The organism is Halobacterium sp. CBA1132 (genome assembly GCF_001485535.1).
In the GTDB taxonomy this organism is placed as follows: domain Archaea; phylum Halobacteriota; class Halobacteria; order Halobacteriales; family Halobacteriaceae; genus Halobacterium.
Genome location: NZ_BCMZ01000002.1, coordinates 228,188 through 282,347, shown reverse-complemented (window position 1 = coordinate 282,347; position 54,160 = coordinate 228,188). Strand labels below are relative to the sequence as shown.

62 protein-coding genes and 3 pseudogenes (1 of these 65 only partly in view) are annotated in these 54,160 nt (G+C 59.0%); 25 read left to right on the top strand and 40 right to left on the bottom strand.

Annotation, left to right across the window (positions count from 1 at the left end; genetic code table 11):
- Positions 1–322, bottom strand: partial view of a hypothetical protein gene (locus AVZ66_RS14910; protein WP_157575710.1) — the 5' portion only. Its footprint begins 308 nt before the window's first position; only the first 322 of its 630 coding nucleotides appear in the window; the start codon lies at positions 320–322; the stop codon falls past the left edge of the window.
- Positions 323–643: 321 nt separating this feature from the next.
- Here AVZ66_RS14910 and AVZ66_RS16415 point away from each other — a divergent pair, with 321 nt between their 5' ends.
- The 3 genes from AVZ66_RS16415 to AVZ66_RS14895 all read left to right on the top strand — a co-directional run bounded on the left by AVZ66_RS16415 (position 644) and on the right by AVZ66_RS14895 (position 3,370).
- The gene (locus tag AVZ66_RS16415) at positions 644–1,861 is read left to right on the top strand and encodes a homing endonuclease associated repeat-containing protein (protein WP_197407816.1); all 1,218 of its coding nucleotides are present in this window, start codon (positions 644–646) and stop codon (positions 1,859–1,861) included.
- A 141-nt stretch (positions 1,862–2,002) separates the two neighbouring features.
- Positions 2,003–2,350, top strand: coding sequence for a hypothetical protein (locus AVZ66_RS14900; protein ID WP_058984942.1), 348 nt, complete (start codon positions 2,003–2,005; stop codon positions 2,348–2,350).
- A gap of 87 nt (positions 2,351–2,437) precedes the next feature.
- Positions 2,438–3,370, top strand: coding sequence for an ArdC-like ssDNA-binding domain-containing protein (locus AVZ66_RS14895; RefSeq protein WP_058984941.1), 933 nt, complete (start codon positions 2,438–2,440; stop codon positions 3,368–3,370).
- Positions 3,371–3,374: 4 nt separating this feature from the next.
- On the opposite strand, the gene AVZ66_RS14890 is transcribed toward AVZ66_RS14895, so the two are convergent.
- The 7 genes from AVZ66_RS14890 to AVZ66_RS14860 form a co-directional block, all read right to left on the bottom strand.
- Positions 3,375–3,767, bottom strand: coding sequence for a hypothetical protein (locus AVZ66_RS14890; protein ID WP_058984940.1), 393 nt, complete (start codon positions 3,765–3,767; stop codon positions 3,375–3,377).
- Complete coding sequence (locus tag AVZ66_RS14885) at positions 3,767–4,807, bottom strand: NAD(P)/FAD-dependent oxidoreductase (protein ID WP_058984939.1); 1,041 nt, start codon at positions 4,805–4,807, stop codon at positions 3,767–3,769. The genes AVZ66_RS14890 and AVZ66_RS14885 overlap by 1 nt, the downstream gene beginning before the upstream one ends.
- Positions 4,808–5,167, bottom strand: a complete 360-nt coding sequence (gene trxA / locus AVZ66_RS14880) for a thioredoxin (RefSeq protein ID WP_058984938.1) — start codon at positions 5,165–5,167, stop codon at positions 4,808–4,810.
- A 218-nt stretch (positions 5,168–5,385) separates the two neighbouring features.
- Positions 5,386–6,504, bottom strand: a complete 1,119-nt coding sequence (locus AVZ66_RS14875) for an aminotransferase class V-fold PLP-dependent enzyme (RefSeq protein WP_058984937.1) — start codon at positions 6,502–6,504, stop codon at positions 5,386–5,388.
- Between the two features lie 15 nt (positions 6,505–6,519).
- Positions 6,520–6,858, bottom strand: a complete 339-nt coding sequence (locus tag AVZ66_RS14870) for a co-chaperone YbbN (RefSeq protein ID WP_197407815.1) — start codon at positions 6,856–6,858, stop codon at positions 6,520–6,522.
- Positions 6,859–7,003: 145 nt separating this feature from the next.
- Positions 7,004–7,291, bottom strand: coding sequence for a hypothetical protein (locus AVZ66_RS14865; RefSeq protein ID WP_058984936.1), 288 nt, complete (start codon positions 7,289–7,291; stop codon positions 7,004–7,006).
- Positions 7,288–7,647: a helix-turn-helix domain-containing protein gene (locus AVZ66_RS14860; protein ID WP_058984935.1), complete on the bottom strand. Its 360-nt coding sequence runs from the start codon at positions 7,645–7,647 to the stop codon at positions 7,288–7,290. Before AVZ66_RS14860 ends, AVZ66_RS14865 begins: the two co-directional genes overlap by 4 nt.
- 165 nt (positions 7,648–7,812) lie before the next feature.
- Between AVZ66_RS14860 and AVZ66_RS14855 the strand changes: the two genes are divergently transcribed.
- Positions 7,813–8,256, top strand: coding sequence for a hypothetical protein (locus AVZ66_RS14855; RefSeq protein WP_058984934.1), 444 nt, complete (start codon positions 7,813–7,815; stop codon positions 8,254–8,256).
- Between the two features lie 305 nt (positions 8,257–8,561).
- Here AVZ66_RS14855 and AVZ66_RS14850 read toward each other — a convergent pair whose 3' ends face one another.
- The 8 genes from AVZ66_RS14850 to AVZ66_RS14815 form a co-directional block, all read right to left on the bottom strand.
- A complete protein-coding gene (locus AVZ66_RS14850; RefSeq protein ID WP_058984933.1) occupies positions 8,562–9,494 on the bottom strand; it encodes a cytochrome c biogenesis CcdA family protein in 933 nt (310 codons plus the stop codon).
- A gap of 3 nt (positions 9,495–9,497) precedes the next feature.
- Positions 9,498–10,046 carry a hypothetical protein gene (locus AVZ66_RS14845; protein ID WP_058984932.1) on the bottom strand — a complete coding sequence of 183 codons (549 nt, stop codon included), beginning with the start codon at positions 10,044–10,046 and terminating at the stop codon, positions 9,498–9,500.
- Positions 10,043–10,786 carry a thioredoxin domain-containing protein gene (locus AVZ66_RS14840; RefSeq protein WP_231727209.1) on the bottom strand — a complete coding sequence of 248 codons (744 nt, stop codon included), beginning with the start codon at positions 10,784–10,786 and terminating at the stop codon, positions 10,043–10,045. The genes AVZ66_RS14845 and AVZ66_RS14840 overlap by 4 nt, the downstream gene beginning before the upstream one ends.
- A 186-nt stretch (positions 10,787–10,972) precedes the next feature.
- Entirely contained in the window at positions 10,973–12,223 is a 1,251-nt protein-coding gene (locus AVZ66_RS14835; RefSeq protein WP_058984930.1) for a M20 family metallopeptidase, read from the bottom strand.
- Positions 12,220–12,642, bottom strand: a complete 423-nt coding sequence (locus AVZ66_RS14830) for a hypothetical protein (RefSeq protein WP_058984929.1) — start codon at positions 12,640–12,642, stop codon at positions 12,220–12,222. The genes AVZ66_RS14835 and AVZ66_RS14830 overlap by 4 nt, the downstream gene beginning before the upstream one ends.
- 10 nt (positions 12,643–12,652) lie before the next feature.
- On the bottom strand, positions 12,653–13,066 hold the full coding sequence (gene trxA, locus AVZ66_RS14825; protein ID WP_058984928.1) for a thioredoxin: 414 nt from the start codon (positions 13,064–13,066) through the stop codon (positions 12,653–12,655).
- Positions 13,067–13,181: 115 nt separating this feature from the next.
- Positions 13,182–14,441, bottom strand: coding sequence for an MFS transporter (locus AVZ66_RS14820; RefSeq protein WP_058984927.1), 1,260 nt, complete (start codon positions 14,439–14,441; stop codon positions 13,182–13,184).
- Between the two features lie 3 nt (positions 14,442–14,444).
- A complete protein-coding gene (locus tag AVZ66_RS14815; protein ID WP_058984926.1) occupies positions 14,445–15,557 on the bottom strand; it encodes a rhodanese-like domain-containing protein in 1,113 nt (370 codons plus the stop codon).
- Between the two features lie 89 nt (positions 15,558–15,646).
- Between AVZ66_RS14815 and AVZ66_RS14810 the strand changes: the two genes are divergently transcribed.
- A complete protein-coding gene (locus AVZ66_RS14810; protein WP_058984925.1) occupies positions 15,647–16,381 on the top strand; it encodes a helix-turn-helix domain-containing protein in 735 nt (244 codons plus the stop codon).
- Positions 16,382–16,425: 44 nt separating this feature from the next.
- Here AVZ66_RS14810 and AVZ66_RS14805 read toward each other — a convergent pair whose 3' ends face one another.
- Positions 16,426–17,550: an MBL fold metallo-hydrolase gene (locus AVZ66_RS14805; protein ID WP_058984924.1), complete on the bottom strand. Its 1,125-nt coding sequence runs from the start codon at positions 17,548–17,550 to the stop codon at positions 16,426–16,428.
- 185 nt (positions 17,551–17,735) lie between these two features.
- On the opposite strand from AVZ66_RS14805, the gene AVZ66_RS14800 reads away from it, so the two are divergent.
- Together AVZ66_RS14800 and AVZ66_RS14795 are read left to right on the top strand one after the other, a co-directional pair.
- Complete coding sequence (locus tag AVZ66_RS14800) at positions 17,736–18,296, top strand: class I SAM-dependent methyltransferase (protein WP_058984923.1); 561 nt, start codon at positions 17,736–17,738, stop codon at positions 18,294–18,296.
- Positions 18,293–18,661, top strand: a complete 369-nt coding sequence (locus AVZ66_RS14795; RefSeq protein ID WP_058984922.1) for a rhodanese-like domain-containing protein — start codon at positions 18,293–18,295, stop codon at positions 18,659–18,661. Before AVZ66_RS14800 ends, AVZ66_RS14795 begins: the two co-directional genes overlap by 4 nt.
- A gap of 95 nt (positions 18,662–18,756) precedes the next feature.
- On the opposite strand, the gene AVZ66_RS14790 is transcribed toward AVZ66_RS14795, so the two are convergent.
- From AVZ66_RS14790 to AVZ66_RS14770, 6 genes are all read right to left on the bottom strand, one after another.
- Positions 18,757–19,161, bottom strand: coding sequence for a helix-turn-helix domain-containing protein (locus tag AVZ66_RS14790; RefSeq protein ID WP_058984921.1), 405 nt, complete (start codon positions 19,159–19,161; stop codon positions 18,757–18,759).
- A 66-nt stretch (positions 19,162–19,227) separates the two neighbouring features.
- Positions 19,228–20,199 carry a sulfite exporter TauE/SafE family protein gene (locus tag AVZ66_RS14785; protein WP_197407824.1) on the bottom strand — a complete coding sequence of 324 codons (972 nt, stop codon included), beginning with the start codon at positions 20,197–20,199 and terminating at the stop codon, positions 19,228–19,230.
- 29 nt (positions 20,200–20,228) lie between these two features.
- Entirely contained in the window at positions 20,229–20,378 is a 150-nt protein-coding gene (locus tag AVZ66_RS16760; RefSeq protein WP_197407813.1) for a hypothetical protein, read from the bottom strand.
- A 90-nt stretch (positions 20,379–20,468) separates the two neighbouring features.
- On the bottom strand, positions 20,469–20,918 hold the full coding sequence (locus AVZ66_RS14780) for a DUF6691 family protein (protein WP_058984920.1): 450 nt from the start codon (positions 20,916–20,918) through the stop codon (positions 20,469–20,471).
- Entirely contained in the window at positions 20,915–21,415 is a 501-nt protein-coding gene (locus AVZ66_RS14775; protein ID WP_058984919.1) for a YeeE/YedE family protein, read from the bottom strand. The genes AVZ66_RS14780 and AVZ66_RS14775 overlap by 4 nt, the downstream gene beginning before the upstream one ends.
- A gap of 2 nt (positions 21,416–21,417) precedes the next feature.
- Positions 21,418–22,599 carry an MBL fold metallo-hydrolase gene (locus AVZ66_RS14770; RefSeq protein ID WP_058984918.1) on the bottom strand — a complete coding sequence of 394 codons (1,182 nt, stop codon included), beginning with the start codon at positions 22,597–22,599 and terminating at the stop codon, positions 21,418–21,420.
- Positions 22,600–22,803: 204 nt separating this feature from the next.
- On the opposite strand from AVZ66_RS14770, the gene AVZ66_RS14765 reads away from it, so the two are divergent.
- The 6 genes from AVZ66_RS14765 (at position 22,804) to AVZ66_RS16945 (ending at position 25,639) form a co-directional block, all read left to right on the top strand.
- Positions 22,804–23,046 (top strand): sulfurtransferase TusA family protein, encoded by a 243-nt coding sequence (locus tag AVZ66_RS14765; protein WP_058984917.1) that lies wholly within the window; start codon positions 22,804–22,806, stop codon positions 23,044–23,046.
- A gap of 4 nt (positions 23,047–23,050) precedes the next feature.
- Positions 23,051–23,434: a DsrE family protein gene (locus AVZ66_RS14760; protein ID WP_058984916.1), complete on the top strand. Its 384-nt coding sequence runs from the start codon at positions 23,051–23,053 to the stop codon at positions 23,432–23,434.
- 2 nt (positions 23,435–23,436) lie between these two features.
- Positions 23,437–24,009 (top strand): DsrE/DsrF/DrsH-like family protein, encoded by a 573-nt coding sequence (locus tag AVZ66_RS14755; RefSeq protein WP_058984915.1) that lies wholly within the window; start codon positions 23,437–23,439, stop codon positions 24,007–24,009.
- 142 nt (positions 24,010–24,151) lie between these two features.
- Complete coding sequence (locus AVZ66_RS14750) at positions 24,152–24,547, top strand: DUF302 domain-containing protein (RefSeq protein WP_058984914.1); 396 nt, start codon at positions 24,152–24,154, stop codon at positions 24,545–24,547.
- Positions 24,548–24,593: 46 nt separating this feature from the next.
- Complete coding sequence (locus AVZ66_RS14745; RefSeq protein ID WP_058984913.1) at positions 24,594–25,304, top strand: DUF2270 domain-containing protein; 711 nt, start codon at positions 24,594–24,596, stop codon at positions 25,302–25,304.
- 170 nt (positions 25,305–25,474) lie between these two features.
- The gene (locus tag AVZ66_RS16945; RefSeq protein WP_231727207.1) at positions 25,475–25,639 is read left to right on the top strand and encodes a DsrE family protein; all 165 of its coding nucleotides are present in this window, start codon (positions 25,475–25,477) and stop codon (positions 25,637–25,639) included.
- 4 nt (positions 25,640–25,643) lie between these two features.
- On the opposite strand, the gene AVZ66_RS14735 is transcribed toward AVZ66_RS16945, so the two are convergent.
- Entirely contained in the window at positions 25,644–26,564 is a 921-nt protein-coding gene (locus AVZ66_RS14735) for a sulfite exporter TauE/SafE family protein (protein WP_058984912.1), read from the bottom strand.
- Positions 26,565–26,932: 368 nt separating this feature from the next.
- Here AVZ66_RS14735 and AVZ66_RS14730 point away from each other — a divergent pair, with 368 nt between their 5' ends.
- The 5 genes and pseudogenes from AVZ66_RS14730 to AVZ66_RS15880 all read left to right on the top strand — a co-directional run bounded on the left by AVZ66_RS14730 (position 26,933) and on the right by AVZ66_RS15880 (position 32,716).
- Positions 26,933–27,898, top strand: a complete 966-nt coding sequence (locus tag AVZ66_RS14730) for a glycine betaine ABC transporter substrate-binding protein (RefSeq protein WP_058984911.1) — start codon at positions 26,933–26,935, stop codon at positions 27,896–27,898.
- Positions 27,891–29,726: a methyl-accepting chemotaxis protein gene (locus AVZ66_RS14725; protein WP_058984910.1), complete on the top strand. Its 1,836-nt coding sequence runs from the start codon at positions 27,891–27,893 to the stop codon at positions 29,724–29,726. Before AVZ66_RS14730 ends, AVZ66_RS14725 begins: the two co-directional genes overlap by 8 nt.
- Before the next feature lie 176 nt (positions 29,727–29,902).
- Positions 29,903–30,320, top strand: a pseudogene (locus tag AVZ66_RS17190) (hypothetical protein); the annotation flags it as partial.
- Between the two features lie 170 nt (positions 30,321–30,490).
- Positions 30,491–31,834: pseudogene (locus tag AVZ66_RS14715) on the top strand (RNA-guided endonuclease InsQ/TnpB family protein).
- A gap of 84 nt (positions 31,835–31,918) precedes the next feature.
- On the top strand, positions 31,919–32,716 hold the full coding sequence (locus AVZ66_RS15880) for a BtpA/SgcQ family protein (protein WP_082678902.1): 798 nt from the start codon (positions 31,919–31,921) through the stop codon (positions 32,714–32,716).
- Here AVZ66_RS15880 and AVZ66_RS14705 read toward each other — a convergent pair.
- The gene (locus AVZ66_RS14705) at positions 32,710–33,639 is read right to left on the bottom strand and encodes a carbohydrate kinase family protein (RefSeq protein WP_058984907.1); all 930 of its coding nucleotides are present in this window, start codon (positions 33,637–33,639) and stop codon (positions 32,710–32,712) included. The two genes, AVZ66_RS15880 and AVZ66_RS14705, sit on opposite strands and share 7 nt — an antisense overlap.
- A 92-nt stretch (positions 33,640–33,731) precedes the next feature.
- On the bottom strand, positions 33,732–34,577 hold the full coding sequence (locus AVZ66_RS14700) for a VOC family protein (protein WP_058984906.1): 846 nt from the start codon (positions 34,575–34,577) through the stop codon (positions 33,732–33,734).
- 554 nt (positions 34,578–35,131) lie between these two features.
- Here AVZ66_RS14700 and AVZ66_RS14695 point away from each other — a divergent pair.
- Entirely contained in the window at positions 35,132–36,553 is a 1,422-nt protein-coding gene (locus tag AVZ66_RS14695; RefSeq protein ID WP_058984905.1) for a sodium-dependent transporter, read from the top strand.
- A 624-nt stretch (positions 36,554–37,177) separates the two neighbouring features.
- Here the strand turns inward: AVZ66_RS14695 and AVZ66_RS16410 are convergent.
- Positions 37,178–37,516, bottom strand: coding sequence for a hypothetical protein (locus AVZ66_RS16410; RefSeq protein ID WP_157575706.1), 339 nt, complete (start codon positions 37,514–37,516; stop codon positions 37,178–37,180).
- On the opposite strand from AVZ66_RS16410, the gene AVZ66_RS14685 reads away from it, so the two are divergent.
- Positions 37,500–38,918: a hypothetical protein gene (locus AVZ66_RS14685; protein WP_058984903.1), complete on the top strand. Its 1,419-nt coding sequence runs from the start codon at positions 37,500–37,502 to the stop codon at positions 38,916–38,918. The two genes, AVZ66_RS16410 and AVZ66_RS14685, sit on opposite strands and share 17 nt — an antisense overlap.
- Before the next feature lie 16 nt (positions 38,919–38,934).
- On the opposite strand, the gene AVZ66_RS14680 is transcribed toward AVZ66_RS14685, so the two are convergent.
- Positions 38,935–40,002 carry an iron transporter gene (locus tag AVZ66_RS14680; RefSeq protein WP_058984964.1) on the bottom strand — a complete coding sequence of 356 codons (1,068 nt, stop codon included), beginning with the start codon at positions 40,000–40,002 and terminating at the stop codon, positions 38,935–38,937.
- A gap of 248 nt (positions 40,003–40,250) precedes the next feature.
- On the opposite strand from AVZ66_RS14680, the gene AVZ66_RS14675 reads away from it, so the two are divergent.
- A complete protein-coding gene (locus AVZ66_RS14675; protein ID WP_197407822.1) occupies positions 40,251–40,859 on the top strand; it encodes a trimeric intracellular cation channel family protein in 609 nt (202 codons plus the stop codon).
- Positions 40,860–40,876: 17 nt separating this feature from the next.
- Here the strand turns inward: AVZ66_RS14675 and gdhB are convergent, their stop codons facing one another.
- The 4 genes from gdhB to AVZ66_RS16755 all read right to left on the bottom strand — a co-directional run bounded on the left by gdhB (position 40,877) and on the right by AVZ66_RS16755 (position 45,707).
- Positions 40,877–42,175 carry a glutamate dehydrogenase GdhB gene (gene gdhB / locus AVZ66_RS14670; protein ID WP_058984902.1) on the bottom strand — a complete coding sequence of 433 codons (1,299 nt, stop codon included), beginning with the start codon at positions 42,173–42,175 and terminating at the stop codon, positions 40,877–40,879.
- Positions 42,175–42,318 (bottom strand): rubrerythrin-like domain-containing protein, encoded by a 144-nt coding sequence (locus AVZ66_RS16405; protein ID WP_157575705.1) that lies wholly within the window; start codon positions 42,316–42,318, stop codon positions 42,175–42,177. The genes gdhB and AVZ66_RS16405 overlap by 1 nt, the downstream gene beginning before the upstream one ends.
- A gap of 195 nt (positions 42,319–42,513) precedes the next feature.
- Positions 42,514–45,387 (bottom strand): bacterio-opsin activator domain-containing protein, encoded by a 2,874-nt coding sequence (locus tag AVZ66_RS14665; protein ID WP_058984901.1) that lies wholly within the window; start codon positions 45,385–45,387, stop codon positions 42,514–42,516.
- Positions 45,388–45,560: 173 nt separating this feature from the next.
- Positions 45,561–45,707: a hypothetical protein gene (locus AVZ66_RS16755; protein ID WP_197407812.1), complete on the bottom strand. Its 147-nt coding sequence runs from the start codon at positions 45,705–45,707 to the stop codon at positions 45,561–45,563.
- A gap of 110 nt (positions 45,708–45,817) precedes the next feature.
- On the opposite strand from AVZ66_RS16755, the gene AVZ66_RS14660 reads away from it, so the two are divergent.
- Complete coding sequence (locus AVZ66_RS14660) at positions 45,818–46,378, top strand: TATA-box-binding protein (protein WP_058984900.1); 561 nt, start codon at positions 45,818–45,820, stop codon at positions 46,376–46,378.
- A gap of 91 nt (positions 46,379–46,469) precedes the next feature.
- On the opposite strand, the gene AVZ66_RS15875 is transcribed toward AVZ66_RS14660, so the two are convergent.
- From AVZ66_RS15875 to AVZ66_RS14645, 3 genes and pseudogenes are all read right to left on the bottom strand, one after another.
- Entirely contained in the window at positions 46,470–46,712 is a 243-nt protein-coding gene (locus AVZ66_RS15875; RefSeq protein ID WP_082678900.1) for a PadR family transcriptional regulator, read from the bottom strand.
- A complete protein-coding gene (locus tag AVZ66_RS15870; protein WP_082678899.1) occupies positions 46,657–47,292 on the bottom strand; it encodes an IS6 family transposase in 636 nt (211 codons plus the stop codon). The genes AVZ66_RS15875 and AVZ66_RS15870 overlap by 56 nt, the downstream gene beginning before the upstream one ends.
- Before the next feature lie 52 nt (positions 47,293–47,344).
- A pseudogene (locus tag AVZ66_RS14645) lies at positions 47,345–47,455 on the bottom strand (PadR family transcriptional regulator); the annotation flags it as partial.
- A gap of 138 nt (positions 47,456–47,593) precedes the next feature.
- On the opposite strand from AVZ66_RS14645, the gene AVZ66_RS14640 reads away from it, so the two are divergent.
- Positions 47,594–47,761 carry a hypothetical protein gene (locus AVZ66_RS14640; RefSeq protein ID WP_058984897.1) on the top strand — a complete coding sequence of 56 codons (168 nt, stop codon included), beginning with the start codon at positions 47,594–47,596 and terminating at the stop codon, positions 47,759–47,761.
- Positions 47,762–47,987: 226 nt separating this feature from the next.
- On the opposite strand, the gene AVZ66_RS14635 is transcribed toward AVZ66_RS14640, so the two are convergent.
- Positions 47,988–49,211, bottom strand: a complete 1,224-nt coding sequence (locus AVZ66_RS14635; RefSeq protein ID WP_197407811.1) for a PQQ-binding-like beta-propeller repeat protein — start codon at positions 49,209–49,211, stop codon at positions 47,988–47,990.
- A 315-nt stretch (positions 49,212–49,526) separates the two neighbouring features.
- Between AVZ66_RS14635 and AVZ66_RS14630 the strand changes: the two genes are divergently transcribed.
- Positions 49,527–50,045: a helix-turn-helix transcriptional regulator gene (locus AVZ66_RS14630; RefSeq protein WP_058984896.1), complete on the top strand. Its 519-nt coding sequence runs from the start codon at positions 49,527–49,529 to the stop codon at positions 50,043–50,045.
- Positions 50,046–50,679: 634 nt separating this feature from the next.
- Complete coding sequence (locus tag AVZ66_RS16940) at positions 50,680–50,898, top strand: hypothetical protein (RefSeq protein ID WP_231727203.1); 219 nt, start codon at positions 50,680–50,682, stop codon at positions 50,896–50,898.
- Between the two features lie 202 nt (positions 50,899–51,100).
- On the opposite strand, the gene AVZ66_RS14620 is transcribed toward AVZ66_RS16940, so the two are convergent.
- The 4 genes from AVZ66_RS14620 to AVZ66_RS14605 form a co-directional block, all read right to left on the bottom strand.
- Positions 51,101–51,556, bottom strand: coding sequence for a helix-turn-helix domain-containing protein (locus AVZ66_RS14620; RefSeq protein ID WP_058984894.1), 456 nt, complete (start codon positions 51,554–51,556; stop codon positions 51,101–51,103).
- 432 nt (positions 51,557–51,988) lie between these two features.
- Entirely contained in the window at positions 51,989–53,038 is a 1,050-nt protein-coding gene (locus tag AVZ66_RS14615) for a restriction endonuclease (RefSeq protein WP_058984893.1), read from the bottom strand.
- Positions 53,035–53,724, bottom strand: a complete 690-nt coding sequence (locus AVZ66_RS14610; RefSeq protein WP_058984892.1) for a hypothetical protein — start codon at positions 53,722–53,724, stop codon at positions 53,035–53,037. Before AVZ66_RS14610 ends, AVZ66_RS14615 begins: the two co-directional genes overlap by 4 nt.
- The gene (locus tag AVZ66_RS14605) at positions 53,724–54,107 is read right to left on the bottom strand and encodes a hypothetical protein (RefSeq protein ID WP_231727202.1); all 384 of its coding nucleotides are present in this window, start codon (positions 54,105–54,107) and stop codon (positions 53,724–53,726) included. The genes AVZ66_RS14610 and AVZ66_RS14605 overlap by 1 nt, the downstream gene beginning before the upstream one ends.
- Positions 54,108–54,160 lie beyond the last annotated feature (53 nt).

Sequence of the window (54,160 nt, the reverse complement as noted above, 5' to 3'; positions counted from 1 at the left end):
CATTTTTCTGGACGTACTCGTGGTTCTGGAAAACTTCTTTGGCGTCAGTGGGGAAGTACGTTTGATTGACGTACGGTGACTCACGGACAGAGTCGGGTGCGAACCCAGTTCCTCGTTGCTGGGCGGCATCAAACGCTTGTTGCTCTGTGTCTGAGAGCGCGGTGTAGTTAACGGTATTACTCAGCGTAGCGCCAGTCGGGGTCGCATTTGACGGGCTGGACGTAGTTGTTGGGACTGCGGACGTCGTCTCTGTTGGCTGCGTGGAGGGAACGCCGCCGTTCAGCCCGCTACAGCCAGCAAGCAGCACGAGGAGGACGACCATCAATTCACGGCGCATACCGACAGTTCCCGACCAGCAATAAAGTGTTTTGTGGGACGCCGAAACACACAATTAATCCACTTCAAGACTGACTGATTCCGCGCTGTCCTGTACTTACCGAACTACAGCAGAATCGGGTAGCTGTTGAGGATTCCCAGGTAGCCGAGTATCCGTTTTTTGGGGCCCCTGAAGGGGCGCAGGGCAGCCAGTAGCCTCGCCAGTTCAGATGTGGGGTTCAGTAGCGGCGATAGAGTGTGATTTCAGGGACTTCAAAACAGACATTCAAATATCAAGACGGGACCAAACTGAGTGACTCATCCACACATGGGCAAGAAGCTATACTCAGACGGACAACTCCTTAATCGACTCCAGAAGTTCGCTTCGGAACTCGGTCGGCCTCCGTCGCAGAATGAGATGGACGATTCGGGCCCGCATGCTGCGAAGACGTACGGGAATCGGTTCGGGTCGTGGAATAACGCACTCGAGGCTGCCGGACTTCAAACCGGAACAAACGAACCTAACGGCAGACCACCAACCCCTGAAGAGGATCTCCTCGCAGACATCCAATCAGTTGCCGAAATCGTAGGGGAAACTCCGTCAGAGCGCGAATACAGTGATCTTGGCGAGTATTCGGTGAAGACATACTGCAAGCGATTTGGAGGGTGGAATTCAGCACTACGGGCGGCCGATTTTGAGCCGAACGTTGAAATGAACCTCTCCGAAGAGAGACTCATTACTGCCTTACAGGGGTTCGCTGAGAAACTGGGTCGACCGCCCACAACAGATGAAATGGACCGGAGTGGCCCCTACACCTCGAATTCGTACAAGCGAGCGTTTGGAACCTGGAATCGTGCTCTTCGACAGGCTGAGTTGGAAGTCCACTCCGTATGGGATGTGAGCGAGGAGGATCTGATATCCGAACTCAACCGTCTCGCCGAAGAGCTAGGCCATGTCCCTCGGAAGGATGAAATGCGAAACCAAGGGAAATGGAGTGCAGCAGTCTATCAGGAGCGATTCGGTTCGTGGAATGAAGCTCTCCGAGCTGCCGGCTTCGAGCCGAATGAGCGGTGGCGAATTCCACGGGAGGAGTTATTAGCCGAACTGCGGGCTGTTGCGAATGAGCTGGGCCACCCACCGACAACAACGGAAATGAACGAACACGGGAAGTTTACCATCGATCCGTATCAGCGTGAATTCGGAACGTGGCGAACGGCCCTTCAAGCGGCCGACCCGGACTATCTAGAAAACTACCGTCAGTCAGATACTGAGATAGTTCCGTTTGGCTCGAACTGGCCACAGATTCGTGAGGAGATCATCACCCGTGACAACGAGTCCTGCCTGCGCTGCGGTATGGGCCGTGAAGCTCACCGCGAGAAATTCGGTCGTGATCTCCCGGTACATCACCGGATTCCACGACGGCGGTTCTACAACGATCCAGATTGGTCTGTCGACGATGCAGATGTACCGAGTAACCTGCTGACTCTCTGTATCCCGTGCCATCGCCGACTCGAACGGCTGCCAGTCCAACCAGTAGTTGACTAACAAGCGAAGACCCGCGTTCAGCACAAAGGTATCTGCCGGCGAGCAGAGCGTCTACCTCCCGCCGGCGTGACTTCGCGACCTGTTTTTCGTGCCCCCAGAGAGGGCGAGGGCTCCTTCGAAAGCTCTCAGAGGTGACTTCCAGTGAGTCAACAACAGAGTCCCGACAACGTCTCGATCGACGAGATCCCGGTCGATATCGACAATACGCAATCAGCAGAGGTCGATTCCGCCGACGTGCCCAACGAAATCGAATCCATCACCCGTGGGCTCGCCGGTGAGCAGCCGCCGACGAATCCTATAGTGGTTCTCAAAGCGGCCCGGTGGTGGTATCTACACGGCAAGGGCGGGACAGATCCCGCCTTCCAGTGGGCCATCGAGTGGACACGTCATCTTGCGACCGACACGCCCAGTGACGTCGAGCGGTTCGACGAGTTCCTCGAGTACCTCGTTACGGTCGGCTTCGCTGACGAACGCCACGAACTCCGCTGACCGACAGAGCGGTTTTTTGAACGCCCCTGAGGGGTGCGGCGCGGTCTGAACAGACGCAGTCGCCGTGAACTCGATTCGGTGAACACAATGGCCACGACCAGTGACTCGTCGGTCTCCTTCGATCAGACCGACACGCGATCCGACGAGATGAACAGCACTATCGAACAGTGGATCGACGAACTCGTCGCCGGCGTCGACGACGCGCAGGCCAGCGAAGAGTTCCAGGAGTGGCTCGACGTCCAGAGTCGCTTCCACGATTACTCCTACCGGAATACGCTCCTCATCAAGCGCCAGTATCCAGAAGCGAGCCGGGTGGCGGGCTACCGGACGTGGCAGGAGGAGTTCGACCGCCATGTCAAGGAAGGTGAGTCGGCCATCTGGATCTGGGCGCCGACCATCACCAAGCAGTGCCCGGAGTGCGAGAATTCGCCGAGCTATCACGAAGATAGCGACTGTGACTACGATGAGACGTCGCCCGAGGAGTGGTCCGAGGGCCTGGTCGGGTTCAAGCCCGCGCCGGTGTTCGACATCTCCCAGACCGAGGGCGAGCCGCTTCCCGACCTGGACACTGAAGCAACCGGGGACGCCGGCGACCTCGTCGAGCAGTTGACTGCCGCCGCTGACGACCTCGGCGTGACGGTGCGGATCGTTCCAGCCGAGGAGTGGACCCACGGCGAGGCGAAGGGAATCTGCGAGCAGCTGAGCCTCGTCGACGTCCAGCCGCTCGTCGAGGTGCGTGATCGGGAGAACGAGGCCGACCTCGCGCGGACGCTAATTCACGAGTACGCCCACGCTCTGCTCCACTTCGACGTCGACGACGACACCGAGCGGGCGAAACGCGAAGTCGAGGCCGAAGCCGTCGCGTACGTCGTCGGGCGGTACTGCGGGCTCGACACTAGTGGGTCGGCATTCTACCTCGCTGCGTGGGAGTCGGACGATTCCGAGGTCGTTCGCGAGCGCCTCGGTCGGATCAGTCGAACGGCAGAGGAGGTTATCCAGACAGCCGTACGCCAACGGTAAGCTACTACTCGTTGCCAGCCGGCGAGGCAGAAGGTTCGTTTTCGACGATGATTTTCCGCGAGAGTACCTCTATCACCGTCTCCGACCCGATAGCAGTACCACCATCGATTTCTTCTACACGGAGGGTGACGTCCTCGGGGCTCGCACAACCGCAGTTGACGAACTCGTCCCACTCATCGCCGATGGAGACCTGTCCGGCGTGTGCCCGTTGGAGGTATTGGCGGTACGTGTGTTCCGTCATGTTTTCCTGCAGCCACTCGCTGTCGGCGACCCACCAGTCGTCGGTGTCGTCGGGATCGGTCTCCGGCGACCGGAAGGAGACGAGGACTCGGTTCGCCTGATTCTCGACGGTACTCGGATCGGTCGTATTGACGGGTCGTCGGTCGGTTCCGCCCATCAGTCGTCGGCCTCCGTGGCGATGGGCTCGGTACTACCGGTCGCGAGTTCGGCTGCCGATTCGAGCCACTCTTCGACGTCCAAGGCGGCCATACTACCCGTTCCCGCGGCGGTGACCGCCTGCTGGTACTCGCGGTCCATGACGTCACCGGCCGCAAAGACGCCGTCTGCCGCCGTCGCCGTCGTCGCCCACGCGTCCCCGGTGTCTGCGGTTTGGACGTAGCCGTCTCCGTCAAGGTCGACGGGCGTCTCCCGGAGGAAGTCGGTGTTGGGCTCGTGACCCACGGCGTAGAACACGCCGCCAACATCGACGTCTTCGGTTGCGACGTCCTCGCCAGCCTCGTACTTCTCCCTCGGGTACCCGTCCGGGTGGAAGACGAGCGTGGCACCGGTCACACCGTCCTCCTGTGAACCCTGGATCGTGACGAGTTCAGTGTTCCGGGCGAACTCGATATCGTCGTGTTCGCGGGCACGGTCGGCCATAATCTCCGATGCTCGCAACTCCTCACGTCGGTGGACGACCGTCACGGAGTCGGCGAACTTCGCGAGGAACAACGCCTCCTCCATGGCGCTGTCGCCGCCACCGACGACGAGCACGTCGTCGCCGCGGTGGAACGCACCGTCACAGGTTGCACACGTCGAGAGTCCGGCCCCCATCAGTTCGTCTTCGTTCTCGGCGCCGACCCAGCGCGCGCTCGCGCCGGTCGCGACGATCAACGACCGCGTGTAGATCGTGTCGCCGGCCGACAGCGATAGTTCCAGCGGCTGGCCGCCCAGGTCCGCGTCCTCGATACTTCCATGCTGGAACTCGGCGCCGAACTGCTCGGCCTGCTCCTTGCCGCGCTGAATCAGCTCCATCCCGCCGACACCCTCGGGGAACCCGAGATAGTTCTCGACATCGGTCGTGAGCGTGAGCTGACCGCCCGGTTCGTCGCCCTCCAGCACGAGCGGGTCGAGGTCGGCCCGCGCGGCGTAGACCGCCGCCGAGAGCCCGGCGACTCCCGAGCCGGCGATGACTAGGTCGTGGATATCCTGAGTCATTTACTCGGTGTAGGTCTCGATGAGCGTTCGGAGTTGGTCTTCGCCCTGGAGACCGACAATTTCCTCAACCTGTTCACCGTCGGCGAACAGGACAAGGGTGGGAACCCCCCGGACGCCGTAGGCGGAGGCGAGTTGCTGGTTGGCGTCGACGTCAACTTTCGCGACGGTCGCGTCGGTCTCGGCGGCGATAGTCTCGACGGTCGGCTCGAGCATCTGGCAGGGGCCACACCAGTCGGCGTAGAAGTCCGTCAGGACGACATCGTGTTCGCTGACCACGGCATCGAGGTCGTCGGCGCTATCGACGTGAATCGGTTCGTTCGCAGGAGCGCTGCCTGCGTCGGTTGCAGTATCGGTTGCCATCACCTGTCCCTACGGACTGCCGACCATTAAGTCTTGCTCTATTTCCACAATACTACACACAACTCAAAGAGCGGTCTGGGGGCCACGAAGCAAGCAAGGCATAGAAACCGGCGTAACACCAACGTAAGCGCTAGAACGCGTCCTGCCGCGACTCATACTCGCCCCCACAATTGTAAAAACAGTGTACGTATGGGCGGACAACCCATCGCACTTCGACGTCAGTTCCACTCCGATTCGAGCGCGTCGAGCAATCCGTCGACCTCCTCCCGAGTGTTGACTGCATGGACGGATACCCGGATCGCGTTCGGGCTCGGGAGCGAGCGCACGACGAATCCCTCTGTCGCCAGTCGTTCGACCGTCGATTCGGGATCGTCGACGTCGATCGTGACGAGGCCCGACTCGGGCGGATTGGGACTGTAGAGCTGACCGTCCGGGATGCCGTCCACGAGCCGTCCGGCCAGGGTCTGGATTCGCTCCGCGATGCGATCAATTCCGATCTCGTCGATCGCATCGATCGCCTCGGCTAGGGCGACGTGGGGGGCGGGGTTCGACGAGCCGACCTCGAACCGCCGGGCACCGACCGCAAACTCGTAGGGGTCCGCCGTCGGTGTCTCGACGCTCCGGTAGCCGACCGTGTTGGGCGTGAGCGATTCAGCGACGTCGCCGCCGACGTAGAGGAAGCCACCGCCCCAGAGTCCCAAGAGCCACTTGTGGCCGGCTGCTGCGACCGCGTCAGCACCCCATTCGTCGACGTCCATCGGGAGCTGTCCCGGCACTTGCACGGCGTCGACGAGCGCGAACGCACCCGCCTCGTGGGCGATGTCGACGAGGTCGCTGACGGGCAACTGGGTGCCATGTGTCCACGTCACCGCACTGAAGCACGCAAGTCGTGCATCCTCAACGGCTTCGGCGAAGACGTCGAGATCGATTCGACCGTTTTTGGTCTCGACTACTCGAACGTCGACGCCCTGCTGTTCCAAGCGTTGCCACGGAAGCGTTCCGGCTGGGTGCTCGAGGTCGGTTCGAACGACGGTGTCGCCGGGCTCCCAGTCGATGGCGTTCGCGATAGCGTTAATGCCCGCGGTCGTGCTCTCCGTGAGTGCGATTTCGTCGTCGTCCGCACCGACGAAGGTGGCGACACGCTCCCGTACGCGGTCGTATTCGTCGAATGCCACCTCGTAGGGGTCGTTTCGAGTATTCGTCTCGTACTCGTGTGACCGCACGAACTCGTCAGCAGCTTCGACGACGTACCGCGGGCTCGGCCCGTGGGCGCCGAAGTTCAGGTAGACATCCTCGTGCAGGGCGGGCGTATCGGCGCGAAGTTCTCTGGGGTTCATCTCGTTGTCGGTGAATTAGTCCCGATACCGGGCGATCAGGTCGCGGAGTGCCTGTTCGTTCTGGCCACCGCGAAGCTGTTTCACCGGTTGTCCGTCGGCGAACAGGACGAACGTGGGCGTGCTCTGGGCACCGAACTCGATCGCCGTTTCGAGGTTTGATTCGATATCGATCGTCAGAACCGTCGCGTCGGTGTCTTCCGCGAGTGTTTCGAGAACCGGCTCCATCCGCTTGCAGGTCCCACACCACTCCGTGTAGAACTCCACGAGAGTGACGCCGCTGTCCTCGACGGCAGTCTCAAGGTCGCCATCGTCGAGTGAACCCACGCTGTCCGTCTTCGCTGTTTGTGTTGCCATTAACAGACTCTATGCACTAGATCGTTAATAGTCTTGGGCTTACTATACAATATAGGCTGGGTATGTCTTTCGTCTCAGAGCTATTGAATGAGAGTAAAGCGATTCGAGGGCCATCCGTGGATGCCACGAGCACACAATTGTCGGGTTAGATAGCCTCGTTATTCGAATTAGACATCACCGAACGTAATATCAGCACCATCCCAAATGAGACGAGTACTGCCTGTATGAGGGCCGCTGAGAACAGCGACGTTCCCAACACACTGTAGACGAGGCCTTCACAGATAGCTCCGATTCCTATGAATACGAAGCCGACAGAAACGTAGAGCATCGGATGGCTCTCACTCCGCTTGTATGCGTAGAAGGCGAGGTACGCGACCAGAAGGCTGAGAAACAGCGTAATCAACTTGACGACGACGATTGACGGGCTGATCATGTGCTCTCCCGGAAGTTCTCCCAAAGCGAAGCGAAATTATCGGCGAGTTCATCACGTGTTTCGACGGAGAGTTCGAACTCACCGTCGGCGATTGAAACGTGGAACGCCTCGACCGTCGTCTCGAACAGCTGTTTGTGCTCTCCACCGGAGCCGATCGTCGAATGGACGGCAATGAGATCATGGCTCCGTAATGTGGAGATGCGACGGTAAATGGTCGCCAGCGACGCGTCACAGACCTCGCTAAGATCCTTTGCCGTTCGTGGCTCCTCCTCAGCTGCAAGTAGAATCGTGCGTGAGTAGTCGTCCGCAAAGACTTCGAGGAGGGACGCAGACGGATTGCCCTCACGACTCTCCATATCTCTGCATTGTGAGGGCGGCGTAAAGATTCGGTGGTTTCCCCGATTCTGGTTCGTAGGCTGAGATTTCCCCGTTCAGAGAGTCGTATTGTCGTACGAGGCTTTTTGCGAATAGTGCAAACAGACAGCGTCCTTTACAGCCCAGCAACTCGAGCGATAGTACTGATGAGACGGTTTCAGAGACGGCATCTCAAAGCGGCAGTCATCAGCGTCGGGTCGTTTGTGCTGTTCGGGGTCGTCACTGGATTGATTCCCAATCCGGTCTACGTTCGGATGGTTCCCCGAACACTGTTGGATTATCTCTTTCTCGCTCTCACTGCTGGATTCCTGGGCTTCTACGTGTTACAGCGAACAACGGAGCAGCGTGGCGACGAAAAGACTGCAACTGCGGGTGCTGTTCTCGGATTTCTAGCGTTTGGATGCCCGATCTGCAACGCGTTTTTGCTTGCCCTGTTTAGCAGTTCCGCGCTAATGACGTACTTCGACCCGCTCCGGCCGCTTCTGGGAGTTGTGAGTGTTGCGCTCTTCGCCGGGCTTCTGTACGTTCGCTCGCAACGTCCGTGTGAGTCCTGTGAGGTAGAACCGAAGCAGACGGCCACACATCAGTAGACCAGTCAAATGACAGATACTCAAACAGAACCAACCGACGAGACGGGTTCACGGCGCCGCTGGTCACTGCTCGGACTCGGTGGCGCACTGAGTCTCTGTTGTCTCTTTGCCGCTCCGGCCGCGACAGGCGCTGCCGGAGCTACCGCTGCTGGTGGTGCAACGGCGGCCCTCGGAGGCGGACTCATCCGAATACTAGTGGCGGCACTAACAGTTGGGGTTCTCGGCTTTGTATACCGATTTCGGTCAGACTCCAAATCCTGCCAAACGTGAGTCCTCTAGACGAGGATGAGTCACTACTGTCCGGTCTATCCGAACATCGCTCCGCCAGGGATATACCCGAACGACCGGAGCGAATACCACGTCACGTAGACGCCGATCAGTACGAAGGCCAGACTGCCAGCGTAGCGAGCGGACTGTCCGTATTTGCCAAGCGAGAGTGAACTCCCCGTAACGCGTGCGACCACACTGACACCGAGAACGAGTGTCCCCATACCCGCTCCGAATGAGCCAAACACGGCAAGTCCCTGCACGAGCCCTTCCGTCGTGAATGACGTGAGAATCATCCCCAGAAAGACCGGCAGATTACACGCTAGACTGCCAACTCCGTACACGATACCGAACACAAAGAAGGCTGGAATCGTTGCTGAATCTCGCTCAGGGAGGCGGATCGACTGCAGCGGAGAAAGGTTGTAGTAGTACATGATACCGATACCGATCAAGAGCGGCCCAACGAGGAGTTCCATCGACACGAGATACGGTTCGATCCACTGGCCGAGGAGAAGCACGACACCGCCAATAAGCAGATAGACAGCGACCACGCCGGCCGTCACGAACCCGCCGACGCGAAGTCCATCGACCACTGCACGTCGACCGAGTCCCAAGAGCATGAGGAGTGTGCCGACGACGACAACGGCGACTGGGGGATAGTAACTCCCTGTTCCGAGTTTCGCGAGTGGGACGATCAGCTCATAACCGGGGAGCAAAACCCGAATACCGGCAACCGCCATGTAGAAGAGCGGGATCGCCCCGACGAGAAACACCAGAATGCCATTAACTAGGAGGGCTGTCCGGACAGGACCAGACGCGTCCGATTGGTCTGCTCGCGCTGCATCTTCGCCTTGTGTATAAAAGTACGAGAGGTACGCAGGGAGGAGCCCAACACTACAGGGGGCAAAGAACATCAAGACACCCGCAGCGTATGCCGCCACAAGTATCGATGATGAAGCAAACAACGCCATCGGTCACTCACCCTCGGTAACCAAGTCGATCGTACAGTAGCGTGGGTCGCCAGCACGAGCGAGGTACCCAATCAGAAGCGCGAGGCCCCCAACACGGAGCAGGTTCCCGTGAAACGGCATCGCTGCTAATGCACCAGCGAACCCCATGAGGCCGAGAACACCCGCGCCACAGCTCGCACAGCCGGATGCGAGCAGACCGGGAATCGCACTCGACAACCCTCTGGATCCTGAGAGTCCGACCTGAGCTACTCGACCAGCTACGTTCGTGACCGCGACGCCAGTTAAGATTGCATACCCAACAATCAGCCCGAGGCCGATGGCTCCAATTGTCGCGTACGTGTTCGCAGTGAGCGCCACGAGTGCAGTATCGAGATACCCGAGGTCGGCACCGAGCATCTGCATCGAGTACTCCGGGAATGAACTCAAAATTAGAAGGACGTAGGTTGCGACGGAGACCCCGACGAACAGGAGTCCCCGTATCGTAGACGTCAGCGGATAGGCCAGTGCTGCCAGAAGCTGTTCGGTGTGGTGTTCGAGACGCGGTGTTGTCATACGTTCTGCACCCGTGAAATTGCGGTATCGAATCGGTCGTACGGTTGGGCCCCGACGAGTTTACCGGCGGCATCTGCATCGCGATTGTAGAGAATGAAGGCAGGCGTCCCACGGATACCGAACTGTGACGCCCGGTTCATATCTTCGTTAATCGACATCTCAATCTCGCTTCGATGGGTCTGCATACACGAATCGACAGCACTCGCATCAACACCGTCGACGCCCCGAGTGATATCCAAGAGGTTTGCTTTCGATGCCCATCCCGAGTTCTTCGAGCCCTGCTTGTCGAACATAGTCGAATGCCACCGCCAGTATGCCTGAGGGGTGTCCTCTCTCACCTGCCGCCAGACACAGCGATCCATCACTGCCGCGGTCATCGACGTTTTGCCCATGTAGGGAAACTCGATGAAGACAACCCGAACGGTGCCCGATTGGACGTGGTTCCGGATTATCTTCGGAAGCGTATTCTGCTCGAAGCGACGGCAGAAGGGGCACTGGTAGTCACTCCAGTAGTACATATCGATAGGGGCGTCTAATGGCCCCATTATCGGATGGCCCTGCAGGTCAATTTCAAACCCGGTCGTGTTGGAACTGGTGTGGAACGGGGCCGCAGTCGGAACTTTCGAATCCTGGCTTGCGTCTAGTCTCGAAGCTCCGTAGACGATGCTACCACCAGCGAGGACCGTTCCGATACCACCAAGAACCGCACGCCGTCGTGTGATCGGAGACGGAATATCCATACCCGGATTGCGCCCTCGATATATATGGCTGGAATGGCGATTTGCAGGGTCTGCAAAAATGCGTCCAGTGCGGATAGTGGGCAGCACGCTACAAGGGATTGCAATTAGAAGAAGTCCACTCGGTTTTGAAGAACACCAGTTGGAGTCTCCCCATCGAAGTAGTCAGTACAATGTATCTATGGGCGGCTACTGATCTATCTGGAACTGCCACACTTCTGGAAGCTGTGCGTAGACGACCGCGTTATCGACGAGCACGTCGACAGGGACGTACTCGTCGGGCGCATGGACGGTGTCGGTTCCGAGCGCGAACTCGACAGTCGACACCCCCGCGTTTCGGAGGGTCTTGGCGTCCCCGCCGCCCGTGGCACTCCGCCGGAAGACACGCTCGCCCGTGACGTCCGCCGCCGTCGACGCGACAGCTTCGACGAGCGGACTGCCAGGAGCCTCGGCGGTCCCGACGCTCCACGAGACGTCGGCTATTGTGATACCCTCGCAGTCGGCGACACACTCCCGAATCCCCGCGAGCACGTCGGGCGTGTGGACACCCGCTGTCAACCGCACGTCGATCTTGGCGTGAGCGGACTGTGGAACGCTGTTTATCGCGTCGCCCCCCTCGAGGATGCCGAGATTGATCGAGGGATACTGAAACAGATCTCGAGCGACGTCTTCGCCCATCGACGGGCTGTAGTATTCGATGGACTCTTCGACGATCGGCTCCACGTCAGGGTCAATATCGAGGCGCTGGGTGCCGAACCGTTCGCGCACGGTCTCCACGGCATTGTAGAGTCGGTCAATTGCGTTGACGCCGAGTACTGGCCGGGAGCCATGGGCGCCCTCACCGCTGGCTTCGAGCGTCAGCCAGATGCTGCCCCGGTCCGCGACCGTGACGGAGTGCCGCCCCTCCTCGCAGGTCGGCTCCCCGATAACACAGGCATCCGCGTTGAGATCTCCATTCTTCAGCAGCGCGGGCAGGCCCGCGTCTCCGCCTACTTCCTCGTCGCTCACGAACGCAAACAGGAGGTCGACAGGTGGCTCAGTGTCGGTAGCTGCGAAGGCTTGAATCGTGAACAGCATCGACGCCACAGCGCCCTTCATATCGGTTGCGCCCCGGCCGTAGACGCGGTCATCCACACGTTCTCCCAGGGGGTCGTGCGCCCACGCCTCGTCGTCGAACGGAACGGTATCGAGGTGGCCGTTGTATAGCAGCGTGCGGTCCGACTCACCGGGAACCCGAACGAGCAGGTTCGGCTTCGCCGGATCGACCGCGAACCGCTCGACGTCGACGGGAAGCGGGTCGAGGAACTCCTCGATCTTGGCAACGATTTCGCGCGTATCGCCGGGTGGGTTGGACGTATCGATTGCGAGGAGATCCAGACCGAGCGCGACCAGTTCCTCGCGGTGGGTGTGCACGTACTCGGCGAGACTCCCCTCATTCATCGCTCTGAAACCGCGGCTTCGACCGTTTGGATGACTTCGTACGGGTCGTGCTCCGCATCGTTTCGAAGGGCGACGACGAGGCCCGTAGTGTCCGTGACCGGCACCACGACTGTAACTACATCCTCGTAGACGCGAGCAGTCGCGCGTAACGACTGTCCGTGGTGATCTTCGTACGCTGGAATACCGATGCCCTCCAGCTGAACGTTCTCCAGGATCGCGGTGATATCCGCCGTCGTGTACTGGGCGGACGCATCGCTGTCCCGGTACGGGACGCTGTACTCGCCGTTCTCGTAGGCGGCGATGCCGACCAGTGACTCACCGACGGTGTCGGTCAACGGCGATTCAAGTCTTCGCGCCACGTCGGAGATCGACTGATTACTGGCAGTCTGCTGGTCTGATGACGAGTGGTTGTCGGCCATTGTGGGTCGCTCAAATGTGGTTTTCGATAACGGTGCGAAGCCGTGATTCGTCTTGCATTCCGATCAGCCGCTCGACCGGCTGCTCGTCCGCGAACAGGACGAGCGTGGGGACGCTTCGAACGCCGTACTCGGCGGCGAGCTGTTGGTTCGCGTCAATATCGACCTTTGCGACCGTCGCGTCGGTGTCGGCGGCGATGGTTTCGACGACTGGTTCGAGCATCTGGCACGGCCCACACCAGTCCGCGTGGAAGTCCACGAGCACGACGTCGTGCTCGTCGACAGTTTCAGTCAGCGCGGTCTGTCCGTTGATCTGGATCGGCGTCATTGGAGTCTGCGTGGTGGCCTCGGTCCTCTGCGCTGACTCGGCTCTGTCACGAAGCTCCTCCAGTTTCCGCTGTCGAATCTCCTCTAAATTCTCCGCCATGCTGTGGTTCTTCGATGCGCGACGATTTAGTTGTTTTGCACGAATTACACAATACTGTGCTGGCGAACGGGTTCGACGTGATGCCTCGGGAAGTCAGTGAGCGAGCTGTACCTAGTCACTCCGGAGCGGGCGGTTCGTGCGTCCCGAAGTCGGGATGGGTTTCCTGCATCCAGACGTACACGATCGCTCCTGAGACGAACATCAACAGGGCAATTACGTAGAACGCGGCCTCGATGCTCAGCAACTCCATCGAGAGGCCGATGAGGATGGCGCCGACGCCGTAGCCGGTGTCCCGCCACATCCGGTAGACGCCCATGCCGGTCGCACGCCACGTCGGGTGCGCGGCGTCTCCAGGCACTGTCATCAGGTTCGGGTAGAGCAACGCCATCCCGAGCCCCGACACCCCGGAGAGTACAACCCATGGGAGGTAGCCGTCGACGAGGACCATTCCGAGGACGCCCGCGCCGGCGAGGAACATCCCGACGAGGACCGGTGGTCGGCGTCCGATGCGGTCGGCGAGGCCGCCGGTCGCGATCTGGAGGAAGTACATCGCGCTGTGGACGGCGACGACGAATCCGACCGCCGCGATGCCGAGCCCCTGACTGGTGAGATACAGCGGGACGGCGAGCCAGAACAGCGTGTCGACGAACTTCTCGATGTGTCCCGCCTGGGCAGCGGCGAACAGCGTCTTGTCGCCGTAGGTCGCGCGCTTCAGCACCTCGACGAACGGCAGGTTCGCGTCGTGATGGTCGTCGTCCTCAACCTCCAACTCCGCGAGGTGGACCGTCTCCTTGATCAGGAAGATCGAGATGAGGAACGCCAGCACGACGACAGCAGCGAGGAAGTAGAACGGCTCCGGTCGAAGGCTCGTCTGGGCGGCGATGACACCCGTCACCCAGGCGCCGACGGCGACGCCGGTGTACCCGAACGCTTCGTCGATACCGACTGCGAGGCCGCGCTGGTCGGGGCCCGCGATGTCGATTTTGGCGTTAATTGCCATGCTCCAGGTCAACGCTTGGTTGATCCCCAGTAAGACGTTCCCGACAGTGATCCACGCCCAGCTCGGGGCGTAGATGAGGATGATGGGCAGCGGGAGTGCGGTCGCCCAGCCGAGGACGAGTACGGGCTTGCGGCCGTACTCGCCGCCCCATTTGCCGGCGTAGAGGTTCAGGAGGCCCTTGACAAAGCCGAATGAGACGACGAACGAGCCGATGACGAGCAGGGACTCGACGCCGAGGACGTCACGGCCCAGTACCGGGACGACGGCCCGTTCGGACCCAATAGTCAGCCCCGTGGCGAACACCAACAGGACGTGGAGTGAGAACTGCCCGAGGTGCTCACGGATACCCTGTTTGAGGTCAGTTTCCGTACTCATGGATTACTCGGCGGCGCAGTTGTTGGGGCCCAGTTCCAGCTCGGCCAGCTCGTCGGCTGGAACCGACTCTTGTCCCACGTTCGTCCGCTTGACACGTTCGAAGTTCGGCGGATGGTCCGGAATGTCCGCTGCGAGTTCCTCGACGAATTCCTCCCGGTCGCGGCCCAGATCGTCGTTTTGGTCTTTGACTTCAGCAAGGGTCGCAGCGACTGGCGGTTCAGGGGACCCAAGGTCGTGGGCCGGCAGGACGAGCGCGTCGTCCGGTCGATCGAGCAATCGCTGGAGACTCTCGTAGAGTGTTGCCGCGTTCCGTTCGACATCGGAATCCTCGATGCCTGCTTCGACGCCAAGTTCGACGCGTCCCACACTCTCGTGGAAGAGTGTGTCGCCCGTGAGCAACGCCGCCCCCTCGATGTCGAATGAGACGCTTCCCTCACTGTGGCCTGGCGTGTGAATGACCTCGACGTCGGTCTGTCCGACCGGGACGGCCTGGCCGTCTTCGAGGGGTGTCGCGTCAAGCGCGAGCGCGTCTTTCGGGTGAAGGTAGTAGGATGTATCGTGTCGGTCGGCGAGCTCTGCGGCTCCGGAGACGTGGTCGGCGTGGGCGTGCGTGTCGAAGACGCCGACGAGGGTGGCATCGTACTCGTCGAGGATCAGTTCGTACTCGTCGAGATAGTGCGACGGGTCGAAGACGGCGGCCTCCCCGTCCGAGACGAGAGCGTGTGAAAGACAGCCCTTTCCCGGACGCGCGACCTGAACGAGCGTGCTATCGAGGTCGGCTGGTACTTCTGCGTGCCGATGGATGCGGCTCCATCCATTCATTCCGTCGGTAAGCGTTACTGCGTCGTAGCCCAGTTCGTTGAGGACCTCTGTTGCAGTCTGGGAGACGACACCTGCGGCACAGACCGTAACAATCCGCTTCTCACGTGGCAGGTCGGAGAGGGCGTCTTTGGCCTGTTCGGGGTCGTCAGTGAGTTCGTCGTAGACGTCGACGTTGACACTCCCCGGGATATGCCAGTCCTCGAAGTCTGCTTCGTGGCGGATATCGACGACGAGCAGGTCTTCGTCGCCGTCGTGTACCAGTTCGCTAAATTCGTTCGGCGGTAGTTCCTCCATCTGTGTTTCCGTGTAGTAGGGAGACCAGCAACAGGCTACTGCCGGACATGACCGGCACTGTTAATTTTGACGAGGTCAAATGTGTTCGTATGAGTCTTTACGAGGCGTCGATCCGGGTCAAACACGAGTGTCCGTACCGGTCGGTCTCGGAACGCTACCCGGACTTAACGATACGCGAGTGGCCGCTGAGCGACTGCCAAGTTCTCGAAATCACATCCGAGGAGACGCCCACCGACGAGTTACTCGAGGAGATCGATCAGCTCGGCACCGTGCTGCACGAGTCAGCGGACGAGGACGGGTATCACGTCGTTACGCAGTCCTGTCTCTGCTCGCTCGACGAATCGATTATCGACCGATTCGAGAAACATAATTGCCTGTATCAGTCCCCGACGATCTACCGACAGGGCTGGGAGCACTACACAGTGATTGCGTTTGATGGAGAAGACATCCGGGCGCTGCTCGATGACTTGCGCTCTGATAGAGAGATCGAACTCCTCTCGAAAACCTCGATTTCAGAGAAACAGGTTCCGCACAGTATGTTGGCCCCGGTCGACCAGCTCTTCGAAAACCTCACAGACCGGCAGGTGGCAGCCCTCCAGTTAGCGCTCGAAACGGGCTACTACGAACAGCCACGGAAGACGTCGCTGCGTGACCTCGCCGAGCAGACGTCCGTCGCTCGCTCGACGTACGAAGAACACCTTCGAAAGGCGGAGAACAAACTCCTCACGAACGCGGGTCAGTTCCTCCGGTTAGTCACTGCGACGACGACATCGAACCCGCTACAGGTCGAAACAACCCCGCAGGAAGAACAGGCCGCCGACTAACCCGGCCGAGGAGTTGAGATGGTAGGTTTCAGGTTTTCGTTTCCTTAGTTCGCGGCGCAGTTGTTGGGGCCGAGTTCGAGCGTCTCGACGTCGCCACTGGGCTGTTCTTTGCCCCAGTTAATCTGCTTGATCTCGTTGTAGTTCGCGGGCTCCTCGGCGAGACTCTCAACGATGGTCTCGACGAACGTCTCCTCGTCGCCGTCCTCGACGTAGCTCAGCAGTTCGTTCGTCGTCTCCGCCTGCAGGTCGCCGAGCGCCGTCGCAAGCGGTCGAACCTGCTCGTCACTGAAGTGGCCGGGGAGGACGAACGTCTCGTCTGAGAGATCGGTTAGCGTGGTGAGGCTGTCGAATAGCCGGCTGGACGCCTCGCGAACGGCCTCCTCGGAGCCATCCTCGAGGTCGGGTCGACCGACGCTCCGCAGGAACAGCGTGTCCCCGGAGAGGAGCGCGTCGTCGAACCGGAACGAGACGCTGCCGGGCGTGTGACCGGGGGTGTGCAGCACATCGAGGGCTCGGTCGCCGACGGCAATGGTGTCTCCGTCCTTGATTTCGGTGACGTCGTCGAGTTCGCCCGCATCCTCGGAGTGGAGATAGTAGGGCACGTCGAGTTCGCCGGCGAGACGGCGGGCGCCGGAGACGTGGTCGGCGTGCGCGTGCGTGTCAGCGACCCCGATGATGTCGAGGTCGTTGTCGTCCGCGACGTTCAGGTACTGGTCGATGTACTGGGTCGGGTCGACGACGACGGCTTTGTCGCCGTCGTGTGCGAGGTAGGACACACAGCCCGTCCCGGGGCGAACGATCTGGGTGATGCCGTCGGCGCTATCCACGTCGTATTCGCGGTGGACGCGCCCCCAGGCGTTCATGCCGTCGGGGATGGATTTGGCGTCGAACCCGTGTTCGCGGAGGAAGTCGGCAGCGCGGGCGGACGTGACGCCCCCGACACAGACGACAGCGATTTCTTCATCTTCGGGGAGGTCGTCGAGATTGTCTTCCAGTCCCGAATAGTCGTACTGGAGGAGTTCGTCGTAGATGGGAACGTTCGTGCTTCCCGGGATCTGCCACTCCTCGTAGTCGTCCTCGTTGCGGACGTCGAGGACGAATAGGTCCTCGGCGTCGTCCTCGGCGATGCGGCGTGCGACTTCGGACGCCTCGATATCAGTATTGCTCATTACAGCCAATACTACACAGTCTGGCGGATATAAATGTGTTGGGAGCGGGTTATTGGAGGGTTCGCCTATTCCTACGACAATGCCGGTATATCGCCCCAAAATATAATTAGTGGCTTGAAACGGACCGGCTGTGACTGATGTCTGGGTCGCCAACTATTTCATAATTCGCCCACAACTGCCTAGGTATGGGTCATCACACATTCGATGCTGCCAAAGCGACGAAACTCGAGGGTGCGGCGACACGGTATCGGTATCTCTCTCGAGAGGAGCTTCTCTGGGCCCTTGATCCGAATGAATCCGAGACCGTCGCTGATTTGGGTAGCGGAACCGGCTTCTACACAGATACAATCGCGCCGCACGTTGGTCAGGTCTATGCAATTGATATCCAAGAGGCGATGCACGAGTACTACCGCGACAAGGGTGTTCCGGAGAACACCGAGCTCGTGACGTCTGGTGTGGATAGTCTCCCGTTCGAGACCGGCAAAATAGATACAGCCGTCTCGACGATGACGTATCACGAGTTCGCGAGTGCACAGGCCCGCACCGAACTCGCACGCGTTCTCGCTCCCGGCGGTCGCCTCGTCATTGGCGACTGGTCAGCGGACGGCGCCGGCGAAGACGGCCCGCCGTTGGAAGAACGCTTCACTGCCGGTGAAGTGACGTCAGCACTTCGCGACGCCGGCTTCGAAATCGACTTCCAGGCGACCCGACCGGAGACCTTCCTGGTCGTGGGTTGTCTCCAATGAGTGGAATTGGCCCGTCGCGACTTGACGACCGGCGATCCGACGACGATGTTTTCGTTCTCGACATTCGTCCCGAACAGGAGTACCGGGAGAACCACATTTCGGGCAGCACCAACGCACCGGTGTACCACGACCTGCAACAAGGCCGTCTCGAAGCGCTCGACTCCCATCTGGACGCGATTCCAGACGACACGGAAGTCGTCACAGTGTGTAAGGCGGGTATCGTCGCTCGGAAAGCGACCGAGTACCTCGAAGACGCGGGCTACACAGCCACGACGCTTACCGGCGGATTCACTGGATGGCGACAGTACGAGCGAAATACAGTGCTGTATCGGATTGCCTCCTTTCTACGAAAAATTGTCCGATAGCCGGGAGAGTGAGACGCTCCAATGACGAGGTCGGTTTGCACGCCGTCACGGACTGTCACCGATTTAGGGCGATACTCTAGCTGAGGAACGCTGTGTTAACTCTCAGCGGGTGCTGCGGGTTGCGATTCGTTTTCGTACTTCTCTTCGAACTCGCTAATGAGCTGGCCCATTTTCGCGTACCAGTCGTTGAGCGTCCGCTGCATCTCGTTGGTGATCTCGTCGGCGTCACGCGGATGGTAGACGTGGTAGTAGCCACCCTGCTCGTAGTTCACCTGTTCCTTCTGGATGAAGCCCGCCTGGAGCAGCCGCTGGACGCTCCGGTACGCGGTCGACCGTTCACGGTCGACCTGTTCTGCGATTTCGTCGACGGTGAGTGGTTCCTGGCGGTCCTGAAGCAGCTGGAAGATGTCCTTGTCGATCGTCTTGAGGTCGTGGAAACACTCCAGCAGTCCCTCACACTGCATGTCCCGCCGGAGCATCTCACTCATTGATTCAGCCATTACTAACGGAGTGTAGGTGTTAGAGCCTCAAAAGTATTTGCATAGTCGGCACAATACTGTATCGACCTACGACGTGGTGAGCCGGCACCACGTCCCGGTCCGGTCGTTCCGGAGCCGGCAGACGGCGGCGAGGACGACGGCGCCACTGACGAGCAGCGCCGCGCCGAAGATGAGCACCGTGCTCAGCGTGTTGAGCAGGTCGATCCCGTAGACCGTCCCAAGTTTGTTCGACGCGACGGCGAGACTCCCCGCGAGCAGCATCGCCGCGAAGTAGCCCTTGATCTCGTCCTCGTCGACGAGGTTCGTCGCACCCGCCCCGACGCGAGCCCCGAGCGCGCTCCCGACGAGCAGGAACGCGACGACGGGCAGCGCGACCGAGCCCGACTGGGCATAGGTGAACGCGCCGAACGCGCCCGAGATCGTGATCTGGAGGATGTCAGTTCCTACGGCGATTGCAGCAGGAACCCCGAGCCCGTACATCATCGCCGGCATGAGGAGGAACCCGCCGCCCACGCCGAGGAAGCCCGAGAGGACGCCGATGACGAGCCCCACGGCGAAGATAATCGTCCCCGAGACGCGGACGCCGCCGCGTAACGTCACCATCGGCGGGATGTGAATCGATTGGACGCGGTCCGCGAGGTCGCTACTCGTCTCGGTATCGTCGTCGTCGGACCACGCGTCCCGGAGCGTGAGCAGCCCCACAGCGGCGAGCAGGCCGACGTACGCGACGTTGATGATGAGGTCGGCCATCCCGGTGGCTTCGAGGAAGAACACGACGCTCTTCCCGCCCTCGATGCCGATGGTCATCGCGACGGTCATGATCGCTGCGAGCTTGTAGTCGACCTGGCCGTGGTCGCGGTGGCGGAGCGCGCCGATGACGCTCGTCCCGAAGACGAACGCGAGCCCGCTTCCGACGGCGACTGTCGATGGATAGCCCATCACGAGTAGTGCAGGTGTGACGAGGAACGACCCGCCCATACCGAAGAACCCGAACAGGGTCCCGATGAGCAGGCCGAACCCGACGAACACCGCGACCATCGTAAGGCTCAGACCGAGGATCGCCACGGTTAGTCACCTCCGAGGGCGTCGATGACGGTCGCGCCGACCGTGCTACTGAGCGCGCCGTACGCCAGGTACAGCACGAAGGCTTCCGCGAGGACGACCCCAACGGTGGCGACAGCCTGCGCGGAACCACTCAAATTCTCAAGTCCGAACATCTTACACGACCTCCATAGTCTTGTTTCTAAACCCAGTTACCGTACAATACTGTTGCCGGACGGTGGTGTCTGTGAGCTGTAATGGCATGATTAGGTTCCCTCCTCGCTGCCCGTCAGCGAGCGAACGTACCCCTGTGCGTACGCGCCGAGGAACATTCCGCCGATGGCCCAGAGGATCGGATAGTTCCCGACGCCGAAGCTCGCGTAGGCGGCGCCAGGACAGATTCCTGAGAGCCCCCAGCCGACGCCGAAGATCACGCCCCCGACGACGACGTTGCGGTCGAACTCCTTCACGCGGCGCGTGTATTCGCTCGCGGTGAGCGGCGCACGATCGAGGTAGCGCGTTGCGACGGCGAACGTGATGCCGGTGACGACGGCGGCTCCGCCCATCACGAAGACGAGTCCGAAGTCGTCGAACTGGAGGAAGTCCAGCACGACCTCGGGTCTAGCCATGCCGCTGATGGCCAGCCCCAGCCCGAAGATCAGCCCCCCGACGTAGATGACGGGAAGGAACCATGGGCTTCGTGTCTCGTCGCTCATGGTGTCACCCCCAGTGCTTGGACGAGTTGCGCGGTTCCGATGGCGAATGCCATGAACGTCGCGACGTTCACGAGCGACGTGTTCGAGAGGGAGCCGACGCCACAGACGCCGTGGCCAGACGTACAGCCCTTTCCGAGGCGGGTGCCGATGCCGACAAGGACGCCGCCGCCGAGCAGCCGCCACCACTGGACGTCAGTCGTCCAGATCGTTGGATCGGGCGCGAGGACGAGCCCCCAGAGAGCTGCGCCACTGACGATACCGAGTGTGAACACGACCCGCCAGCCGCGCGACTGGATATACTTGAAGCGGTTGAACCGCTCGACGTCGGAGACGTACGACAGCGTGGATTCGAGGAACGTGCTCGCGCCCGCGATGATGCCCGTCGCGAGGTAGATGACTGCCGCGCCGAGGCCGACGAGGAGGCCGCCGACGAGGTACGGCAGTATCCCGCGGGGGAAGGGCGTCTCGAGCACGAGCGGTGCGAGAAGTGGCTCCATCGTTAGTTAGTCATCGCCTCTTCGCTCGCGGCGCAGTTGTTCGGGCCGAGCTCCAGCTCGAAGGCCTCCTCGTCGTCGGGAGACTGCTGGCCGAGGTTCGTCGCGATGATGTCCTCGTAGTTCGCCGGCTGCGGCGGCATGTCCGAAACGATGAACTCGACGAACTCGTCTTCGTCCATGGTGAGCGCATCCATCCGCTCGACCAGGTCGCCGAGTTCCGCGGTGTAGGTGCCGTCGTCGTTCGGCGTCGCCGCGTCGCTGAAGTGTGCCGGTGCGACGACCGTTTCGTCGGGGAGAGGAAGGATCTGTTCCTGGAGGCTCTCGTAGAGCGTGCGGGCCGCGTCCTTGGCCGCCTCGGGGTCTTCGAGGTCGGGGCGCGCGACGCTCTCGGTGAACAGGCCGTCCCCCGTGAACAGTACGTCGCCGACCTTGTACGCGGTCATCCCGGTCGTGTGGCCGGGCGTGGCGATGGTCTCGATTTCGACGTCGCCGACGGAGAGTGTGTCGCCGTCGGTGACTGTCTCGTAGGCCAGGTCGTAGTCGACACCGCGCTCGGCGGCGGCCGCGGGGAGGACGGCCGTTGCGTCCGTCTCCGTGGCGAGGTCGCGGACGCCCGAGATGTGGTCGGCGTGGATGTGCGTGTCGAGCGCGTACACGATGTCTGCGCCTAGGGCTCGCGCGTCCTGTTCGTACTCGTCGGTGAATGCACGGAGCGGGTCGACGACCGCCGCTTCGCCGTCCGAGGCGACGAGGTAGGCGAGACAGCCGCTGGAGGGACGGCGGTACTGGGCGACCGTGGCGTCGACGTCCACGTCGAGTTCCTGGTACTCGTAGATGCGCGCCCAGCCCTTCATGCCGCGTTCGAGGTGGTCGACGTCGTAGCCGGCGTCCTCGAGGTTGTCCGCGACGAGTTCGCTCGACCCGCCCTTCGCACAGAGCGCGGTGATCCGGCGGTCGTCGGGGAGCTGTTCGTGGAGGTCCTCCGGGATCTCGTCGAGCAGCTCGAAGTATGGGTAGTTGACGACGTCGACGTTCTCGCCGTCGATGTGCCATTCCTCGAAGTCGCTTTCGGAGCGTGCGTCGAGGATGAACACGTTCTCGCCGCTATCGATGCGTTGCTTCAGCTCTGCAGGCGTGGTTGATGCGACCGTTTCGTCCGATTCGGGATTTGCCGCGTCGGTCATCGTCAGTCCTCTCTATCTACTGCTCGCAAATAAGGCTTTGTATAGTAGTTCAACTATAGTACAACACTCCATTGGTCAAAAACCACTATTAGGGCTACTGAGACAGTTTATACTTGGACAGAAGGTAGTGTGTTGTGGACTAAGGGAATTACTATCGATATCCTTTTCTAACTCCACCCAATATTGGGGAGTGAAGTCACTACCATGACACAGTACGAAGCCACTGAAACTCTCGACGTGAAAGGCGAAAACTGTCCGATGCCCGTTGTCAAGACGAAGCAAAACATCGACCAGCTCGCCGAAGGCGAGATCCTCGAGGTCCTCGCGACCGACCCGGGGAGCATGAGCGATCTCGGCGGCTGGGCGGACACGACCGACGGCGTCGAACTCGTCGACCAGCAGGAGGGCGACGACGTGTACACGCACTACGTGCGCAAGACGGAGTAAACCAATGGAGAAAATCGGAATCATCGTCGACAACGACAGCCCGAAGAGCCTCGCGATGGCGATGAACCTCGGCCACACGGCGCTCGCCTCCGACACCGAGGTTCTCGTCTACTTCACCTTCGATGGACTCACCCATCTCCTCGAAGGTGAGAACGACCTCTCGGAGATCGAGCCGCTACTCGAAGAGGGGATGCCAAACCCGTACGACCTCCTCGACGCGCTGGTGGCTGATGGTGGCGATCTCGTCACGACAGTCGCGTGCACGACGACCCTCGACATGCTCGAATGGGACCAGGACGCTATTGATGAGACTGTCACGACCAAGTTCGCGGGTGCGGCTACGTTCCTCGATGAAGTCGAGAACGCCGATCAGGTGTTCACGTTCTAACGATGAGTACGAATACGTCACAACCACAAGGTGAGGACGTACCCTCCCGTGCGGAACTCGCCGCCCGCATCGACGAGTTGGAGACTGAACTCGCCGCGGCGACGGAGGACGATAGTGACCCGAAGATGTCGATTATCGCGACGAAGGGTACGCTGGACATGGCATACCCGCCGCTCATCCTCGCGAGTACGGCAGCCGCGTTCGGCTACGAGGTCACAGTCTTCCACACGTTCTGGGGACTCGACATCCTCCACGAAGAGCGCTCCAAGAACCTACAGTTGAGTTCGGTCGGCAACCCGAACATGCCGGTCCCGAATGCCGTCGCTGCGCTTCCTGGGATGGACCGTGTGACGACGAGGATGATGGAGAAGAAGATCGACGACAACGATACGGCGACCATCGAGGAACTCATTGACACGTCTCTCGACATGGGCGTGGAGTTCCAGGCCTGCCAGATGACCATCGACCTCATGGACTACGACGAGGACGACTTCTACGACGGTGTGACGACCGGTGTCGGCGCCGCCACCGCGATTCAGGATATGGCTGACGCTGACATCCAGCTTCTCATCTAATGCAAATCCGGCTCAACTGTTGGTGAACGTGGCTAGAACTCGTTTTTGGCCAGCTTCCGGTTGAGTCACCTCCCCGAGTACGGTCCGTCTCTGGTGAACCCCGGACACAATACCTAATAGCGAGGTGGCTAAATTGAGTAGTATGTCCTATACTCTGGACAAGCGTGTCGACGGGGAATTCGATAACGTCGTCGAACGGACGACGAATGCACTGTCAGAGGAGGGGTTCGGGGTTCTCTGTGATATCGACGTCCAACAGACGCTCAAGAAGAAACTAGACGAAGACTTCCGCCAGTATCGAATTCTTGGCGCCTGCAATCCCCCGCTTGCGCGCCAGGCCCTCGAAGAAGAACTCCAGTTAGGGACGCTTCTGCCCTGTAACGTCGTCGTGTATGAGACGGACGAGGGCGAAATCGGCGTGAGCGCAGTCGACCCGGAGGTTATGCTTTCCGTGGTTGATAACCCTGAACTGGACTCGGTTGCAGCGGAGGTTCGGGAGCGATTCGAACGTGTCCTCAGCGAACTCTCAGACGCCTAATCGCACGACAGCCGAACAGTAATATGCTCACTTCTACGTGCTATCCATGACGGGTCCCGCCTCTGAGGATGTCGACCCAACTGACCCCGAGTATCGGAATATCGGGGAAGGGTTACTAGACGAGGAGATGGGGCCCAGTTCCGCGATGGCGCACCTGTATCGCGGCGAAATCCATCGGATGAAGCTCTGGCGCGAGCGCCTCGACCGGACAACAAACTGGGCGGTCATCGTCATGGCCGCAATCATCACATGGGCGTTTTCAAGTCCGAACAACCCACATTACATCCTCCTCATTGGCGTGGCGACGCTCTCGGTCTTCCTTGTGATCGAGGCGCGTCGCTATCGTGGGTACGAAATCTGGCGTACTCGGGTTCGGATTCTCCAGGAGAACGTCTGGGCGTACGGACTCGACCCTTCAGCCGGCGTCGTTGATCCAGACTGGCGAGCAAAGCTCAGCGAAGATTATCGTACGCCGACCATCAAAATCAGCGCCGAAGAGGCAATCGCTCACCGCCTCCGACGCGTGTACCTGCCACTATTTGGGGTGCTGCTTGCTGCGTGGCTTGTCCGTATTACCGCATTCTCTCCCGAACCGTGGGTGGAGAGTGCAGCAATCGGCATGATTTCGGGTGTCGTTATTCTTGTTACTGTTGGACTCTTCTACCTTACCGCCATTATCATCGGGTGTCGGCCGCGGACATGGCATGCGAAAGGCGAACTCCGAGCAGAGGATCTCCGGGAACAGCGACGCAAATGAGAGCGGTCGTTTCATCACTCGAACGACGAGTCGGAACTTCACGCCCGTGCCGTCGGGAATATTGCAAATCTCTAGAACGGCGAAACCATCGATGCCGAAGCTGTCGTGCTTATTGCAAATAGCAGCGGTTGGAACTCCTGAAATCGATGTCACAGCAGCGCGAGCAAATCATGGATTTGTTCGACCGTGGCGTGACAGTCAAGCAATGCAGCAATACGATCGAAGGCACCGATATCTCAGAAGACGATCTCATCGAAGGCGTCGAACTCGTGTCGTCTGGCGTTGGCGAGTTAACGCGCCTCCAGAACGAGGGATATGCGTATATCAAACCCTAACGCGCTAGAATAGTTTCGGAATCGTATTCCGGAAGATGTTGAGCGAGATGACGAACAGCAGGGTGATGACGAACCAGTTGAATTTCTGCTCGTCGACTTCGAGCCGCCGCAGATAGGTTCCGAGGAGAAGCCCCACAATCGTGATGACCGCAATCACGGACCCGAGCCAGAGCCGGTACGTAGTCATGAGATCTGTGAAAAGAGCCATCTGAAGAATGCGGACCGTGAAGATAATTCCCAAAACCATGGAGAGCCCGCCAATATAGCGCTCGGTGTCACGCTCGAACGTATGGAAATACGCCGGGAGTAGTGGGCCGAGGTTGGATGCTGCGAGCAGGAACCCCTCAAGAAAGCCAGCAGTACTGAGTGCGACTGGGTGGTGTGCTTCTTCGATTGTCACAAAGTTCTGAACGACTTGGAAAACGACGTATGCGAAGATGATTACGCCGATGAGGAACGGCACAATCGGTCCAGCGGTATACTGTGCAAGGACGTAGACGCCAGTGATTGATCCCGCAATCGCCAGTAAGACGAGGATCCATTCTTGACGGACAAATGAGATTCCAGTCTTGGTCTCGCCAATCTGGAACATATTGATCATCCAGGGCGGGATTGCGAGAACGACCACCGCGAGCGTCGGGTCAATAACAGAGGCGAAGATAGGCGTCGTAATGAGTGCATATCCGAATCCGATCATCCCTTTCACGACACCTGCGACGATAGCGACGACAGCAAATAGCAGGAATAACTCGGTCGAAACATCCGACTGAATACCTTTCATAACGTTCCCCCATCCCGGGAAAAAGACGATCGCGCTCGTGAAAACCGCGAGCGTCGCGAGCGTCATCGTCACTTCTCGATACCGGAAATGAAGCAGGTGCGCGATGAACTGGTGGGGATCGGCTCTGGATTTGCGTGTCCTCATACTACGGAGTAGGTTACTGATGAATCACATTAGCTGAACCCGTAATTCAGTATCCTCTTCGGCAACGTACTCGTGCAGGTATGACGGTTCGGTGACCGCAATTCTCGCCATTAGCGCGGGGCTAAGTGCCGAGCACGGCGGTTATAGAATTAGCAGCCGTCATATATACCGGTAATACTGTCATTAGCCATCGCAGTGTTAATTGACTCAGTGAGCCATCAATAGGATATCTCCCCCTCCAACATATGACCAGTAGTATCGCCATTACGGCATCTACACAGGATTAGTCGGCGTTTCACATTCGTTTCAGAAGGTGAATAAGTACCCCCCATAATTATAATGTCATTCGCCGGTACAGATATTTTTATATGGCACTCACACGCCGGCAGTATCTCGGGCGGGCCGGTCGCGTCGGCGGCGTGGGTGCTGCCGCACTCCTGGGTGGCTGCGCCAGCAACCAGCAACCCGACACAGAGTCAGTAACCGTTCGAATCGGGTCGAAGCCGTTCACTGAGCAGAAGATTCTCGGCTACCTCGCCTACGAACGGCTACGGAGAATCGATTGGATTCGTGCCGTCGATGAAATTGGGGCAGGAAACTCGCTATCGAACTGGGAGGCAACAGCAGCGGGGGATCAACACCTGTACTGGGAGTACACGGGTACGGCGTGGCTGCAGCTGCCGCCCCGCCACGAGACACGGATTACCGACCCCGAGTCACTTTTCGAGCAGGTCCAAGCAGACGCTAATTCCCAGCGGGTCCAGTTGGCTGACCCGGCTCCCTTTTCGAACGAGTACGTCATCGTCGCCGACGCAAGATGGGCGAAACGGACCGATGTATCGACCATCAGCGATTTGGCAGCCCATATCCGAAACGGTGGTGATACGCCTGGTGTCGCTGTCAACGAGGAATTCTTTCATCGGCAGGACGGATGGCGTGGACTCGCTTCATATTATGAAATCGAGACTGCGAACGGCGAACCAACCCAGACCGAACCGTTTATTGTCACGTCGATCGGGCTGACGTACGAACTACTCGAACAGGGTCGCGTGCAGATTACGAGTGGTTTTGCGACTGATCCGCAGCTCAACCGGTCGACAGTTACAGTCCTCGAGGACGACCGCGACTACTTCCTCCCCTACCAGCCGGCCCCGACAGCGTATGCACCGCTCATCGACGAACATCCGGAGGTATTCGAGATACTCTCTCCTGTTGTTTCAGCACTCGATAAGTCGATAATGCGGGACCTCAACAGCCGGGTCCTCCTCGATGGAGAGCATCCGTTCGCGGTCGCAACACAGTTTTTAGAGGGCGAGGTGCTCGACGATGCGTAGATCCCTGTCCTCCCTCCCGGTTCTGGGAACGATCATCGCTGTTGTGCGGTCGTCGTTCCGACGGAAACTTACTACGGCGCTCCTCGTCGTCCTCCTGATCATCAGTATCGGCACAGTCGGCCTATATGTACAGGTGGGGGGATTGTTGGAGGACAACGTCCAACAGTCGATGACCGCGGCTGCCGAGACCGAAGCGGACGAATTGCGAGAATGGTGTGACAAGAACCGACTCGTCGCTCAGCTCCTCTCCGAACATCCGGTCTTCGAGGATGGCGACCGCACCGAGGTTCGGGAATATTTACAGGCACAGCAAGGGGACAGATCAGATACCGAGATCGTTCGGGCATACGTAATTGACCGGCGGAATCAGACTGTTTCGGTCAGCTCAGATGGAGAAATGGATGGGCAACCCATCGAAGAACTCGGCTGGACTGAACGGTTCGCCTTCCAGGATTTCGATGACGTGCAGGTGACCGACCCGTATGCAGTACAAAATGAGACAGTTATCGGGTTTATTTCCCCAATTCGTCGGACCCCGGAGCAGTTGCTTGTCGTCGAAGTCGACACCGCGACTATCTTCGATCGCTTCGAACATCCCGTCGACGGCGGCTTTACGCGAGTGGTCAATTCCAACGGGACGGTCGTGTTCAGTGATGATGCAGCCGCGACGCTCACCCAATACCGCGATGGAAATCGTCGTTCACCGGCAGTCAGCAGTGGCCTACGAGGGGACTCTGGGTTTACCGAGTCACCAGCCTACGAGACCCAGCCTGAGACAGAGGGAGAGTATGTCGCAGCGTATGCTGCGGTTCCGAACACTGACTGGGTTGTCATCGAGCACGCACCAGCCAGTGAAGCGTACGTCATAACCCAGCAAGCCCTTCGATGGATCAGTGGAATTGCAGCGTTGACTCTGCTTGCGCTCGTGGGTGTCGTCGGCGTTCTCGGCCGAGATGTGACCGGCGCGCTCTCTCGGCTAACCGACCGGGCAGAGCAGATCGAAGATGGTCAGTACGACGTGGAGTTCAATACCGACCGGCCTGACGAATTTGGCGACCTCAACCGGAGGATAGCCTCGACACGGGATGCCCTCCAGCAGCGCATCGAGGAGATCCGCGAAACACAGACTGAGCTTGAGGCTTCGAATGCGAGTCTTGAAGAGCGATCCGAGATGGTGAACGTGCTGAATCGCATCCTCCGCCATAACGTTCGAAACGAGGTAAACATCATCACCGGACGAGCTGAATTGGCTGCGTCCCGCATCGACGATGAGGCTGCCCAAGCAGATTTAAAGGCTGTACAGAGTGCTGCGTGGGAACTCAGTACGATTTCGTCTCGGACACAGCGCATCAAGCAGCTGCTTGCCGAAGAGAACACCGAACCAGAACCCCTTGAGTTGGACAATTTAGCCTCGAAGTTAGCGGGGGTTGATGCCGACACTCCGTGCGCAGATGTCGAGTTCAACGATGAGACAAACGACATAGCTGTCCAAGCGACACCGACGTTCCCGACCGCAGTCGCAGATGTTGTCCACCAGATCGCGACGCATAATGAAGGGGACGTTCACGTCGATGTTACGGTCACTGTTGATGAGGCGGGGACAGATGAAGAGCAGATCGTTCTCCAAATCGATGACGATGCCGACGGACTACCCGAATTAGATATTCAAGCTGTTAATGCGGGCGAAGAGACCGCGCTCAATCACGCGGAGGGGCTGGCGCTCTGGTGTCTCGAATGGACAGTGACGAAATCCGATGGTGAACTACATGTCGCTCCTGATGATACGACTCTCAAAATCCAGCTACCTACTTCCTCGACCGGACCGTAGACAGTTATTCGCAGTTTTTGCTTTTTTCTTACAGCGACTATCGGAGAGCCAGTTCCTGTGTCTCTTGATGGTATATTTCAGAGTTAACCAACACATCTACGTTTGAGGGATTATGTGTTGGTTAAGTTTTCTGCGCCTGCGGAGGGGCGGAGGCTGGTTCTAGCCTCCGTCGAATGATGACTGAACCCGATCTCATGACGGTATTCGAGGAAGCCGGACACGTTGCCGAGCAGCACGATCAGGTCGCTCGAACGACAGACAACCAAGCCCAGGGGTACCTCCGATACGCCGTCCTCCGGGTCCTCGAAGGCGAGGCGGACCACCTCCCAGCAGACTGGACGCCAGTCGATGGCGTGACGGAGGGATACGGGAGCGGTGAGGCGATGTGCGACAGCTGGGGCTCCAGCGAAGACTGGTGCGAGACCGTCCCGCCGCAGGAGGCGTGGACCGCTTCCAGGGGTTTTCCCGGACGACCACCAGACGGTTCCCCGCGACATCGTCGACGTGATGGCCGCGCTCGGGGCCTGGCGCGTCTGGACCGGGAGCGCAGCGGCGTGCGGCTCCTACGACCATCGCGAGCGCCGCGAGGTTCACCTTTGACAGCGAGAGAGTCCTGCCGTTCACGGCGGGCATGAATCACGTCAGCTCCGATGAGAATCACTGCATCAATGCTGGTCTTGAGTCTCCAACGAGATGATTGGGTTCTACTTTCACCATGGTTGGCTGACGTTCAAGTTCCAAACGAACATATCTGGAAATAGCTGATGAAGCGCACCAACACGTTCGCCGTGCGTCCCCTCTCCGATACGGGAGAGCTACTGCTACGGGACCTGTTGGACGCTTCCGCCGCTCTCTGGAACGAGGTCAATTATCAGCGCCTCATGCGCTACAACAACGAAGACGGCTTCGAAGGCGATGTCTGGGACGCCGATACCGGCCGTCTTGAAGGCAAATACAACGGTGTTCTCGGCGCGTCTACCGCCCAAACTGTCCGACGAGCAAACACCGAAGCCTGGCGCGGGTTCTTCAAGACCAAGAAGGCGTATCACGACGAGTCGAACACGTCGGTCACGGAACACCCGCAACCACCAGGATTCCGTGGCAACGAAGACGACGGCCGTGTTCTCAAAGGCGTCGTCCGAAAGGACGCATACACCGTCAAATGGGGCAAGCGGTCCCGGCTTGAGATGGTCGTCGGAGAAGAACTCCGAGACAGGCACAACAGCCCGAAAAGCCGTCTCCGGCTGGAGATCGCCGGCAACCCGAACTAGCCGGACTACGACGACCAAGGCCGGTTAGAATTATGGTATGACGAGACTGAACGCACCTTCCGAGCTTCCCAACCCGTGACTGTTTCTGACGAGACACGGGATACTCCACTGGCTAATGAGACGGCCGCTCTGGATATTGGTGCGAACAATCTCGTTGCCTGTACCACCACAGCCGGCGAGCAATATCTGTACGACGGCCGCGAGTTGTTCGACCGGTTCCGCGAGACGACGCGAGAAATCGCCCGGTTACAGTCCAAGCTACGGGAAGGACAGTACAGTAGTAAGCGTATCCGGCGACTATACCGCAAGCGAACCCGTCGCCGTGACCACGCCCAAGAAGCACTTTGTCGTGATCTGCTGGACCGACTGTACGAGGACGGTGTGGACACGGTGTATATCGGTGAGTTGACCGACGTGCTGGAGACGCACTGGTCGGTCGAAACCAACGCCAAAACCCACAACTTCTGGGCGTTCAAACAATTCACCGAGCGACTCGCGTGTACCGCCGAAGAATACGGTATCTCTGTGGAAGTGCGGTCAGAGGCGTGGACTAGCCAAGAGTGCCCGCAGTGTGGTTCAACAGATCGAACGACACGGCATCAGGATACGCTCACCTGCCCGTGTGGATTCGAGGGGCACGCCGACCTTACAGCATCAGAAACGTTCCTGAGACGGCAGACAGAACAGGCAGTCAGGCCGATGGCACGGCCCGTGCGGTTCGAGTGGGACGACCACGAATGGTCGGAGTCACCACGCTCTCACCGTCCCAAAGAACAGCGCACAGACCCCAGTACCGTCCACCGTGACGGGAATGTTGCTTCCGGGGAATCGGCATAGCCGAGACTCCCACGGAGGAAACCGCGCCGTGAACGGCGCGGAGGATGTCATACGATTAAGTCGCTGCAAAGGTCACGTCTGAGTATGGATGTTTTTACCTCGGATACGCCGATTATCGGAATGGTTCACTTACCGCCGCTTCCAGGGGCACCAGGATTCGAAGGGACTCGAGCGGATCTTCGCGAGCGCTTACACCGGGACGCGACCGCGCTTGAATCGGGTGGGGTCGATGGAATCATGCTCGAGAACTTCGGGGATGCACCCTTCTATCCGGACCGGGTCCCTCGGCACGTCGTAGCTGATGTCGCAGCCCTCGCTGCCACGCTTCGAGATGAACTGTCGATTCCGTTCGGCGTGAATATTCTCCGGAATGACGTTCAAAGTGCACTGGGTATCGCCGCAGCTACTGGTGGTGAATTCGTTCGTGTGAACGTCCATACCGGGGCCCGACTTACCGACCAGGGGCTCATCGAAGGGATGGCTCACGAAACGGTACGACTCCGTGAACAACTCGATGCTGACGTGGACATCCTCGCCGACATCGACGTGAAACATTCCGCACCGCTTGCCGAACGGGATCTTGCAGAAGTAGTGAGCGAGCTCGTTGAACGTGGCGGGGCCGACGGGGTTGTCGTAAGCGGTGCTGGCACAGGCGAAGCAGTCGATGAATCTGTCCTTGAGCAAGTGGTCGAGGCACGTAATGCGCGTGGTCTCGAAGCACCGGTTCTGATCGGCAGTGGTGTAACACCTGATACGGCTCCTGAACTGCTCTCGGTCGCGGACGGGGCGATCGTCGGAACCGCGCTTAAACACGACGCCGAAGCCACAAATCCGGTAGATGAAGCAGCAGTCAGACGTCTCGTCGAGTCCGTTCCTCAGTAATTTGCGATGAAGTCTTGTACAGCAGCCTTGGCTGGAAGACGGCCGCGTGCGCCCGTGGCGGTACAATTGAGGGCGGCCGTGGCAGCGGCAAAGCGACCTGCTTCCTTCGCTGGATCGTCGTCGAGCAGCCACGTCTGAATCAGGCCTGCTGTGAAGGCATCCCCAGCACCGGTCGTATCAGCCACATCCACACTGAAAGCCGGGACCTCGGTCACGGTGTCGTCCTCAAGAAGGAGGGCTCCGCTAGCACCTTGGGTGACCGCAGCACGTGAGACATTTTGGTGGGTGAGTGACTCGATGGCTTCCTCGCCATCTCCGCCAAAATATGACCGGGCAGCTACCTCGCCGACGACAAACAAATCAACAACCGAGAGAAGCCGGTCGATAGTTGACGCCGAGGTTCCTCGACTGTCGAGTTCCGAGAGCGGACCAGCAAGATCAAACACGAGCGTCGAAATCACACCACGTTCTCGAGCCGCTAAGAGCTTGGAAACAACCTCATCAGGCGCATAGGCACTCGTAAAAACCACATTCGCGTCACTGAGATACTCGATATCCGATTCATCAAGCCGTAGATTCGGGACGCTCTGCCCGCCCGCGATAATCATTCGCTCCCCGTCCGGGCCACGCAGAACCAACGTGTACGATGACTCTTCACTACCGACCCGAACCCTCGTACAATCGAGGCCACGGCCTTCCAGATCGGCTTTAATCTCAGCACTGGAACCGGCGCCGAGTCGCGTGATGATCCCCGTTTCATTCCCGAATTCAGCGAGCCCCGAGGCAACGTTTGCTGCAACACCCCCAACATCGGTCGTATGCTCATGAGCAAACGCACCACCGTCAGGCTCCGGCAAGTTCGAGAGAGTGTAGATGTGGTCAAGAACCGCACTGCCGACGGCAACGACCTCTGGTGAGGACATTACATCAACCCAGGCAGGCGATCGTTTTGAACGTAAGGGAGTGTTCTTCCCGATATTCTATCGATGGCGGGATAACAAGCTTTAGCGTCGTTTTAAGCGCGAAGCCGGACTTCGATTTCGTCCGGCCCGATAACGGAGATCCCGTCTTCCGTCTCGAAGACTGGATACTCACTATCCTCGATTCGGGCTTGGATTTCAGTAAGTACCGCTGTGTCGGGTACAACAATCTCAAACCAGGATATCCCCCTTCCGGAGGCCGGTTTGGAACGACGGCTCCACGTGTTCGCACCGAGATGGTGGTGGTAGCCGCTAGCAGAGACGAAAAGTGCAGCTGGTACGGTGATTTGTGCCTCGAAGCCGATGAGATCGACGTAGAAGTCCCTAAACTCCTCAAGCGAGGATACTTCAAGATGGACATGCCCCACATCCGTGCCATCAGGCAGGTTTGGGTCGCCTGTGGCAGCTGCTGCTATCGGTTCTAAATCCAGGGCGTATGTCCCCATATGAACGGTTCCGTCATCGCTGTAGGGCCACTCATCACGCGGGTAGTCCCGATAGATTTCGATGCCGTTCCCCTCCGGGTCAGTGAGGTACAGTGCCTCGCTAACGTCGTGGTCTGCCGCACCACCGAGTTGCCAGTGCTCCCGAATGCGAACCAACGCATCACCTAACGCTTCGCGTGAAGGTACTCTAAACGCGTTATGGAAGAGGCCCGCACTCGAGCTGTGCCGTTCGAGGGCATCCTCAGATTCTTCTAAGATAAGCAGCGGTGTGTCCGCGACACCGAGGATGGTCGCGTCGTCGGATTGGCTCAGTATACCGAGTCCCACGACATCCCGGTAGAATCCCATCATCTCGTCGAGGTCGCGGACACGGAGCGCGGTCCGTCCAATATGCGTTTCCCGTGGGAGTTCGTTTGAATGTGTTCGCGTAGTCATCTTCGAGACGGTAGATGCCGCTGTTGAGGTGTACCAGACAGCTCATTTCTGGTCGTACCGGTAACAACCACAGATGCGTTTCGGAGATCCATTACAACTGCTAGGTTCGGTATAAACCGCCATATAGCTAAGGCAACAAGCGTGTGACCAGGGGAAGTAGACCCAACCATCATCGAGGGTATAGGAACAGTCTGATGTTGAAGCTCGTAATCAAGAACGAGATTCGTGGCAATTCACGAGGTGTGTGTCGTTAATACGCCGGCAATCGTGTTTACTCGGAATACCATACTCAACCATCTCGTCGGTAAGCGATTCCGCATCGGCGACGCCAACTGTCCCGGCGACCGTCTCAGTGAATCCTGTGAGGGCCTGCATGGCCTTCGAAAAGAACCTCGTGGATGCGCTGGCTCTCCGTGGTGGATTTTGAGCTGGCATCCTCGAAAGCGGGACGATTCGCCCGGGAGACGATAATCGAAGTCGCGTAGCGACATCAAGTACCCACCTGAGCAGCTGAATCGACACGGACTTCCTGCTACAGGAACCAGTTTTGTACACTGATGGACCGTGATTCGTGGGTTTCGAACGTGGGGTTCATGCTTGCAGCCGTCGGTAGCGCAGCCGGCCTGGGGAACATCTGGCGGTTTCCGTGGTTGACTGCTGACAACGGCGGCAGCGCTTTCCTCGTGATGTACTTGCTGCTCGTGATAGGTGTTGGTGTCCCCGGGTTGCTCGCTGAACTTGTGCTCGGGCGACGTGGCCGCCAAACCCCAATCGGCGCGCTTCGCACGCTCATCGGCTCCCGATGGGGCACACCACTGGGCGCATTCAACGTCATCACAACCATCGTAATGCTGTCGTTTTACTCGGTCGTCGGCGGCTGGATTCTCAGATACACGCTGCTATCACCGACCGGCGCGTACTTCGCGCAGCCACAGCAGTACTTTAGCCACGCAAGCCACGGCCTGCCAGCAGTTGGGTTCCACTTGCTGTTTCTCACGATTGTCGCCATTATTGTCTATTTCGGCGTGAGCCGGGGCATCGAACGCGTCTCGAAAATCATGCTTCCCGCAGTCGTCGTGTTACTCGGTGGCCTCGCCGTCTGGACAGCCACCCAGCCCAACACCGCTGCTGGCTACGCGTTCTACCTCAACTTCGATGGCGACTATCTCACCACACACTTCTTCAACGTCCTCGGCCCGGCGGCTGGACAGGCGTTGTTTACGCTCTCGCTGGGTGCCGGCGCGATGCTCACGTACGCCTCATACCTCGACGAGGATGTCTCTCTCCCGCGTGACACGCTCGTTATCGCGATTTCGAACACGGTCATCGGTGTCCTAGCCGGGCTCGTTGTTCTGCCGTTGTTGTTCTCCCAGGGAATCAGCCCCGGACAGGGCGGCCCTGGCGCGCTATTCGTTGCACTCGCAACCGCGTTCGGTTCGCTGCCCGGCGGGGCCCTCGTTGCAACTGTCTTCTTCTTCACCGTCCTGCTCGCAGCTGTAACAAGCGGCATCAGTCTGCTCGAAACCCCCGTTGCGACGCTCGTCGATAACTATGGGATGTCCCGGCGACGGGCAACGCTGCTCATGACGCTGGTGATTGCGGTGACTGGCAGTGGGTTAGCACTTGCCGGACCGATGTTTCGGTTCGTGTCCGGCCCGGTCGTCGACGTGATGCTGACGATTGGCCTGTTCGCGTTCCTCGCGATCGCCGGTTGGATACTCCGCGACGATGCCGTCGCGGAATTCCAGACTGGCGCTGGCCACCTCCGTGGGTTCGCTACGCCATGGGTGCTGGCCGTCAGCTGGGTGCTGCCCGTCGTCGTCATGTTCTTACTGACGACCACGCTGGCTTCACTCGCAAGCCTCTCACTGGCGACCGTTACGCGAGTCGCAGTCGCCGTGCTTGTGACGCTTGTTTGCCGGATTGCAGTCACCCGAACAACACACTCCACCGCTCGCCCAAATGAACGAGCCTAATTGATGGTTCCATGACATCGGATACTGCGGTATCGTAGGCCGTACGTTATGGCTGCGTGAGCACGGACAGACATCTGCCATAAGCGGCCATTCAGCTTTTTCGTGTCGCTCCCCGAACGACAGGTAGTGGCTGTGTCCGACTGCCCAGAATGTGGATTCGCGTTAGCACAAACGACGGGAAAAGGGACCGTCGATGAGGAGGCAGTCCATTTCTTTGAATGTAGCGAATGTGGGCTCACGTGGACGGAATCAATCCTCTAGCTATACTGTTGGGTGCAACTATCAGCAATTACGGAGAGTCAAGGAGAAAGCCCCGCCCTTCAGGGCGGGATATATCAATATATTGATGTGGCGGCTTTCTGTAGCGCGGCATCCGAAACGGATGGGCGAAAAGAGATACCGCCTGGTTAGCACAGCCAGCGGTTCACCTATTCAACCGTCGAGAGGGCTGTTTCGCCTACGAGGACTGGATACCAAGCGTGACCAACAATATCCCAACGACGGCCGGGATCCCCGGCCGTCAAATCGGGAAGGATGTCAAGGCTGCCAGGCGAGAAGCAGAAGCATTTCAAGCGGCTGTACGGTAGTTCAACGTGATCTATCGAGGGAATGTCCACTGTCCAATCAGCCGTTCCACCAGGCGATTCGCCGGAGGTCTGCCAGTACTGTGATGAGCCGTTCCCAACTGAGGACCGCCTCACTCTTCACAAGGGTCTCAATCACTGGCCAGACCTCACTGAAGCTGAACGAACCGCCTTCCACGATGCGCGAGCGAACGAACGCGACGCCCTCAGCTCGTTCCGGCTGCGGGCCCTCGCGTGTATCGTCGCAGTATACTTCGTCTTCCTGTTCCTCTATGCCATCTACGCCATCTAACGCCGAGAACCCCTCTGGAGACGAATCAACAGCGAAAGCAACTCCCCGGGAAGACGCCAAGTCGAACGCGATGCCGACGTTCGGCATCCGCTTCGGCGCGCAAGTACTCGCTTGGATAGCGATCTTAACCGTTCTCGCCGATAGTGTCGCCGCTGCGAACGGGATGACCCTCTCCAAGCAACCACGTGAGGCGCTCGCTATCCCGCGATGGCTGTACTTAGCGACGGGCGGGGCGACAATTGGCGCGTCGGCACTGCTTGCGAGCTTTGTCACTGATCGCGCGTTCATCTACTCGCTCCATTCCCGGTCTGTGTCCCTTCCAAGAATGCCCGCGGTTCGGCGGTGGATTGGTGTCCTTGGCCAGACGCTGGCTGTGGTCGGGCTCTGTCTCATGGTGTTCCTCGGGTACACCGGGCCACAGCTGCCATCGGCTAGTCTCACCGTCCTCGTCACATTCGTCGGCGTTCGCGCCGGCCTCCCCGTTGTTGCGTATCTCGTCGGCAACCCATGGCCCGCTCTGAATCCCTGGCGCGCCATTACAACTGTGCTCCCAACCGGTTTCTACGAGTACCCAGATTCATTCGGCAGGTGGCCGGCCATCGCCGGTATCCTCACGCTCGTATGGGTTGAGGTTATCTTCCCTGTTAGTACTGTTCCGCGTGTGCTCGCAACGGCTATTCTCGGGTACTCGTTGTACACCATCGCTGGCGCTGTCGTCTTCGGCTCCGACGCCTGGTTCGAGCACGCGGACCCGATATCGGTTCTCTTCAGGTTCTACGGTGCCGTTGCACCTATCCAGCTACGTGACGGGTCGGTGGAGATTATACTCCCGGGGAGCGACCTCGCGCAATCAGATGTCGTAACCGATTCCTCGGACGTCGCCTTCATCATCGCGCTCATCTGGGAGCTCACGTACAGCGGTTTCATCACGACGACAGCCGGCGCACAGACCATCACAACCGTCGTTGAGTCGCCGCTAAGTGCAGTGATGGCAGCCACGCCGCTCGCTGTCCTGGCCTATACGACTCTCCTCGTTATCGGATACGTCGTCTTCCTCGCGGCGTACTGGTATGCTGGCACTATTGCTCGCCGGTTCACTGACACCTACGTTACGAGCCGCTCGATCGCCTTACGGCTGGCTCCTCCGCTTCTGGCGATCGCGGCTGGCTATCACCTCGCCCACTACGCAGGGCTGCTCGTCTCGTTGAGTCCGGCGCTGACGATGGCAGTGGTGTCGCCGCTGTCACCACCTGCGAATCCGCTCGTACTCGCGCCACCCAACTGGTTCACTGCCCTCAGCATCGCGTTCGTGCTCGCGGGCCACTTGCTCTCGATCTGGGAGGCGCACGCGTCCGCATACGATCTCTTCCCGAGCCGGCTCGCCGCCATCCGAAGCCAGTACCCATTCGTCCTCGTGATGATAGGGTACACCATCGTCAGTCTCTGGCTGCTGTCATTACCGGGCGCAACGCCCCCGTATCTCGGGTAGGGCCCGTTGGTAGTCTTCAGACAGAGAAGTGGACCGCAGACATATCCATGAATGCGGTTTCGTAGCCATCGTGGCGAGACAGTTGCGGCGGGGTCTCAATTTTGATCGTGACTGTATCACCGCGCTCAACGCGATCCACAGTTGTCCCGTAGTAGTACCCAAGGTCGGGATCAAGTGTACCATCAAGTCCGGTTTGCATGACAGTCTGCCCGTCGCGTTCGACAGCCATCGAGAGCGACATCCCCGGCAGGAGAACTCGATTATATGGCGTACGCGGAGAGACAACAAGATATGGGCTATCCGCCCCCGAAAATCGCTGCTCGTCAGTAACGAGAGTTACGTAGAACAAGGCGTCGTCAGCTGAGGCTTCCCCAAGTACCCGTCCGGGGAGCTGTTCTTTCGGTGGCGCGACTGGAGCTGGCACGCCGTCCATCTGCATCAAGTCTACTGTCCCGCGGGTGCCTGCCTTCTTACTGAGCCGGCGAATCGGGAGGTCGTACGTTTCCGCCGGCTCGAAGGTGAACTGGAACTGCGCAGTCCGCATCTCCGTAAATCGACCCTTGAACGGTCTGGTCCGTGCTGCCTGAACGGGCGCAATTCGAACTGTCGCCTCATACTCACCGCTCCCCGACAGTGCCACGTTATCCCCGTAGTGGAACCCCATATTTGGGGATAGCATCGACCACAGGTTCGTCGTAGAGACGCGACCCTCCTCGTTTCGAACATCAACTGACACCGCGGTCGGGAGCACTGTCCCGGATTCGGCATCCCAGGCGCTCGCCATCAAATGCAGCGAGTCGTCCGACGAGACAACGACTTTTGTTTTGTTCGTCCCGGTCACCCTCCAGAACCGATGAGGAAACGAGTGCATCAACGCGACCCCGATACCATCGATGGTCGTCGTTTCGTACATGCCCATCCCCTCAACAATCGCAGGGTGATAGACACCATCCGGTCGGTCTTCGACGAGCGGGGGGTCGCGCCACGCGGACTGCGTCTCGAACCCGAGTCGCCGGAGACACCCGGAGACGCCGGCCACGCCAACCAGCCCACCCGCAGTTTTCAGAAACCGACGCCGGTCCATATAGAAGATAAGGACTAGCGACCGAGTAGGTGTTGCGGTTCTCAACAGGCGCAGCAAGCCCAGCGCCTCCACGTCCTCTTGGTGCCTTCACATCGTCAGCTACGGTGATCTGACCGAGGACGAGGTATCTGAGCAAGGTTCGCCACAGGGAGTGTATTGATACGTCGCACTCAACATACTCACTATCATAGGTGGGCGCAGTGAGCCAGGGCATTATTTCAATTCTCTTCGGCGATCCGTTCGCGGTGATGAACACAATCGGGCTGGTGGCGTTCGCCCTCGTCGGATCTTCGAAGGCGATTCGCGAGGAGTTCGACGTGTTCGGGATTGCTATTGTGGGGTTAGCGATGGCGTTTGTCGGTGGTGCAACCCGCGACCTTCTCGTCACACGAGTGCCGTTAGTTCTTCAGTCTCCAATCGAAATCGTACTGGGGCTCCTCGGCGTCGGGTTAGCAATGGTTCTGAGCGTCGTCTTAGAGTCACCGGACACTCATCCAGTTACGCTCGTCGCAGACGCGATCGGCCTCGCTGCCTTCGCGACGACGGGTGCTATCGTCGCGACTGATACAGGTGTCTCGGCGTTTGGTGTCGTTGCAATTTCAATGATCAACGCTGTCGGCGGCGGAGCATTCGCTGATATACTGCTTGATAGAGCGCCGTTCATCCTCTTCGAAGACTTCTACGCGAGTTGCGCCGTTCTGGGTGGCGCGGCATATTGGTTGACCGGCGTGGTCGGCGCGAGTGGCAGTACGGCTGCCGGCGCGTGTGCAGTCGTGACTGTCGGAATGCGGTTAGTCGCGGTCACGTACGATTGGCATCTCCCGACCGTACAACGATTAGAACTGCTCCGGGAATAATTGAATACTCAGGCGAGTTAGGGCCAAAGGCCGCGCGTTTCGTGGGCTTCCGCAATCCGTGAGAGCGCGACGATATACGCTGCGTCGCGCCACGTGACGTCGCGTGTCTCGAATTCTGTTTGGACATCCTGCCAGGCTGCCAGCATCTCTGTTTCCAGTTCATCGTTGACGCGTTCGAGCGACCACGCGCGGCGATTGATGTCTTGGAGCCACTCGAAGTAACTCACCGTCACACCGCCAGCGTTAGCCAGAATATCTGGAATGACCGGGATGTCTCGGTCGGCGAAGATCGCGCTCGCGGCGGTCGTCGTCGGCCCATTAGCGCCCTCGATGATGATGTCGGCAGCAACATCGTCGGCGTTCGCGTCCGTCAGGACGTTCCCGATTGCCGCTGGAATCACCACGTCGACGTCCAATTCCAGTAATTCGTCGTTGGTCACCGTTTCTGGTGCCTCGTGAGTCATCACGGCTTCTGGCTCCTCGTGGTGGGAGGGGATTGCGTGTGTATCGAGGCCGTTTGCGTCGTAGATGCCGCCGTTGACGTCGCTGACGGCGACGACGTTTGCGCCCCAGCTGTCGAGTAGTTTCGCGGCGTTCGAGCCGACGCTCCCGAAGCCCTGGACGGCAATCGAGGTTTCTTTGATGTCTTTGTCGTAGTAGTCGATCGCTTCGCGGGTGATGATTGCGACGCTCCGGCCGGGTGCTGCATCACGGCCTTTGCTCCCGCCGACGATCGGTGGTTTGCCGGTGACGACGCCCGGGATTGTTTCGCCTTCCTGCATCGAGTAGGCGTCCATCAGCCACGCCATCGTTTGCGGGTCCGTCCCCATGTCGGGTGCGGGGATGTCCGTGGTTGGCCCGATGACCGAGCGGATTTCGTCGGTGAAGCGGCGTGTCAGCTGTTCTTTCTCGTCGTCGCTGAGGTCTTTCGGGTTGACGGCGATACCGCCTTTCGCGCCGCCGAAGGGGATGTCCATCACGGCGCATTTCCACGTCATCCACATGCCGAGGCCGACGCATTCCTCGCGGGTGACCTCGGGGTGATAGCGGAGGCCGCCCTTGAACGGGCCGCGGACGCTGTCGTGTTGCGCACGATACCCAGTGTAGACCTCTACGTCGCCGTTCTCGCGTTCGATTGGAACGGTGACTTCCTGGACTTTCTTGGGGTGTTTGAGTCGCTCGACGATGCTCGGGTCGATATCGAGGTGGTCAGCGGCGTGCTGGAGTTGGCGACGTGCGGTCTGCAGCGCCGACTCCGGTTCACTCGGCTCTTCGGCCGTCTCGTTGTCGTCGTGCTGGGTTTGTGTTGAGGCCATTATTCGATGGGTGTGCGTCGGTTTCGCATATCGCCAGCGCAGTCGGGGCACTGGCCAGGGTTGTCCTCCGCAAGCACGACGTTCCCGCACTCGAAGCATTCGTACGGTGATTCCTCGGTTGAATTCTGGTTGACGTCCCTCATGGTTAGGTGAGTGTCCCGACAGTGCTGTGCGGGATGCTCTACATATGAATAATGAGTGTATAAGGGAATATTCGGTAGTTGAGCACCGAACCACACGCCAGCCAGCGTGGTTTACTATTCAAGCATCCGCGAAATCGGGGCGCTGAGGGGACCACTATCGGGCGATTACGCTGTTAGCGTCCGCTTCGAGAGTGATCAGTCCGCGCGTCGAGTGACGACCGGAGCGTGGTCGTCGATCAGCGCCGCGAAGAGTTTCCGCTGCACGGTTCGAATATGCTGGTAGAACGCCTGCGGGGAGATGTCAAGTGACTCCGCGACGGCTTCACCAGTCACCGTCCGCGGCGATTCGAAGAACCCACTGTAGTACGCCGTCTCCAAGACCTCCAGTTGCCTGTCAGTCAGGCTATCCAGCACTGACGCGTAAAATCCGTGTTCGGACGCCTGCTCGCGCACCTGCTTCGACGTAAGCTCAACGTCAGCGAAACGCTGGGTGACAAACTGCGTGACGTTCCTCGCCTCAACGCTCCCGGGAACATCGATCACGAGTTTCGTATCCGCCTGCGATGCCGTTGCACTCTGCAGAACGGCACCGTGGTCGGCCAGCTCCGTCGCCAGGAACGGCTCCGCCAACCGGAGCCGCAACACGCCCCCAGTCTCACCACCACGAATCCGCTGGACGTCCTCAATCACGCGGAGATCAGTTGCCACGTCGACGACCGCATCAAGCGGCGCGTCCTCGACCGTGACGAACACGTAGTTCCCACTGGCAGTCTGCTGAACACCACCTTCGTACGTAATCGTGCAATCCGCGGTCTGTGCCAGTTGCGCGAGCACGAACGACGGATCAGTAACCGTGTACTCAACGCGAGTCATCGACGTGGTGAGCAACGCGCGCTTGCGTTCGCTCGCACTAATTGCGGAAGCGATCGTCTCACCAAGCTCCGCAAGCACGGTCTGAATCGTTTCATCGAAGGCGTCCGGGGTCTCCGCGTACACCGTCAGAACGCCATACGAGAGATTGTTGTAAACGAGCGGAATACTCAACACGGACAGCAGATCGCGTGAAATCGCGTCCTTCCGCCATGAGGCCGCCCGAAGATCAGCCGCGACGTTCGAAACATGCGTCACCTCGCCAGTCGCCGCCGTCCGACCCGCCGGTTCAACGCCGTCAGCGGCGACCGGGAACGACTGCGTATCGAGATAGCCGTGGTCGGTCCCAGCCCACGCCTGGGGCGTCACGGCCTCCGATGTACTATCGAGAGTCCCGATCCAGGCGAACTGGAAGCGACCGTCAGCAGTGAGTCGTTCACAGACTGTGTGGTCGATTTCCTCGCGGGTCTCGGATTGCACTAGTGCCTGGTCAATCTCACGGATCGTCTCGTTAATCTGATTGAGTGTCGTGAGCTGGTCGTTCTGTTGCTGGAGTTCACGGTCCTGCTCACGAAGCTGTGACTCACGGTCGACGCGGTCCAATGCTGCCTCTGCGGTCGCCGCCAGAAGGTCCGCAAGTTCCCGCGTCACATCGTCGAAGGCACCGACATCGGTTGACCCAGCGACGAACACGCCGTGGTTCCCGAGTGGAATGTACGCGACACTCCGGAGGTCAGTCGCGGGATTAGTGAGGCGGTCCGCGTCGTGGATATCGTCGAAAAACCGGGGTTCGTTCTCGACGAAGCTGTGACTGGTGAGATCGTTGCCGTCCGCATGAACATCCGGAAGAGGGCCATGGGCGTCCCGCATCGCCTGTGAGTACGCCGTCGGCTGGAGGTGGTTGTCGTCTGCATCGAAGAGGTAGACGGCGCTCGCATCGAGATCGAGAACGTCGGGTGTATCGTCGACGACGTGGTGGGCAATTTCGTGGTGTGTTTCGGCGTACAGGAAGTCCCGCGCGGTCTCCTGGAGGGTTGCGAGGGCGCGTTCGCGCTGCTTGCGCTTCGTGATATCACGACAGCTGTACAGCAGCGTGCCATCCTGAATTGAGACTTCGCGAACGTTCACCAGCAACGTGTGTTCGCGACCGGCTTTGTCCGTGGCCGTGGTCTCGATGTTCTTCAGGACGCCGTCGTCGGCGAGATCCGCGCGGTCGAATAAGTCGTCGCCGAGCAGGGCCTCAATCGTTCCTAGTTCCCGGATTTCCTCGGCGGTGTACCCGAAGATGAAGTGGACGTTCGGGCAGACGTACGTGTACTCGCCGTCCTCGTCGGTCATGAGGACGGTGTCGGTCATATTGTTGAGCGTCACGCGGTGGAGTTCCTCGGACTGACGGAGTTCCCGTTCGAGGTCGACACGGTCGGTGATATCGACGCTATCGACGACGATTGAAACGAGGTCGCCGCGTTCATCAGTAACCGGCTGGACGGAGAGTTCCAACACTCGCTCACCAGTCACGCCATTCTGGGTGATGACAGCGTGCCCGAACTCACCGCGTTTTGCTGACTCAACAAGGCGACGAATGTCAGCGCTCGTTTGGCCCTCGTCAAGCCACCACGGCAGCGTCCAGAAGGAATCGCCAACCACGGCGTCGGCGTCCACATCGATCATGTCGCGGGCGGTTTGGTTGACGCGCGTGAGCGCGCCAGCAGGGTCAAGCACCCACGTTGCGGATCGAGTGTCGTGAAATGTCGCGTCGAACTGTCGTGCCCGTTCGCGCTGTGTCCTCGCCCGTTGGGCGTCCCGGAGCGCCTGCTCGGTTCGCTGTAAGGCATCAGTAACGGTCTCGTCTAGTGGGTCGGTGACAGCGATATAGTCGGTAACGCCGGCTTCAATCGCTGTACTAGCGATTGTTTCGCTGCCTTCGGCCGTCCCCAGAATAATCGGGAGTGTGACTGTTGTCTCCCGGATGCTGCGAACGAGGTCGATCCCCGTCGTTTCGGGAAGGCTGTAGTCAGTAATGACGCAATCAATCGTCGTCGGTTGCAGCATCTCGTGGACTGCTGCTGGTGTCGAGACCCGATGAATAGTCGCGTCAGACTGTTCTTGGAGCGCATCAACGTAGGCCGTTAGCCACTCTGTGTCGCCAACAGCGACGATTACAGACGTATCGAGAATACTCCGTGATTTTGGGTTCATATGTGGAACACTCGGCCCCGATCGCAGAACGCAATTCCATACGCGGGGGGGTAGTATTATCAATTACTTACTGTAGATGGAAAACGCTCGTTGTTTATTATTCAACTCTACGTCCCCCTCATCGTTGTAGATCAAAAGGCGATCGAGAGGTCCCCGACCCAGGATAGTTTGCGTTACGTCCGTGTCTCGCGGACGCCGTTCCGGTCCCGAGTCATGTCCTCGCAGTTCGGACACACGCGGGGGTCTTCGACTGTGTCCGGCGTAAATACGCGCACGTAGACATCCGTGACGTGGCTGCCACAGTTCTGGCACTCCGGCATACATGTAGCAGCCACCTCATCTTCCATAGGCTTTCTGACGATGTCGAAACGATTAGAGGAACAATATCCACCCGCCGGACTTTAAGTGCGGCGTTCACCGAATACTTCGTATGAGCGCTGTAACGGACACAATTCAAATCGAAAACGTGGTTGCATCCAGTGATATCGGTCAAGAACTCGCGCTTGAGCAACTCGCAACAGACCTTCCGGGAGCAGAGTACAATCCCGACGACTTCCCTGGGGTTGTCTACCGTCTCGACGAACCGAAGTCGGCCACACTCATTTTCCATTCAGGAAAGGTGGTCTGTACCGGCGCGAATAGCGTTGATGACGTCCATGCGGCTCTCGAAATCGTCTTTGAGGACTTGCGCGAGTTAGGCATCGATGTCGTGGATGATCCCAAAATTGAGGTGCAGAATATCGTTTCCAGTGCCAATCTTGGGCAATCGCTAAACCTGAATGCAATCGCAATCGGGCTCGGCCTAGAGCAAATCGAGTACGAGCCCGAACAGTTCCCCGGCCTCGTTTATCGACTCGATGAACCCGATGTCGTCGTTCTCTTGTTTGGCAGTGGGAAACTCGTGATTACTGGCGCAAATGAATCTGAGGACGCCCAGCACGCGCTGGCACACGTCAAAGACCGACTCACCGAACTCGGCTTGCTTGAGTAATCCCCGTCTATAGAACGACTACCACGCGAAAGGAACCGTGTTGCTGGAGCGAGTGTCATCCACCTGTCCCTGATCGCTGGGAACGGGGGTGTTACTCGCTGAAGTCGACGTACTGGGATTCCCAGTCACGACGAGCAGCAATTTCACGGCGGCCACGCTGTGTGAGCGTGTACACGTTCGTGCGCTTGTCGAGTTGTCCCTTCTCGACGAGGCCTTTGTCGACAAGGTCGTCGAGATTCGGATAGAGTCGGCCGTGATTGATGTCTTGCTGGTAGTGTTCAGATAAGCTGATTCCATGCGAAGGCGAACGCTTGAAGCCAATTTTCGACAGTATCTGCTTCGGCGTGGCTGAAACAGTTTGAGAACTGGTTCGTTCGTCGTTTTACTTCTCGAAAGTCACGTTCGACGCTATTCCGATTACCGTGTTTTTCATATCTGTAATCAAGGCTGTGCCGGTGGAGTGCTGCTTGCAGCCACGGTGCAGAATCGACGAGAAAGATCGCGTCATCGACGAGATGTTTCTCGCAGAGTTCCGCGAGGAACATCTCAGTGATCGCTTGATTTCTCGTCGGAGCGAGCTTAACGTGCAGCAAGCGGTTGGTGTCGGGTTCGACGGCGGCGTACAGCCAGAACTGCTCGTCGTTGAGTTGGATCACGGTCTCGTCAACGGCGACGTGATCCGGGTTCGCGCCATCAAGGGGCTGTAGATCGGCCTTCTGCACCCAGTTGTGAACGGTGGTTCGACAGCGTTCGACACCCAATCTATCGAGAATTGAAACAGTATCTGAAAGTGATAATCCAGCCAGATGGAGTCGGATACCGAGCTTCATCGCGGGCTCGGGTGTCGCCTCTCGCTCCAGAAAATCTAACTCGAAGCAGTCGCTACCTCCGCTGAGGCGGGCGATTTCGAGCATAGACCACTCAAAAATCGTCCCGCCTCACCCTTCATCCTTATCTGAACACTGCCTCTTGCTCGTAGTAGTCCTCAAGTTCGTCTTTAACTGCGAGTCCATGTGGTTCGTCGAGCCCGGCGATCACGTACAAGATGTCCCGCTGGAATCCTGTTAAATCGTGCATTCGTCTATTTCTCTTCTTTTCGCGGGTTGATTAAGTGTTCTCTGGTGCTCGGAGGGGAATATTCGAGACTATTTGGCGGGAATCCACGGTGAGAACTTTCGAACCTTTATCTGGTGGGCGGGCGAAACCTGCGATGGAATGTCTGACCTCATCGTCAAAGCAGCCGTAAAGGACGAACTTTCGGAGCACAACGTCTCGGCCGATTTCTACGACGCCCTCAACGAGGAAGTCGCTGAACTGCTCAATGACGCCGCCGACCGTGCCGAAGCGAACAACCGGAAGACGGTCCAGCCCCGCGACCTGTAGGCCTGCGTAACGCAGCCAACCCCGCCACTCGAACGTAGCTTTTTGAGGTTCCTGTACAGAAGGGAGGAAACGGAGATGGCGGACGCACCGGATACCGAACGGCAGGCGGTCGAACCCGATGCGAGAGGCCCTCAGCGTGTCACAGTAGGGTGGGTCGGTCACTATGAAGTGTGGAGCGAACGCCTTCAGTCGGTGGGGTGTAGTGCGAACGCGCGCTGTTGCACTTCTAGTGGGTGGATGCTACGCGGAAGACGCCGTCGTCGCGGCCAGCGTAATAGAGTGCGGTCCCGCGGATTGCGGGGGCACTCGTGAGTGCTGGTTGGACGTCAAGCGCGTGCGACCAGTGTACCGCACCGGTTGCGGCGTCGAGTGCGTACAGTGCCTGGTCGCATAGCACGTATCGGACGTCACCGGCGATGACTGGGGGACGCGATCTAGGGCCAGATGGTGCATTGAGCGTTCGCCGCCATCCAACCGACCCGTCTGCCGTGTCGAACGCCGCAAGTTTACCGTCCGGCGACTGGACATGGAGGTTGCCGTCCGCGACAGCGACATACGCGCTGCCGTCCTCTGGTAGCGGGACCGATGCCGTCCATTGTGTCGTGCCATCATCGAGGGAGAGTGCGTAGACGGCGCCCTGGTGCGCGGCGTAGTACAGATTCCGATCGTCGACAGTAAGGGTGGTGTGACTTTGGGGGAGGTCGTCTCGCCGCCAGTTTTCTTCGCCCGTCGCTGGATCGAGTGCTGCGACGCCAGCGTCCTCGTGGTTCGCCCCAACAACCGTGTAGGCGACCCCGTCACGGGCGGCAAGTGCAGTGCCCGAGCCTCCAGCATCATATTGCCAGCGCTCCTTGCCGGTCGCGGGGTTGCGGCCATACACCGTCTCACCGCTATCATCGAGAAGCGTGTCCTCGGCGAGCACGGGAGCGTTCGTAGTGGATCCATAGCCACCTACGTTCGTTCGCCAGCATAGCGCGCCATCACGTGCGTCGTATGCTGCAAGGAATTCTGCAGTCGAGACGAACATTGCGTTGCCGGCGAGCGTCGGCGTCGACTTTCCCGCCGAATACTCAACTGTCCACGACGCATTCGAGTCACCCAGCTCAAAGCCTCGATACGCACCTGCATCTCCATTCCCGTCGCTATAGCCAACGAATCCACGGCCATCAGCGAGCGCAACCGACGTGGCGAGTTTTGTATCACCAGCTGCGACGCCTTCACTAGTCGCCTCATTTGATGGGCCATGATCGGTCGTGGCCCCGGTATTCGCGAAGTCGTGCTGGTAGGTTGGCCACGCGCCGGTGACGGGGCCGACAGGTGCGTCCTGCTTGTGGTCGCGTGTACTACGGCCGGCGACGCGGCCGAGACAGCCCGTGAGAGAGGTGACACCAGCTGCCCCGGCAGCAACAAGTACATCACGACGTGTCTGTCCGCTGGAGGGGATATACATTCATGGCGATGGATTCGGCCAGTAAGTAGTCTTCTATTGCACGGAGTGGCGGCTTACTCGCAGAAGAATCCGTTCGACATGGAAAGTGGACCATAGGATAGCGGTACAAATCTCTATGGTGACTGATTGAAATCGAGGAGCGATTCATCCCCCACCCTACTCGCTCCCATTCGGTCGATCCTTGAGGGTGGGGGCTTCTCGTCCAATCTGCTATACGCCGTGTTTTGATCGAGTTGCGAGCGAAAAAACGCGCCTAATTCAATATTTTGAATTGGCGTTCAAAACAGTAATGGTGGTGGAGATCCAAATACGTGTATGAGCGACTCAGGAACCATGGATCACACGGCAAAGGTCGCCCGGATTCGAGAGGTTGCGATGACGGTTCGTGAACCAAAAAATGCGGGGGAAATAGCTGAGGCTGCTGGTGTTGCCCGAAACACGGCCGAGAAGTATCTCACGCAACTGGTCGAAGCAGATAAACTCGCGACGATCCAGCGTGGTCGCGAGACCTGCTACTATCCAGATCCAGTCACCCAGTATTTCGATCAGATCCGTGACCTCGTCAACGACCATCGAAAAGACGAACTCACGGCTGAATTAGATGCGATCCGGGACGATATCGACGAGTGGAAAGAGGAGTACGATGTGGAGTCTGCCGACGAACTTCGGGCGACCGTCGGTGGTGATATCCCGGCATCCGAACGCCGACAGCGGCGCCACGACGCAGAGGATTGGGACTACTATGAGCACCAGGCGATGCTCATCAAACAAGCAATTCAGCTCTATGATACGATCGAGGCGACCCGCGAGAGTCGTATCGCCTCCGCCAACTGACTCGGTGACAGAAATGGGAAATCCACCGATTTCTGGAGACACGCATCTCCACCGATACGAGGTCCACAAACGAGTTGCAAATCGACTTCAACGGGAAGCTGGTGTGACGACCGTGGAAGCCAACCCAAGTCCGATGCGTCCAGTCCGTCTCGCGGCGACCCTCGATCGCGCGGTCTTTTTTGACCAGAACACGGACGCTGGCGACGCGACGCTTGAATTCGAGTGGCGCCCTCATTCCACACGGGATGAGTTCCGCATCCAGTATAATGAACTGAGGACGCCGTGGTCATGTGGCTGGCATCAGGACGAAACCCACGAGAAACTTGGACCGAGTCACTTCCAAGTTGACTACGAAGCGTGGCCAGCACCGCACCGTGAATCTGCATCCTTCACAGATTCGAATCCGATGGCAATCCTCGAAACCTGCCTCACTGAGCTTCGCGACCGTGTCCCGAGTCTCCCTGACAGCGTTCGCCCGAGTCCGTAGGTCGCTACGCGATGGGTTCGACCACGACTATCTCGTGCTTGAGGCGGGAGGTTTTGCGTTAGCCGTCGGTCTCGAAGAGGAGGTCGATATCTCAACAGTACGGCGCTTTACTTCACGCTGACCGACGGCGACGCCGAGCTCCCCTGTATGATTTGGGCGAACCGTTACCGGGAGATGGACGCCGGCCTCGAGGACGGGAGCGAAGTCATCCTCGAGGGCGATATCGACTACTGGGTCGAAGGTGGGAAAATCGACCTCAAACCGTGGGAGGTGATCGTCGTCGGCGACGGCGACAAGACTGCTGCAGTCGAGCGACTGCGAAGCGAACTCGAAGAGCGTGGCTGGTTCGGCGACGACAACCATTAGCGTTCTCAGAACAGGGTGGCGTCGTCACTTCCCTCCGAGGGGACGCCCGGTACGACATCCAGAGCACGACCATTCCAAGGCTGTCGGCACCGACGTCCGTTACGAACGGTATCTACTAATTCAACTCTCGCTCTTGTCGGGATGAGGAGGGAGATCGTAAGGAGACCAGATATTCAGCGCCGAATGGACCACGCCGTTGAGATTATTTCTCTGCGCGGCGGTCTTCGATATCTGCGATAAGGGCTTCTGCTCGTTCTTCTGCAGTTTTGGAGTGCTCGCTTGTCGGCTCGGTTCTTTCACCTCGATCGATACTGGAGACTTCCTGTTCCCAGCCCTGCTTGGCGTAGGCGTCGTCAGGCGCCTTCTCAAAGAGTTGAACGGCTGAATCGAGCGATACAAGTCGTTGCTTTAGCTCGTCGGCCCGATGCGGATCGATATAATAGATTGTTTCTGCTCGTTCGACGAGCCGATCCTCGAAGAGGCGAGCCATCGCTTTTGATGCGCTTGCCTCGCTGAGGTCTGTTCGAGCTGCGATTTCACTGGGCGTGAAGCCGTACTTGTGGTGTGCGACGAGGAAACTGAGGACTTCGTACTCGTTCGTATCCGGCTTCACCGGGTATGGGTCGTTATTTGTGAGGTCGTCGACGGGAACTGGCATCCTTGCTATTATGTGTTACTGGTTGCCATTACGGTTTTCGGAGCGGGTATTGGACCGGATGGATGTGTAAATTCAGTCTTAGGTCATGTGAACAGGATTTCGCGGCTGGCCATCATCCAAGTGTACTAGCCCCTGCTTCACTACAGCAAACCCTGTCTGAAACTGCTGTAATTGTAACGAACCCCGTGCCAATACACTACTGGCCGGGGTGTGAAATATACATCCTATACTCATCTTTGGACCATTCACCAAGTCATCGCTCTTTCACACCACATTTCAGTCGAGTTCGTCCTGAGCGACCGCATTAGGGAGACTCCATATGTCCTAACCCATGTTGAATCGACAACGTGGTTCCCTCTCCAGAAATCGAAGCGTTCGGTAGGCGGATTTCCGAATCTAGCGGGTTAGGAACTCGGTTTGCTCGGGGCCAGTTTAATGACCGGCAGCGGGATGCGTATCGTCATCCCGATCACTCTCAATCGGTTCATAGTCAGCGTCTTTGCCCACGAGGGTGAATCCTGGGACGTAGCTGAATCGTTTCCCTGGTTCGTTGTAGAACATCCACGGGATTGAACCTCGGTCGTCTCGAGCGCGGTACTGTGGCTGCCATTCCCGGAATTCTGCCGTTGGCCTGGCAACCTGTGGGGTAGGCAACTCAGCACGTTCGAGATCCGTTAAATCCAGGACTCGCACTTCGAATTCACGGGCGAGTTGTTCGGCTCGCGGCGTTAGCTCGGTTGTGTGGCAGAGCACTGGCATCGCTCGGCACGCGAACGCCACGGTACACAACCGGAAGAGGACTGCTGGCGTGATCGGATCGCTCGTCCAGTCCTTACATTGGGCGACGATCCAGTCGCTTGGCTCCTGTTGTTTCTCCCTCCGCGTGGCGACGATGTCGACCTCGAGGCTGAAGAGGTGTTGGCGGGTATCTGCACGGTATCCCCACCGTCCTAGTGCTCGCTCTAGTTGGTACTCGAGCCACCGGCCGTCACTATCACCACGCCCGCCAACGTGTGGGTCGACCTCCTTGAGACTGAGGTCCGCTTGGTCGGCAAGTACTGGGCTGTCTTCTGGGACTGATGGGAGGATGTCTCTGAGTGCGGTAGCGTACTCAAGGGCTGTTGTGAACTTCTCAGCGGGTGGTTCGTCGTAGTGATGGGCTGCGGGTTGCGTTGCTTGCAGTGATCGAATCAGCCAGCACAACTCCTGTTCGATCTGGGTGACCAACTCCATGTAGTCGCTTGCCGAACTCGAGGACCGTTCGTCCGTCGCTGCATCAGCTTGGTTGGGCTCGGGGAGGAGAGATTTGGCCTCCTTGATTGGCTCGTTCGCTAAGTACAGGAGTCGGCGGGCGAACATCTGCTGGTCAGTGGTGAGCGTATGGTCGGTCTTGAGGGTGTCACGAACGGACTCGATCGCTTCCGTGAGCCCGCGCAGGTGTTCGTCGTACTCGTCTGGGAGTGGGGATTCATCCGATGTCATCGTGTGAGTGGGCTTGGAGTGAAGTGCTGTCGCGTCAGCGGCGTCTCTGCAAGCGACGTGAGCGTGGGTTGGCCTTGCTGTTGGAGATGGTGGTAGAGTTCGTTTTCGTCGGTGACGGTGACCCATCGGTGACTGTCGACTTCTCGGTAGCGGAGTTCACCGTCGACAGCTACGAGGACGCCCTGTTCGGTGGTTGCCGTTGCATCGAAGACGAGTACGTCTGGATCCGGATTCGTCCAGCTGCCTCGAATCCACTCGAGCAGCGTGTTGATCGTCGGCGGGTCCACGGGATTCGGGTAGCGTGGTTCCGCCGGGGCGCGTATCGCAACGTCGTCGACGGTGTCACAACTACAGACACGCCAGCCGTCTCCTGTCCATTCGAGTTCACGGCGAGTCCAAGTGTCGCCGTCTTTGGGATCGAGGACGAGCCGTCGGGGTGGTGTACCGGACGGGTTCCACTGGAGGACACACGTTCCCCCGTCAGAGAGTGTCCCGTCGGCTGTTCGGCGCTGGTGTTCGAATAGCGCGGAGTCAATCTGTGACCGCGCTCGCCGCAGCGTAGCGATTGGATCTTCTGCCGGTGTCAAAGCAGTCGCTTCGTCCTCATCGACCGCCTCAAACAATCGGTGGAAGCTGACATCGATGTCTCGAAGCGTCGCAAGTGCGCGCTGTTGGCTGTCCGTCATCAGATATCTCCCGTATCTGGCTTGTAGCACGCCGTCTGCAGCCGACGGATGTATTCGGCGAGCGGTTCGGTCGCATCCGTTGCAGTAACGGTCTTAGATCGGTCATCATAGTCGACAGCACCGCACTCATCGAGTGTCTCAAGATGCGATTGGGTGAGCGTGATGTAGACGGACGTGCGCTCGTCACTGCCGACTTTGCTGGGGTCGATCGCGTTTTCGATAGCTGCGATTTCGGCTGCGAGCTCGTTGGCGGTGAGCTCACCGTGAGTACGTGACAGCGACAACACGACGCGGCGACGGCGACTATTTCCGAGTGCCTCGAACGCGACGTCGGGATTCATTGGGATGGCAAGTGATGCCGTCTCATCCGTCGAAGCTGTCATTCAGATCGCCTCCGTTATCAGGAGCACCTTTCGATGCGTCTGTCGCGTTCCCA

Coding starts and splice junctions, on each gene's coding strand:
- AVZ66_RS16415 (WP_197407816.1), top strand. CDS start 644: ATGGGCAAGAAGCTATACTCAGACGGACAACTCCTTAATCGACTCCAG.
- AVZ66_RS14895 (WP_058984941.1), top strand. CDS start 2,438: ATGGCCACGACCAGTGACTCGTCGGTCTCCTTCGATCAGACCGACACG.
- AVZ66_RS14890 (WP_058984940.1), bottom strand. CDS start 3,767: ATGGGCGGAACCGACCGACGACCCGTCAATACGACCGATCCGAGTACC.
- AVZ66_RS14885 (WP_058984939.1), bottom strand. CDS start 4,807: ATGACTCAGGATATCCACGACCTAGTCATCGCCGGCTCGGGAGTCGCC.
- trxA (WP_058984938.1), bottom strand. CDS start 5,167: ATGGCAACCGATACTGCAACCGACGCAGGCAGCGCTCCTGCGAACGAA.
- AVZ66_RS14875 (WP_058984937.1), bottom strand. CDS start 6,504: ATGAACCCCAGAGAACTTCGCGCCGATACGCCCGCCCTGCACGAGGAT.
- AVZ66_RS14870 (WP_197407815.1), bottom strand. CDS start 6,858: ATGGCAACACAAACAGCGAAGACGGACAGCGTGGGTTCACTCGACGAT.
- AVZ66_RS14865 (WP_058984936.1), bottom strand. CDS start 7,291: ATGATCAGCCCGTCAATCGTCGTCGTCAAGTTGATTACGCTGTTTCTC.
- AVZ66_RS14860 (WP_058984935.1), bottom strand. CDS start 7,647: ATGGAGAGTCGTGAGGGCAATCCGTCTGCGTCCCTCCTCGAAGTCTTT.
- AVZ66_RS14855 (WP_058984934.1), top strand. CDS start 7,813: ATGAGACGGTTTCAGAGACGGCATCTCAAAGCGGCAGTCATCAGCGTC.
- AVZ66_RS14850 (WP_058984933.1), bottom strand. CDS start 9,494: ATGGCGTTGTTTGCTTCATCATCGATACTTGTGGCGGCATACGCTGCG.
- AVZ66_RS14845 (WP_058984932.1), bottom strand. CDS start 10,046: ATGACAACACCGCGTCTCGAACACCACACCGAACAGCTTCTGGCAGCA.
- AVZ66_RS14840 (WP_231727209.1), bottom strand. CDS start 10,786: ATGGATATTCCGTCTCCGATCACACGACGGCGTGCGGTTCTTGGTGGT.
- AVZ66_RS14835 (WP_058984930.1), bottom strand. CDS start 12,223: ATGAATGAGGGGAGTCTCGCCGAGTACGTGCACACCCACCGCGAGGAA.
- AVZ66_RS14830 (WP_058984929.1), bottom strand. CDS start 12,642: ATGGCCGACAACCACTCGTCATCAGACCAGCAGACTGCCAGTAATCAG.
- trxA (WP_058984928.1), bottom strand. CDS start 13,066: ATGGCGGAGAATTTAGAGGAGATTCGACAGCGGAAACTGGAGGAGCTT.
- AVZ66_RS14820 (WP_058984927.1), bottom strand. CDS start 14,441: ATGAGTACGGAAACTGACCTCAAACAGGGTATCCGTGAGCACCTCGGG.
- AVZ66_RS14815 (WP_058984926.1), bottom strand. CDS start 15,557: ATGGAGGAACTACCGCCGAACGAATTTAGCGAACTGGTACACGACGGC.
- AVZ66_RS14810 (WP_058984925.1), top strand. CDS start 15,647: ATGAGTCTTTACGAGGCGTCGATCCGGGTCAAACACGAGTGTCCGTAC.
- AVZ66_RS14805 (WP_058984924.1), bottom strand. CDS start 17,550: ATGAGCAATACTGATATCGAGGCGTCCGAAGTCGCACGCCGCATCGCC.
- AVZ66_RS14800 (WP_058984923.1), top strand. CDS start 17,736: ATGGGTCATCACACATTCGATGCTGCCAAAGCGACGAAACTCGAGGGT.
- AVZ66_RS14795 (WP_058984922.1), top strand. CDS start 18,293: ATGAGTGGAATTGGCCCGTCGCGACTTGACGACCGGCGATCCGACGAC.
- AVZ66_RS14790 (WP_058984921.1), bottom strand. CDS start 19,161: ATGGCTGAATCAATGAGTGAGATGCTCCGGCGGGACATGCAGTGTGAG.
- AVZ66_RS14785 (WP_197407824.1), bottom strand. CDS start 20,199: ATGGTCGCGGTGTTCGTCGGGTTCGGCCTGCTCATCGGGACCCTGTTC.
- AVZ66_RS16760 (WP_197407813.1), bottom strand. CDS start 20,378: ATGTTCGGACTTGAGAATTTGAGTGGTTCCGCGCAGGCTGTCGCCACC.
- AVZ66_RS14780 (WP_058984920.1), bottom strand. CDS start 20,918: ATGAGCGACGAGACACGAAGCCCATGGTTCCTTCCCGTCATCTACGTC.
- AVZ66_RS14775 (WP_058984919.1), bottom strand. CDS start 21,415: ATGGAGCCACTTCTCGCACCGCTCGTGCTCGAGACGCCCTTCCCCCGC.
- AVZ66_RS14770 (WP_058984918.1), bottom strand. CDS start 22,599: ATGACCGACGCGGCAAATCCCGAATCGGACGAAACGGTCGCATCAACC.
- AVZ66_RS14765 (WP_058984917.1), top strand. CDS start 22,804: ATGACACAGTACGAAGCCACTGAAACTCTCGACGTGAAAGGCGAAAAC.
- AVZ66_RS14760 (WP_058984916.1), top strand. CDS start 23,051: ATGGAGAAAATCGGAATCATCGTCGACAACGACAGCCCGAAGAGCCTC.
- AVZ66_RS14755 (WP_058984915.1), top strand. CDS start 23,437: ATGAGTACGAATACGTCACAACCACAAGGTGAGGACGTACCCTCCCGT.
- AVZ66_RS14750 (WP_058984914.1), top strand. CDS start 24,152: ATGTCCTATACTCTGGACAAGCGTGTCGACGGGGAATTCGATAACGTC.
- AVZ66_RS14745 (WP_058984913.1), top strand. CDS start 24,594: ATGACGGGTCCCGCCTCTGAGGATGTCGACCCAACTGACCCCGAGTAT.
- AVZ66_RS16945 (WP_231727207.1), top strand. CDS start 25,475: ATGGATTTGTTCGACCGTGGCGTGACAGTCAAGCAATGCAGCAATACG.
- AVZ66_RS14735 (WP_058984912.1), bottom strand. CDS start 26,564: ATGAGGACACGCAAATCCAGAGCCGATCCCCACCAGTTCATCGCGCAC.
- AVZ66_RS14730 (WP_058984911.1), top strand. CDS start 26,933: ATGGCACTCACACGCCGGCAGTATCTCGGGCGGGCCGGTCGCGTCGGC.
- AVZ66_RS14725 (WP_058984910.1), top strand. CDS start 27,891: ATGCGTAGATCCCTGTCCTCCCTCCCGGTTCTGGGAACGATCATCGCT.
- AVZ66_RS15880 (WP_082678902.1), top strand. CDS start 31,919: ATGGATGTTTTTACCTCGGATACGCCGATTATCGGAATGGTTCACTTA.
- AVZ66_RS14705 (WP_058984907.1), bottom strand. CDS start 33,639: ATGTCCTCACCAGAGGTCGTTGCCGTCGGCAGTGCGGTTCTTGACCAC.
- AVZ66_RS14700 (WP_058984906.1), bottom strand. CDS start 34,577: ATGACTACGCGAACACATTCAAACGAACTCCCACGGGAAACGCATATT.
- AVZ66_RS14685 (WP_058984903.1), top strand. CDS start 37,500: ATGCCGACGTTCGGCATCCGCTTCGGCGCGCAAGTACTCGCTTGGATA.
- AVZ66_RS16410 (WP_157575706.1), bottom strand. CDS start 37,516: ATGCCGAACGTCGGCATCGCGTTCGACTTGGCGTCTTCCCGGGGAGTT.
- AVZ66_RS14680 (WP_058984964.1), bottom strand. CDS start 40,002: ATGGACCGGCGTCGGTTTCTGAAAACTGCGGGTGGGCTGGTTGGCGTG.
- AVZ66_RS14675 (WP_197407822.1), top strand. CDS start 40,251: ATGAACACAATCGGGCTGGTGGCGTTCGCCCTCGTCGGATCTTCGAAG.
- gdhB (WP_058984902.1), bottom strand. CDS start 42,175: ATGGCCTCAACACAAACCCAGCACGACGACAACGAGACGGCCGAAGAG.
- AVZ66_RS16405 (WP_157575705.1), bottom strand. CDS start 42,318: ATGAGGGACGTCAACCAGAATTCAACCGAGGAATCACCGTACGAATGC.
- AVZ66_RS14665 (WP_058984901.1), bottom strand. CDS start 45,387: ATGAACCCAAAATCACGGAGTATTCTCGATACGTCTGTAATCGTCGCT.
- AVZ66_RS16755 (WP_197407812.1), bottom strand. CDS start 45,707: ATGCCGGAGTGCCAGAACTGTGGCAGCCACGTCACGGATGTCTACGTG.
- AVZ66_RS14660 (WP_058984900.1), top strand. CDS start 45,818: ATGAGCGCTGTAACGGACACAATTCAAATCGAAAACGTGGTTGCATCC.
- AVZ66_RS15870 (WP_082678899.1), bottom strand. CDS start 47,292: ATGCTCGAAATCGCCCGCCTCAGCGGAGGTAGCGACTGCTTCGAGTTA.
- AVZ66_RS14640 (WP_058984897.1), top strand. CDS start 47,594: ATGTCTGACCTCATCGTCAAAGCAGCCGTAAAGGACGAACTTTCGGAG.
- AVZ66_RS14635 (WP_197407811.1), bottom strand. CDS start 49,211: ATGTATATCCCCTCCAGCGGACAGACACGTCGTGATGTACTTGTTGCT.
- AVZ66_RS14630 (WP_058984896.1), top strand. CDS start 49,527: ATGAGCGACTCAGGAACCATGGATCACACGGCAAAGGTCGCCCGGATT.
- AVZ66_RS16940 (WP_231727203.1), top strand. CDS start 50,680: ATGATTTGGGCGAACCGTTACCGGGAGATGGACGCCGGCCTCGAGGAC.
- AVZ66_RS14620 (WP_058984894.1), bottom strand. CDS start 51,556: ATGCCAGTTCCCGTCGACGACCTCACAAATAACGACCCATACCCGGTG.
- AVZ66_RS14615 (WP_058984893.1), bottom strand. CDS start 53,038: ATGACATCGGATGAATCCCCACTCCCAGACGAGTACGACGAACACCTG.
- AVZ66_RS14610 (WP_058984892.1), bottom strand. CDS start 53,724: ATGACGGACAGCCAACAGCGCGCACTTGCGACGCTTCGAGACATCGAT.
- AVZ66_RS14605 (WP_231727202.1), bottom strand. CDS start 54,107: ATGACAGCTTCGACGGATGAGACGGCATCACTTGCCATCCCAATGAAT.